The sequence below is a fragment of the Sphingomonas sp. AP28 genome (genome assembly GCF_056680455.1).
Window position 1 is genome coordinate 1 of record NZ_JBWXQI010000004.1, and the last position, 57,671, is coordinate 57,671.

The 57,671-nt window shown below is 57.7% G+C and carries 41 protein-coding genes and 16 pseudogenes; 24 read left to right on the forward strand and 33 right to left on the reverse strand.

What is annotated here, in order from left to right; genetic code table 11:
• Positions 1 to 551 (forward strand): PEPxxWA-CTERM sorting domain-containing protein (locus AC1MH0_RS22200; protein ID WP_480966258.1); only part of this gene is annotated, 551 nt, incomplete at its 5' end.
• 91 nt (positions 552 to 642) lie between these two features.
• Here AC1MH0_RS22200 and AC1MH0_RS22205 read toward each other — a convergent pair.
• The gene (locus AC1MH0_RS22205; RefSeq protein ID WP_480966259.1) at positions 643 to 960 is read right to left on the reverse strand and encodes a hypothetical protein; all 318 of its coding nucleotides are present in this window, start codon (positions 958 to 960) and stop codon (positions 643 to 645) included.
• Between the two features lie 59 nt (positions 961 to 1,019).
• Positions 1,020 to 1,175 carry a hypothetical protein gene (locus tag AC1MH0_RS22210; protein WP_480966469.1) on the reverse strand — a complete coding sequence of 52 codons (156 nt, stop codon included), beginning with the start codon at positions 1,173 to 1,175 and terminating at the stop codon, positions 1,020 to 1,022.
• Between AC1MH0_RS22210 and AC1MH0_RS22215 the strand changes: the two genes are divergently transcribed.
• The 4 genes and pseudogenes from AC1MH0_RS22215 to AC1MH0_RS22230 all read left to right on the forward strand — a co-directional run bounded on the left by AC1MH0_RS22215 (position 1,174) and on the right by AC1MH0_RS22230 (position 4,324).
• Positions 1,174 to 1,416, forward strand: a complete 243-nt coding sequence (locus AC1MH0_RS22215) for a helix-turn-helix domain-containing protein (RefSeq protein ID WP_480966460.1) — start codon at positions 1,174 to 1,176, stop codon at positions 1,414 to 1,416. The genes AC1MH0_RS22210 and AC1MH0_RS22215 overlap by 2 nt on opposite strands.
• Positions 1,417 to 1,975: 559 nt before the next feature.
• Positions 1,976 to 2,689, forward strand: a complete 714-nt coding sequence (locus tag AC1MH0_RS22220; RefSeq protein ID WP_480966260.1) for a PEPxxWA-CTERM sorting domain-containing protein — start codon at positions 1,976 to 1,978, stop codon at positions 2,687 to 2,689.
• A 619-nt stretch (positions 2,690 to 3,308) separates the two neighbouring features.
• Positions 3,309 to 3,443 (forward strand): annotated as a pseudogene (locus tag AC1MH0_RS22225) (PEPxxWA-CTERM sorting domain-containing protein); the annotation flags it as partial.
• Between the two features lie 221 nt (positions 3,444 to 3,664).
• Positions 3,665 to 4,324, forward strand: a complete 660-nt coding sequence (locus AC1MH0_RS22230) for a PEPxxWA-CTERM sorting domain-containing protein (RefSeq protein WP_480966261.1) — start codon at positions 3,665 to 3,667, stop codon at positions 4,322 to 4,324.
• Between the two features lie 305 nt (positions 4,325 to 4,629).
• Here the strand turns inward: AC1MH0_RS22230 and AC1MH0_RS22235 are convergent, their stop codons facing one another.
• The 3 genes from AC1MH0_RS22235 to AC1MH0_RS22245 all read right to left on the reverse strand — a co-directional run bounded on the left by AC1MH0_RS22235 (position 4,630) and on the right by AC1MH0_RS22245 (position 7,106).
• Positions 4,630 to 4,965 carry a hypothetical protein gene (locus AC1MH0_RS22235; protein WP_480966262.1) on the reverse strand — a complete coding sequence of 112 codons (336 nt, stop codon included), beginning with the start codon at positions 4,963 to 4,965 and terminating at the stop codon, positions 4,630 to 4,632.
• A protein-coding gene (locus AC1MH0_RS22240) for an IS5 family transposase (RefSeq protein ID WP_480966263.1) occupies positions 4,937 to 5,694 on the reverse strand; the annotation gives its coding sequence in 2 pieces (ribosomal slippage) (positions 4,937 to 5,361 and positions 5,361 to 5,694; 759 coding nt in all). Before AC1MH0_RS22240 ends, AC1MH0_RS22235 begins: the two co-directional genes overlap by 29 nt.
• A 218-nt stretch (positions 5,695 to 5,912) precedes the next feature.
• Positions 5,913 to 7,106, reverse strand: coding sequence for an IS701 family transposase (locus AC1MH0_RS22245; RefSeq protein WP_480965956.1), 1,194 nt, complete (start codon positions 7,104 to 7,106; stop codon positions 5,913 to 5,915).
• Positions 7,107 to 7,249: 143 nt separating this feature from the next.
• Between AC1MH0_RS22245 and AC1MH0_RS22250 the strand changes: the two are divergent.
• The 4 genes and pseudogenes from AC1MH0_RS22250 (at position 7,250) to AC1MH0_RS22265 (ending at position 11,841) form a co-directional block, all read left to right on the forward strand.
• A pseudogene (locus AC1MH0_RS22250) lies at positions 7,250 to 8,001 on the forward strand (IS5 family transposase).
• Positions 8,002 to 8,064: 63 nt separating this feature from the next.
• Positions 8,065 to 8,876, forward strand: a pseudogene (locus AC1MH0_RS22255) (IS5 family transposase).
• Positions 8,877 to 9,087: 211 nt separating this feature from the next.
• Positions 9,088 to 9,894, forward strand: a complete 807-nt coding sequence (locus tag AC1MH0_RS22260; RefSeq protein ID WP_480966264.1) for a PEPxxWA-CTERM sorting domain-containing protein — start codon at positions 9,088 to 9,090, stop codon at positions 9,892 to 9,894.
• A 775-nt stretch (positions 9,895 to 10,669) separates the two neighbouring features.
• A protein-coding gene (locus AC1MH0_RS22265; protein WP_133021543.1) for an IS3 family transposase occupies positions 10,670 to 11,841 on the forward strand; the annotation gives its coding sequence in 2 pieces (ribosomal slippage) (positions 10,670 to 10,934 and positions 10,934 to 11,841; 1,173 coding nt in all).
• Between the two features lie 115 nt (positions 11,842 to 11,956).
• On the opposite strand, the pseudogene AC1MH0_RS22270 reads toward AC1MH0_RS22265, so the two are convergent.
• The 4 genes and pseudogenes from AC1MH0_RS22270 to galU form a co-directional block, all read right to left on the reverse strand.
• A pseudogene (locus AC1MH0_RS22270) lies at positions 11,957 to 12,891 on the reverse strand (IS630 family transposase); the annotation flags it as partial.
• A gap of 81 nt (positions 12,892 to 12,972) precedes the next feature.
• Positions 12,973 to 13,841 (reverse strand): annotated as a pseudogene (locus AC1MH0_RS22275) (IS481 family transposase); the annotation flags it as partial.
• A gap of 78 nt (positions 13,842 to 13,919) precedes the next feature.
• Positions 13,920 to 14,888 (reverse strand): glycosyltransferase family 2 protein, encoded by a 969-nt coding sequence (locus AC1MH0_RS22280; protein ID WP_480966265.1) that lies wholly within the window; start codon positions 14,886 to 14,888, stop codon positions 13,920 to 13,922.
• Positions 14,889 to 15,188: 300 nt separating this feature from the next.
• Positions 15,189 to 16,049, reverse strand: coding sequence for a UTP--glucose-1-phosphate uridylyltransferase GalU (gene galU / locus AC1MH0_RS22285; RefSeq protein WP_480966266.1), 861 nt, complete (start codon positions 16,047 to 16,049; stop codon positions 15,189 to 15,191).
• A 168-nt stretch (positions 16,050 to 16,217) separates the two neighbouring features.
• Here galU and AC1MH0_RS22290 point away from each other — a divergent pair, with 168 nt between their 5' ends.
• The 4 genes from AC1MH0_RS22290 to AC1MH0_RS22305 are packed head-to-tail and all read left to right on the forward strand — an operon-like array spanning position 16,218 to position 20,740.
• Positions 16,218 to 17,039 carry a hypothetical protein gene (locus tag AC1MH0_RS22290; RefSeq protein ID WP_480966267.1) on the forward strand — a complete coding sequence of 274 codons (822 nt, stop codon included), beginning with the start codon at positions 16,218 to 16,220 and terminating at the stop codon, positions 17,037 to 17,039.
• Between the two features lie 57 nt (positions 17,040 to 17,096).
• Positions 17,097 to 18,551, forward strand: coding sequence for a lipopolysaccharide biosynthesis protein (locus AC1MH0_RS22295; protein ID WP_480966268.1), 1,455 nt, complete (start codon positions 17,097 to 17,099; stop codon positions 18,549 to 18,551).
• Positions 18,548 to 19,567 (forward strand): glycosyltransferase family 2 protein, encoded by a 1,020-nt coding sequence (locus tag AC1MH0_RS22300; RefSeq protein ID WP_480966269.1) that lies wholly within the window; start codon positions 18,548 to 18,550, stop codon positions 19,565 to 19,567. The genes AC1MH0_RS22295 and AC1MH0_RS22300 overlap by 4 nt, the downstream gene beginning before the upstream one ends.
• Positions 19,568 to 19,585: 18 nt before the next feature.
• Positions 19,586 to 20,740, forward strand: a complete 1,155-nt coding sequence (locus AC1MH0_RS22305) for a glycosyltransferase family 2 protein (protein WP_480966270.1) — start codon at positions 19,586 to 19,588, stop codon at positions 20,738 to 20,740.
• Between the two features lie 12 nt (positions 20,741 to 20,752).
• On the opposite strand, the gene AC1MH0_RS22310 is transcribed toward AC1MH0_RS22305, so the two are convergent.
• The 11 genes from AC1MH0_RS22310 to AC1MH0_RS22360 form a co-directional block, all read right to left on the reverse strand.
• A protein-coding gene (locus tag AC1MH0_RS22310) for an IS630 family transposase (RefSeq protein WP_480966271.1) occupies positions 20,753 to 21,699 on the reverse strand; the annotation gives its coding sequence in 2 pieces (ribosomal slippage) (positions 20,753 to 21,363 and positions 21,363 to 21,699; 948 coding nt in all).
• Between the two features lie 156 nt (positions 21,700 to 21,855).
• Positions 21,856 to 23,091, reverse strand: a complete 1,236-nt coding sequence (locus AC1MH0_RS22315) for a hypothetical protein (protein ID WP_480966272.1) — start codon at positions 23,089 to 23,091, stop codon at positions 21,856 to 21,858.
• 41 nt (positions 23,092 to 23,132) lie between these two features.
• On the reverse strand, positions 23,133 to 24,311 hold the full coding sequence (locus AC1MH0_RS22320) for an acyltransferase family protein (protein ID WP_480966273.1): 1,179 nt from the start codon (positions 24,309 to 24,311) through the stop codon (positions 23,133 to 23,135).
• Positions 24,312 to 24,609: 298 nt separating this feature from the next.
• The gene (locus AC1MH0_RS22325; protein ID WP_480966274.1) at positions 24,610 to 26,787 is read right to left on the reverse strand and encodes a GumC family protein; all 2,178 of its coding nucleotides are present in this window, start codon (positions 26,785 to 26,787) and stop codon (positions 24,610 to 24,612) included.
• A gap of 1 nt (position 26,788) precedes the next feature.
• Positions 26,789 to 28,072: an outer membrane beta-barrel protein gene (locus AC1MH0_RS22330; protein ID WP_480966461.1), complete on the reverse strand. Its 1,284-nt coding sequence runs from the start codon at positions 28,070 to 28,072 to the stop codon at positions 26,789 to 26,791.
• Positions 28,072 to 28,629 carry a polysaccharide biosynthesis/export family protein gene (locus AC1MH0_RS22335; protein WP_480966275.1) on the reverse strand — a complete coding sequence of 186 codons (558 nt, stop codon included), beginning with the start codon at positions 28,627 to 28,629 and terminating at the stop codon, positions 28,072 to 28,074. Before AC1MH0_RS22335 ends, AC1MH0_RS22330 begins: the two co-directional genes overlap by 1 nt.
• Before the next feature lie 68 nt (positions 28,630 to 28,697).
• A complete protein-coding gene (locus tag AC1MH0_RS22340; RefSeq protein WP_480966276.1) occupies positions 28,698 to 29,666 on the reverse strand; it encodes a glycosyltransferase family 2 protein in 969 nt (322 codons plus the stop codon).
• Entirely contained in the window at positions 29,663 to 30,793 is a 1,131-nt protein-coding gene (locus AC1MH0_RS22345; RefSeq protein ID WP_480966277.1) for a glycosyltransferase family 4 protein, read from the reverse strand. Before AC1MH0_RS22345 ends, AC1MH0_RS22340 begins: the two co-directional genes overlap by 4 nt.
• On the reverse strand, positions 30,790 to 32,016 hold the full coding sequence (locus tag AC1MH0_RS22350) for a glycosyltransferase (RefSeq protein ID WP_480966278.1): 1,227 nt from the start codon (positions 32,014 to 32,016) through the stop codon (positions 30,790 to 30,792). Before AC1MH0_RS22350 ends, AC1MH0_RS22345 begins: the two co-directional genes overlap by 4 nt.
• On the reverse strand, positions 32,007 to 32,705 hold the full coding sequence (locus tag AC1MH0_RS22355) for a sugar transferase (RefSeq protein WP_480966279.1): 699 nt from the start codon (positions 32,703 to 32,705) through the stop codon (positions 32,007 to 32,009). Before AC1MH0_RS22355 ends, AC1MH0_RS22350 begins: the two co-directional genes overlap by 10 nt.
• Positions 32,706 to 32,891: 186 nt before the next feature.
• Entirely contained in the window at positions 32,892 to 33,764 is an 873-nt protein-coding gene (locus tag AC1MH0_RS22360) for a beta-1,6-N-acetylglucosaminyltransferase (protein WP_480966280.1), read from the reverse strand.
• Between the two features lie 170 nt (positions 33,765 to 33,934).
• On the opposite strand from AC1MH0_RS22360, the gene AC1MH0_RS22365 reads away from it, so the two are divergent.
• Positions 33,935 to 35,167: a glycosyl hydrolase gene (locus tag AC1MH0_RS22365; RefSeq protein ID WP_480966281.1), complete on the forward strand. Its 1,233-nt coding sequence runs from the start codon at positions 33,935 to 33,937 to the stop codon at positions 35,165 to 35,167.
• 164 nt (positions 35,168 to 35,331) lie between these two features.
• On the opposite strand, the pseudogene AC1MH0_RS22370 reads toward AC1MH0_RS22365, so the two are convergent.
• The 7 genes and pseudogenes from AC1MH0_RS22370 to AC1MH0_RS22400 form a co-directional block, all read right to left on the reverse strand.
• Positions 35,332 to 35,985: pseudogene (locus AC1MH0_RS22370) on the reverse strand (IS3 family transposase); the annotation flags it as partial.
• A pseudogene (locus AC1MH0_RS22375) lies at positions 35,969 to 36,274 on the reverse strand (transposase domain-containing protein); the annotation flags it as partial. The pseudogenes AC1MH0_RS22375 and AC1MH0_RS22370, both read right to left, overlap by 17 nt.
• 17 nt (positions 36,275 to 36,291) lie before the next feature.
• Positions 36,292 to 37,237 (reverse strand): IS630 family transposase gene (locus AC1MH0_RS22380; RefSeq protein ID WP_480966282.1). Its coding sequence is split into 2 segments (ribosomal slippage): positions 36,292 to 36,901 and positions 36,900 to 37,237, totalling 948 coding nucleotides; the frame shifts between segments, so codons are not numbered across the junction.
• A gap of 96 nt (positions 37,238 to 37,333) precedes the next feature.
• Positions 37,334 to 38,671, reverse strand: a pseudogene (gene tnpC / locus AC1MH0_RS22385) (IS66 family transposase); the annotation flags it as partial.
• A 76-nt stretch (positions 38,672 to 38,747) separates the two neighbouring features.
• A complete protein-coding gene (gene tnpB / locus AC1MH0_RS22390) occupies positions 38,748 to 39,095 on the reverse strand; it encodes an IS66 family insertion sequence element accessory protein TnpB (RefSeq protein WP_056489367.1) in 348 nt (115 codons plus the stop codon).
• A complete protein-coding gene (tnpA, locus tag AC1MH0_RS22395) occupies positions 39,092 to 39,439 on the reverse strand; it encodes an IS66-like element accessory protein TnpA (RefSeq protein ID WP_480966283.1) in 348 nt (115 codons plus the stop codon). Before tnpA ends, tnpB begins: the two co-directional genes overlap by 4 nt.
• 101 nt (positions 39,440 to 39,540) lie before the next feature.
• Positions 39,541 to 40,088: pseudogene (locus AC1MH0_RS22400) on the reverse strand (transposase); the annotation flags it as partial.
• Positions 40,089 to 40,173: 85 nt separating this feature from the next.
• Here AC1MH0_RS22400 and AC1MH0_RS22405 point away from each other — a divergent pair.
• The gene (locus tag AC1MH0_RS22405; protein WP_480966284.1) at positions 40,174 to 40,353 is read left to right on the forward strand and encodes a hypothetical protein; all 180 of its coding nucleotides are present in this window, start codon (positions 40,174 to 40,176) and stop codon (positions 40,351 to 40,353) included.
• Positions 40,354 to 40,461: 108 nt separating this feature from the next.
• Here the strand turns inward: AC1MH0_RS22405 and AC1MH0_RS22410 are convergent, their stop codons facing one another.
• Together AC1MH0_RS22410 and AC1MH0_RS22415 are read right to left on the reverse strand one after the other, a co-directional pair.
• Positions 40,462 to 41,757 (reverse strand): glycosyl hydrolase, encoded by a 1,296-nt coding sequence (locus AC1MH0_RS22410; protein WP_480966285.1) that lies wholly within the window; start codon positions 41,755 to 41,757, stop codon positions 40,462 to 40,464.
• A 649-nt stretch (positions 41,758 to 42,406) separates the two neighbouring features.
• Positions 42,407 to 43,413, reverse strand: a pseudogene (locus AC1MH0_RS22415) (IS481 family transposase).
• Positions 43,414 to 45,691: 2,278 nt separating this feature from the next.
• Here AC1MH0_RS22415 and AC1MH0_RS22420 point away from each other — a divergent pair.
• Both AC1MH0_RS22420 and AC1MH0_RS22425 read left to right on the forward strand, forming a co-directional pair.
• Positions 45,692 to 46,445: pseudogene (locus AC1MH0_RS22420) on the forward strand (IS5 family transposase).
• 564 nt (positions 46,446 to 47,009) lie between these two features.
• Positions 47,010 to 47,669: an N-acetylmuramoyl-L-alanine amidase family protein gene (locus AC1MH0_RS22425; protein WP_480966286.1), complete on the forward strand. Its 660-nt coding sequence runs from the start codon at positions 47,010 to 47,012 to the stop codon at positions 47,667 to 47,669.
• A gap of 196 nt (positions 47,670 to 47,865) precedes the next feature.
• On the opposite strand, the pseudogene AC1MH0_RS22430 reads toward AC1MH0_RS22425, so the two are convergent.
• Positions 47,866 to 48,008, reverse strand: a pseudogene (locus AC1MH0_RS22430) (IS5 family transposase); the annotation flags it as partial.
• A 410-nt stretch (positions 48,009 to 48,418) separates the two neighbouring features.
• Between AC1MH0_RS22430 and AC1MH0_RS22435 the strand changes: the two are divergent.
• The 5 genes and pseudogenes from AC1MH0_RS22435 (at position 48,419) to AC1MH0_RS22455 (ending at position 51,777) form a co-directional block, all read left to right on the forward strand.
• Positions 48,419 to 48,577, forward strand: coding sequence for a hypothetical protein (locus AC1MH0_RS22435; RefSeq protein WP_480966287.1), 159 nt, complete (start codon positions 48,419 to 48,421; stop codon positions 48,575 to 48,577).
• A gap of 309 nt (positions 48,578 to 48,886) precedes the next feature.
• Positions 48,887 to 49,417, forward strand: coding sequence for a Mu transposase domain-containing protein (locus AC1MH0_RS22440; protein WP_480966462.1), 531 nt, complete (start codon positions 48,887 to 48,889; stop codon positions 49,415 to 49,417).
• Positions 49,418 to 49,428: 11 nt separating this feature from the next.
• Positions 49,429 to 49,884 (forward strand): annotated as a pseudogene (locus AC1MH0_RS22445) (ATP-binding protein); the annotation flags it as partial.
• Between the two features lie 164 nt (positions 49,885 to 50,048).
• The gene (locus AC1MH0_RS22450; protein ID WP_480966288.1) at positions 50,049 to 50,816 is read left to right on the forward strand and encodes a PEPxxWA-CTERM sorting domain-containing protein; all 768 of its coding nucleotides are present in this window, start codon (positions 50,049 to 50,051) and stop codon (positions 50,814 to 50,816) included.
• 289 nt (positions 50,817 to 51,105) lie between these two features.
• The gene (locus AC1MH0_RS22455; protein WP_480966289.1) at positions 51,106 to 51,777 is read left to right on the forward strand and encodes a PEPxxWA-CTERM sorting domain-containing protein; all 672 of its coding nucleotides are present in this window, start codon (positions 51,106 to 51,108) and stop codon (positions 51,775 to 51,777) included.
• A 162-nt stretch (positions 51,778 to 51,939) separates the two neighbouring features.
• Here AC1MH0_RS22455 and AC1MH0_RS22460 read toward each other — a convergent pair.
• The 3 genes and pseudogenes from AC1MH0_RS22460 to AC1MH0_RS22470 form a co-directional block, all read right to left on the reverse strand.
• Positions 51,940 to 52,604, reverse strand: a pseudogene (locus tag AC1MH0_RS22460) (B3/B4 domain-containing protein).
• A 6-nt stretch (positions 52,605 to 52,610) separates the two neighbouring features.
• Positions 52,611 to 53,315 (reverse strand): annotated as a pseudogene (locus AC1MH0_RS22465) (SDR family oxidoreductase); the annotation flags it as partial.
• Positions 53,316 to 54,744: 1,429 nt separating this feature from the next.
• On the reverse strand, positions 54,745 to 55,149 hold the full coding sequence (locus AC1MH0_RS22470; protein ID WP_480966290.1) for a BLUF domain-containing protein: 405 nt from the start codon (positions 55,147 to 55,149) through the stop codon (positions 54,745 to 54,747).
• Between the two features lie 396 nt (positions 55,150 to 55,545).
• Here AC1MH0_RS22470 and AC1MH0_RS22475 point away from each other — a divergent pair, with 396 nt between their 5' ends.
• Both AC1MH0_RS22475 and AC1MH0_RS22480 read left to right on the forward strand, forming a co-directional pair.
• A complete protein-coding gene (locus tag AC1MH0_RS22475) occupies positions 55,546 to 55,923 on the forward strand; it encodes a response regulator (RefSeq protein WP_480966291.1) in 378 nt (125 codons plus the stop codon).
• Positions 55,924 to 56,451: 528 nt separating this feature from the next.
• Positions 56,452 to 57,551, forward strand: a pseudogene (locus tag AC1MH0_RS22480) (IS3 family transposase).
• Positions 57,552 to 57,671 lie beyond the last annotated feature (120 nt).

Genomic DNA, 57,671 nt, shown 5'->3' on the forward strand with positions numbered 1-57,671 from the left:
GGCCCACCGGTCAAAGCTTTACCGCTATTGATACAAATCTAACATCCTTTGGATTTCAGTTTAACTCGCTCAACCCGGGTAATGCTAATCTGCCTTTTACATTTAATTTATTTGCTGGTGAAGCACTGAATGGTACTTCGATTGTTACTCGCACTTTTACATTGCCTACTAGTATCAATACCCGAACCCCGACGTGGTTTGACCTCGATATAAATGGTGCGTCGGTTTCAGTGGGCCAGCTTTACACCGCAGTGCTATCAAGCACTAGTTCACGTAATGCCGTGGTGATGGGGCCCGACATCAATATCAACACTGGAGTCGAACGATCTGGTGACGCCTATACCGGCGGTAAAGCAATATTTACAAGGGAGGTTTACCCGAACTGTGCAGTCACGGGAAACTGTGATCTGAACTTCCGCGTTTCGGGAAATTCCCTAGCCGGTGCGGTTCCAGAGCCAGCAACCTGGGCCATGATGATCCTCGGTATGGGTATGGTTGGCAGCGCAATGCGTCGCAAGTCCAAGGTCACGACCAAGGTTGCCTACGCATAAAGTTTGTCTAAAATCAGAGACTTAGATCAAAGGAAGGCCGTTGCCTCGGAGCAGGGGGGGGCGGCTTTTCTATTTTGTCGCTTGCACATTGTTATGCGCAGTCTTTCAGTCCGTAGCGCAGCCAAGATTCCTTTGACTGAACCGCCGCTTTTAACTTGATTAGGGTACAGGCAAGATCACGTTGATCCGGCAGTGTGCATTTCGCGACAATGAAAGGCCCCTCATTGCCGGTGGGTAGGCACGATACCTTCTTCCCCATGGTCAAACCGGCAAGCAAGCCCTTTGCTCTTGTCGAGACACGCGCCCCTACCTCCAGCCCGGCAATGCGTATCCGGGTCTTGTCGTTGCAAACGATCGTGGTGCCATCAGGCACGTTGGTAACGAGACAGATTATTACGGCAGCCATCATGATCGGCGATCCTCTGCAACGGCCTTGGAAACAATCGGCCCTATCTGCCTTGCTCACTATTACCAAGCCATGGATCGCCCGCCGTGGTCGATGAAACCTATGTCGAGCGGCGGATGCTCGCCATCCCCAAAGCCGTCGTCGCAGAAGCGCCAGAAGGGGCCGTAGAGGACGATGAAGTCTTTTTTGTCTCCCGACCTGGCCAACGCGCTACTCATGGCTCTAGCGAGCGCCCAAGAGCGGTTTGGGGACTGTTCGACACCGCAGGGGATCGGCGGGAATAAGGGATCAGGGGTAAGTCAGGAGGCGTTCGCAGCTAAGATCTATCGCCATCAGCAGTTCGTATCGCGGTATGAAACCCGGGAGCGACGGCTGGACGTCGTCGAGTTTGTAGATATCGCGATGGCATTGGGGTGCGACCCTGCCACGATGATCGGTACTGTGCCGCACACTGACTAGGCCAGGGGCCTATGTCCTACCGTATGGGTCCGTGACTTACCCTAATCCGTGCAGATTTTTTGTTTCTGATAATCGGCTATCCTCACAGGGGATGGGGTCGATGTTGTGACGGATGGCCTGTAACGGGGCAGGCATAAACCCGGATTTGAGCCGCCGACAGCGATAAGCAACGGATGAGTGGCTTGCCCTATCTCCCGCCCATATCTGCGTTGTCTGGCACCCGGCTGCCCCTCTAAATCGGATGCTACCGGCATCAAGTGCAATCGGTTCGACTATGCAGCACAGATTGCACCACGCTGTGGTTTAGGCATTTTTAAACCGCCGCGAGCCGTCGCGCCGACGACCGCCAATCTTTTCAAACCAGTCGGTAGGAGGTTACCGATCGGCTCATGCGATAATATTAAAAAAAGTTCATGTGTAAGCATACATTTACCGTTCATTAACGTTCTTAACAGCGCTCGATACCAAAGCTGACGATTTATTGTTGCGAAGCGTGATTTTTTGGTTCGTAGCATCGAGGGGGGCCCCTCTCGATCCGAATGATAAAAGGGTTACCCTCATGAAGCGTTCAATCTCGATTGGTCTCGCCTCAATCATGCTGCTTGCATCAGCGGCACCGGCGTCCGCAACCGTAGTCATGCCGGATCAATCCGGTGTGGCGTTTACCACTTTTGACTCCGCTACCCGCGGCGCAGAGTTGGGTCGTATCGAAACAGGTACAACGGGCGCGACGACTTACACCGGCTTCCTCCGCAGCGCGGTTTATCAAAATACTTTGGGAACTTTAGACTTTTATTATCAAGTCGCGATCAGCACGATCCTAGCTAATGACGAAGTATTCAACCTAACCGCGTCAAACTTTTTTGGTTATACCGTTGATGCGTTAGTTGATACTACCGACTTTGATGGCGCGGGCTTTTTTACAGCTGCAAACAACCCTAATTTGCAGGGTCCTGCGGGTTCCACAACAACCGCTTCGAGGAATGGAAGTGGTTCAGTTGTTCGCGCGGACTTTGGATCCAATGGTCTTGAAGCTGGTGGTCAAACAAGCGCGACATACATTTTCCGCACTAACGCTACCAACTATAACCTTGCGGGAACGTTTACTACGCAGGACGGGTCGGTTGCGCAGCGTGCGAATTTTGCCCCTACAGCCGTTGGCGCGGTTCCCGAGCCAGCATCGTGGGCAATGATGATCTTCGGCATGGGTATGGTTGGCAGCGCAATGCGCCGTCGCAAGTCCAAGGGCATTAGCAAGGTCGCGCTCGCCTAAGCTCTCAAGCGTTGGGTACTGGAAGCCGTCACTCGAAAGGGTGGCGGTTCTCTCATGTCCGAAGCATAACGCCGTTAACCTTCAACCGGTAACTCCCTGTACCAGAATGGGAAAAGGTTCCACCGCGGCGAGATTTTGTAAAAAACGAAACCTTTCTGAAACATTAACGGCTGGTTAGTGAGCCGTCAGACGCCCCGCCTCCAGCGTGGCTCGCTGGAGAGATGTCATGAAGCTGATCAACAAACTCATCACCACGACCGCGCTTGCTGTCGCGGCGATCACCGCTACGTCGGCGAATGCAGCCACGTTGCTCGTTAGCTATGCGCCCGTAACGGACACGAATGGTTCGTTCAGCTTCAATGTTGATAGTAATCCAACACCGATCTCAAGTTCCGGAACTGCTTTTGTTGCAGGGATTACCAATAGCACGGGTCAATACGCGGAGCGCACGACCCAAAGTTTCTATTTGCTGGCGAACGGCGGTTTGTTCGGCAATTACTTTGGGCCCCAAGTTTTCACGGGCACTCTCGCTGCCCCCATGTTCCAGACTGGGACCTATGCTGCAACATTCGGCGGTAACGCGGCGCTGGCTGGTATTGTGACGATCTCTGATGCAGCCGGTGCAGTGCCAGAGCCTGCAACGTGGGCCATGATGATTTTGGGCATGGGTGCGATCGGCGCCGCCATGCGTCGCCGGATTAAGGTTTCGGAGGTCAACTTCACGAACCATGTGCGGGCAATCGCGAACTCGTAATCGATCGGAACAACGAAAAGCCGTCGCTCGAAAGGGCGGCAGTTTTTTCATGTCCAGAGCATAACGCCGTTAACCGTCAAACCTCTAACCCGTTGTATCAAGACGAGAAAAACTGCTATTTTTCAGTATTTGGTAAGAAAAAGAACCTTTCTGGGAGATTAACGGTTGGGTAGTGAAGCGCCAGACGCCCCGCAGCTCAGCGTGGCTGGATGGGGATGATCATGAAAAAAACTGTTCTTTTCGCCGCGACCGTGTTGGCAACCTGTTTCGCTGTTTCACCCGCGCTCGCGGCTGACTTCATTGTAGGTCCGCAGACCAATTCTTTTTCCGGCTTAACGCGAGGCTATTACTTCACAGCACCGACAGCATTCACGATCGACTCGCTGTTCATTCCGATCGACGCCAGCACAGATAACCAGTGGGTTGAGGTCGTCCGATTATCTAACACTCCTCCCACTTTTACGACCACGACGAATGCGTTCACCAATTTAGGCTATTTTGCCAACCAGAACGGTGCGTCCTCCATCGCGACGTCAATCAGCATCAATACCGGCGACATCATTGGAATCCTAGGCTCGCGCTCGCTCAGCACCACTAACAGCTATGCCGATGGTCCCTTTACCTCCACGATCGGCGGCTTGCCTGTGACGATTGCTCGTTTGGGCTTCCAAGACTCGCTGGTGAACGGTCCCGCCCATGACCTATTCACAAGCCCCGGCTCGCAGCCTTACAGCAGGATTAATTTCTCTTACTCGACGGCGGCAACACCGGGTGCCGTTCCCGAGCCAGCTACTTGGGCGATGATGATTCTCGGCATGGGCGCGGTCGGCTTTGCGATGCGTCGTCGTTCGAAGGTCTCGACGACCGTTAAGTTCGCCTGAAGCACCCCACGCTTTAGGTGCTGGAAGCCGTCACTCGAAAGGGTGGCGGCTTTTGTATTTCAGGCTACCTGACATATCCAACTCTATGCCCGGTTCAGGCCCGTACGGCAGCTAGGGGCGGGATAGGTAGGTTGCACTATCCCCCGCCCTTATCGAAGCCTGTAGGCCACCGGCTGCCCCTCTAAATCCGTCGTAATCTGAATATACAGCCAATCAAGCAGTCCATTGACTAGCCACTAGATCGCTCAAAATGGTGTAGTTTGACAGCTATGCCAGCTTCTTCGAGGGCGCGTCGCACTTCGTCCCTAGCAAGCGTTAGTAAGACCTTGCGCATCCGCAATGCCGACAGCTTCTCTAACCGCCTTCTTACGAACCTTATCCGTTAAAGACTCAGCAAAGAGCGCCTTCAAATAATCGAGTACCTTACCTGACTGCCCTGTTAGACCATCCTTTCTGTTGATGCCCCATTCGTCAAAGACAGCGTTAGGGAATACGTTAGCCAATAGTCGCTTCATATCAGGATTTTTCGAAGCAATTAGATAGATATTGCATTCACGCGCAATATCATCATCACTGTTGCGGGCGTTGCCCCTTAGGGTCAGGACTCGTTGATCAAAACCAGTAGATGACGGTGGCAGCAAGAGCGATCGCGGACAAGAAGACCGTCGGACACCTATCGTAGCGGGTCGCAACGCGGCGCCAGTCCTTCAGCCGTCCGAACATGATCTCGATACGGCTACGGCGCCTGTAGCGGCGTTTGTCGTATTTGATCGGCTCGAGCCGAGACCTGCGACCTGGGATGCACGGCTGGATGCCCTTGGCCTGCAAGGCATCCCTGAACCAGTCAGCGTCGTAGCCGCGGTCGCCGAGTAGCCATTGTGCCTTGGGCAGATCGTCCAGCAACGCGGCCGCACCGGTGTAGTCGCTAACCTGTCCAGCGGTCATGAAGAAGCTGAGCGGACGGCCGTTTGCGTCGGTTACGGCGTGGAGCTTCGTGTTCATACCGCCTTTGGTGCGACCGATCAGGCGCCCGAGATCCCCTTTTTAACCCGCAGGCTCGATGCCGTGCGGTGCGCCTTCAGATACGTCGCGTCGATCATGACAGTCTTTGGGTCGGCATCAGCGGCAGCCAAGCCCTCCATTATGCGGAGAAACACACCCATCTCACCCCACCGTTTCCAGCGATTGTAGAGCGTCTTGTGCGGTCCGTAGTCGCTGGGCGCATCACGCCAGCGCAGCCCATTGCGGTTCACGAAAACGATGCCGCTCAATACTCGCCGGTCGTCAACTCGCGGCTTGCCATGGCTCTTGGGGAAATATGGCCGCAGGCGCGCCATCTGCTCGTCTGTCAGCCAGTATAGGTCGCTCATCCTCAGTCTCCTCACGGAGCCTGAATCAGATCGCGCCTGTTACATCAATGGGTCCTGACCCTAGCATTACAGTTGCATTCTCGACTTGAGGTGAGCGCGGCGGGCGGCCGCTTGGTGCGCTCGTCGCCATAACGACCATGCGATGATGTGGGCGGGCGCGATACGGCGCTGGGCGAGCCGAACGGCAATGCGTCGAACTTCTTGTATGGACCAGCGGATCAGCGCCGGGGTGTCGTGCGCATTCTTTTTGGGGGCGTCACCTCGTTTGCGTGGTGGCGGATCACCGCCATCATGGCGAACGCGAGCATGACCAGCGACACGTGGCGATGCCATCCATGCCAGGAGCGGGTTTCGTTATGGTCGAGGCCGAGTTCGTTCTTGGTCGTCTCAAAGCTGTCCTCGATCGCCCAGCGGTGGCCTTCAACCTGCACGAGCGCGTCGATCCCGGTCCCGGCCGGGCACCAGGTTGTGAAGAACGCCAGTTCGCCGTCCGCGATATGTCGTCGGATCAGCAAGCCGCGTGTCCACACCCCAGTGCGTCCTTCACCGTAATCGGTAGCCTCGATGTCTGCGAGTTCGAGATAGGCCCAGTCGTGCAGTCTCGCTCCCTTCGTCCCATTGCCTGCCGACAGGCGATGCCAGGCGGCGGGATCGAGATCCTGTGCGATTTCACCTGCAGTGCCGAAAACGGCGGGCTTCCCCACCCAAGAGCCAAAGTGATGGTTGGAGCCAACGCCCAGGACATAGCCTTTCCCTGCTCGGCGTAGCGCCTGCTCGACGTCGCCGACGCCGTACACACTGTCAGCGGCGACCCAGGCGAACGGGACGTCGGCTGCAATCGCACGTGCGATCATTTGCACCGCCAGGGCTGGCTTGGTCGCGAACCGCGTCTCCGTCGGGACATGGGCCGAAACCATGCGCGCGCTGTTGCTGGTCCAGTTCTTCGGCAGATACAGCGCCCGGTCGATAAAGGCATGACCGCGGTGCGAGACATAGGCGGCAAAGACGCCGATCTGGCAGTTGGTGATTTTGCCCGCAGACCCGGTGTATTGGCGCGAGACACCACACGACGCCTTGCCCTGCTTGAGGAAACCCGTCTCATCGATCACGAGCACCGCATCCTCGGCAGCCAGCGTCTCGACGACATAGTCGCGTACGATATCGCGCAGCGCGTCAGCGTCCCACCGACCGCGGCCAAGGATCGCCTGCTGCCGCCACGGTCCCGGATCGCCTGCCGCTTCCGCACGCATCCAGCCCGTCTTGCGCCGCTCGTCGCCTAGCAGCCCTTCCAGGAAGAACCCCGCGGATGCCGCGACACGGTCCTGCGTGAACAAACCCCGCATCCGCGCCTTCACGTCACGCAGCGAAGTCGCCCAAAGCTCCAGCGTCGTCTCAATCGATGCACCCGTCATCCACGGTCTCCTGCCATGAAGACCCATTGATTCAGACTTCGCTTAAATTCGCAACTGTAATGCTAGGGCTCAAACCCAATCAGCGGGTTGAGGTGGAGCAACTTTCCTGATCCACTGGCGGCGTGGATCAACGGAAATGGCGCATGGCATTGTTCTGGTTGTCGGACGAGGCGTGGTCGGCGATCGAGCCGCATTTGCCTAAGAACCAACCCGGCGCGAGGAGGGTAGACGACCGTCGGGTGATTTCGGGTATCCTGTATGTGTTGAAAGTGGGTTGCCGCTGGTGCGACTGTCCGATCGACTATGGTCCCTCCACGACAGTCTACAACCGCTTCAATCGCTGGTCGCATCGAGGCTTCTAGCTCAAGCTCCTCGATGCGCTGGTCGATGCCGGCGCGGTGACCAGAAGCACCGCGATCGACAGCACGTATGTAAAGGCGCAACGCGCTGCATTTGGAGGTAAAAAGGGGCTAAAGCGCAGGCGCTCGGCCGCTCACGCGGAGGCTGGACGACCAAGATCCACGCCCTTACCGACGTCGTCGATTGCCCATTTGCGCTGATGCTGACGCCCGGCAACGTCGCGGACATAACCGCCGCGCCGGAGTTGCTAGCCCGCATGGGCCGCGCGCGCTACGTGCTTGCCGATAAAGGCTATGACGCCGACCCGCTTCGTCGCGCGCTACGTAAGGCGGGGGCTGTACCTGTCATCCCAGGCCGCTCTAGCCGTAAGCGGAAGGTTCGCTACGATCGTGAGCGCTACAAAGACCGCCATCTGGTCGAGAACGCCTTCTGCCGCCTGAAGGATTTTCGCCGAGTTGCCACCCGTTACGATAAGCTCGCCGCCAACTTCCTGTCAGGCGTAGCGCTCGCCACCGCCGTCGCCTTCTGGCTGTGAATGAGTCTGAGCCCTAGGCCACGTGGACAAAGGTTGACGCGCGTCGGATCGGTTGATTCAAGGCTGTCTTTTGGAGGCGGCGTTGGTCGAGCGGATTGGGTTTCGGATGATGAGTGGGCTCTGATCAGGCCCCTGCTGCCGTCGGAGCGAGGACGTAGCTGCCGACCCGCGGGAGACAACCGGCCCTATTTCGAAGGCATGGCGCGGACAGGCGCGCAATGGCGGCATTTGCCGGATGAATATGGCAAGTGGTGTGTTCCGGCGGTATCGTCGCTGGGTCGTGATGGGCGTGTTCGAAGCCATGCTGGAGACCCTGGCCGCTGTCGTCGAGCGGGATGTCAGCGCCGACATGATCGACAGCACCGTAGTCCGGGCGCACCACTGCGCCGTCGGGCTAAAAAAAGGGATCAAGAATTCGAAGGGCTCGGCCGTTCGCGAGGCGGCTTCACAACCAAGGCCCTCCTGAGCTTGTCGAAGGGCTGCACGCCCGCTGTGATGGTCAGGGGCGACCGCTATGTTTCGTCCTGACGCCGGGCCAGGCCCACGACGTGAAGGGCTTCGGGCCCTTGTTCGGGATGCTGGCTGACCGGATCGAGGCCCTGCTTGCCGATAAGGGCTATGACGCCGATGCCATCCGCCAGGAACTCGCCAGGGCGGATGTCGAGGCGGTCATTCCAACCAAAAGTAACCGCCGCATACCGATCCCGCATGATCGCGAGAAATACCGTTGGCGCAATCTCGTCGAGCGCTTGTTCAGCAAGCTCAAGAACTGGCGCCGTGCCGCAACGCGTTATGACAAGACCTTAGAGTCCTATCTCGGCTTCGTCGCGCTCGCATCAGTTACGCTGTGGCTGCCCTTTGTCCATGTGGCCTAACGATAAAATCCTGACGCCTTAATAGCGCGTAAGTCGCTGAATACATATGATATTATGCATTGCTTTTTACCCGCGCGTTGGCGAGGGCAACCTCGATATTTGAACTAAATGATGTCCTGTAATGGGATGCCTCCTTCAAACTCACGATCGCTACAGTTGACGAGGAGTATGACTTTGTTAATATATCGTTAATCAAAAGGGGAGAGATTCGGTGCGTTATCCATTAGTGTTACTTGCTATTGTATCTTCTGGCCTGGTCGTCTCACCGGCGTCCGCCGCAACCGTTATAGTGAACGGCGTATCTGGGTTTCCAACTGCGGCAACCTTTGGGACCTACCCAGGCGAGAATACCGGTGGCGGCACTGCCGCTGTTACGACGACTGCCGCACGATCCGGCAATGGTTCGCTCGAAATGAGAGGTGATCGAACCCGCACTCAGGTCGGGATACAATACGCTCCCCTGAGGACTAACCTTGGCGCCCTCTCCAGTATCACAGGCCTTACATTTGACTGGCGCATCGCTGCCGACTCTCTGAATCCGCTAAACGTCGATTTGACGCCAGCGCTGCGTCTGCTGATTCAGGATGGGGCGACTCGCAAGGAGTTGATTTGGGAAGGTGCGTACAACGGTACATACGGAAACACCAACCGTGATACGTGGTACTCGTCGTCGGCGAACGATCTGTTCTATATTACTGGCGGCAGCGTAAATGCCGGTCAGACGATTGCTCAGTGGGCCAGTCAGCTCGCGGGTGCGACCGTGTCAGGCTTCTCGGTTGGTGTTGGTAGCTCCGCGTCAGCCGGATACCATGCGTTCGCTGATAACGTGACGCTGAGCACAACTACCGGAAGCACCAGCTATAATTTTGAAGCCTCACCAAATGGGGCGGTTCCGGAGCCGGCATCATGGGCAATGATGATCCTCGGGCTTGGTATGACCGGGGCCGCTATTCGGCGCCGCGCCAAGGTTTCCAAGGTCAATTTTATAAACCATGTGAAGGCTATCGTAGCCTCATAAAAATTAATCGAGACAGATACTTAGGCCGTCGCGCTCAACAGTGCGTGACGGCCTTTTGTGTCGTTGAATGATTGGTCGCTTCGCCACTGCTACTCTGGCAGTAAGACCACCATCCCGCATCCGCTTAAATCGACGCAATGCCGTACTTTATCAGCTTAAGGATGGCAGGGACGAGCGCGGGCTCCGGTAGGAAATATTCTTACCGCTGGAGCACGGGATGCCTCGCATTTTCGCTAGCACTACATGGCTTGGTACCGCACTGGTATCGCAAAACCGCGCTATCCGGGCCGTCTGTTTACCCGATTTGCTGCACGTTTCCCTCGTCCAGCGCGATCGAGCGCTGGTTTGAAAGCAATCGCACCGCACACTGCTCCGGTGCGGGGAGTGAGCGCCGGAGCGTTTGTTGGCCGATGTCTTCGTGCTTTGACTCGGAAAACCACGATCCGATAACGACCAAATCCTGTTCCCGGCACTAACCCGTATCGGCACCGCCAGAGCATGGATAGTGATGCCCCCCGGCCGTACGAGCCATTGATATTCCCTACGCCACATTTGTGTCTCGATCTGGCAACGGCCGTTGATATCAAACGGTTTTACGGCTCCACGGCTCAAGGGCGGGTTCGATCCGCGATCTACGTTGTCATCTTCGCGCTTTGACTCGGAAAACTTCCCGTCGGCCGATCCGATAGCGCCCAAATCCAGTTCGCCATATTGAGCTGCCCCCTTCTGAGCGGTCCATCGACTATGAGAGTCTGGATCAAGGAAGGGACGACGAATGCCTGCGAAAAAGCACAAGCCGGAAGAGATCATCGGGAAGCTGCGTGAAGTTGAAATCGTCCTGGGCCAGGGCGGGACGACCGCCGAGGCGTGTCGGCGGATCGCGGTCAGCGAGCAAACCTATTACCGCTGGCGCAAGGAATATGGTGGGCTGAAGACGGATCAGGCTCGTCGGATGAAGGATCTGGAGAAGGAGAACCTGCGGCTGCGGCGTGCGATCTCCGACCTGACACTGGACAAGCTGATCCTGCAGGAGGCGGCACGGGGAAACTTCTAAGCCCCGCGCGGCGCCGACGCTGCATTGACCAAGTGAAAGAGGTGCTGGACGTATCCGAGCGACGGGTGTGTCGCGTGCTCGGGCAGCATCGGTCGACGCAGCGCAAGGTGCCGTGTGGGGCAGATGACGAACAGGCGCTGACTGAGGACATCGTTGCGCTGGCCGGGCAGTATGGACGCTACGGTTACCGCCGGGTGACCGCACTGCTGCATGCCGCGGGGTGGTCGGTGAATCATAAGCGTGTCGAACGCATCTGGCGGCGTGAGGGGCTGAAGGTACCACAGAAGCAACCCAAGCGTGGCCGGCTGTGGTTAAACGACGGCTCGTGCATCCGGCTGCGGCCGGAGTATCCGGGGCATGTCTGGGCGTACGACTTTGTCGAAGCGCGAACGCACGACGGGCGCAAGTTCCGGATCCTCACGATCATCGACGAGGCCAGCAGGGAGTGCCTGGCGCTGACCGTCGCACGTCAGTTGAAACACGAAGACGTGCTGGCGGCGCTTGCCGAGCTGTTCATCGCGCGAGGTCCGCCAGCGCATATCAGGTCGGACAATGGCAGCGAGTTCATCGCTACCGCGGTCCAGAAATGGCTCGGCCAAGTCGGCGTGAAGACGCTGTACATCGCGCCGGGCTCGCCATGGGAAAACGGCTATAACGAGAGCTTCAACGGTTCGCTTCGCGACGAGCTACTCAACGGCGAGATCTTCTACAGCCTCGCCGAGGCAAGGGTGCTGATCGAGGCGTGGCGGCGTCACTATAACACCGTCCGACCACACAGCAGCCTGGGCTATCGACCTCCGGCGCCAGCAGCAGCGACCCCGCCATTGCCGGCCTCCGGCTCCGCTTCGCTCCACCTACGCCCGGCAATGGCGGCGGAGGCGACGATGCACTAACTATCTACCCGGACCACCCGGTGGGGGCTGCTCACGGTATGGAGCCAAGCGCCGTCGCCGATCCGAACTGGACGCGTAACGTCTTCCTTCCACGTCGCTGCTCTTGACCGCCGACAAATGATTTTGCGTCACGATAGTTACCTGAGCACCCATCCGAGTAGAGGTCGACGATACGGCCGATGGCATCCCAGAGGCCGTGAATGGTCCGCTCGGCCGCTTTTCGCAGATGCGCCTTCAGTTTGGAGAAGGCCATCTCGATAGGGTTGAAGTCTGGGCTGTAGGGCGGAAGGAACAGGAGCCTGGCACCTGCGGCTTCGATGGCGACACGCACGGCCGGCGCTTTATGGCTCGACAGGTTGTCCATGATGACGACGTTACCGGGCGAGAGTTCGGGCACCAGCACGCGGGTCACGTAGGTGGTGAAGGCATCACCGTTCATCGGTCCGTCGAGCACCCAGGGTGCGATCATGCCGGTGCGGCTCAGACTTGCGACGAAGGTGGTGGTTTTCCAGTGCCCGTGCGGCACGCCGGCCCGCAGTCGTTCGCCGCGTGGCGCTCTGCCGTAGCGACGTGCCATGTTCGTTGATGCCCACGTCTCATCGATGAAGATGAGCTGCTCGGGATCGAGATCGAGTTGACCGTCGAACCATTCCTCGCGCCGCTTCAAGATGTCGGGACGATCCTGCTCGGTCGCGTGCGCAGTCTTTTTTTGCGCGTGATCCCGCGTCGCGCGAAGAACCGCCATATCGTGCCGAGCGCGACCTCGGTGCCGTGATCAGCCAGGAGCGCCTGCAACTCGGCAAGCGTTATGTCGGGGGTCGCCTTGTAAGCGTCTAGGATCAACCCGGCATGCGCCTCGATCCTCATCGAACGTCGATCGCCACCCTGTTGCTGTGGCGCTGGCGTCCCGTGCTGGGTTGCAAGCTGCTGCCACCGGATGGCGCTCGCGGTGCTGACACCGAACCGTACCGCAGCCTGCCGACGCGACAGACCACCCGCGATAGCCGCCACAACTCTATCCCGAAGATCTACCGACAGTGCTCGCGCCATCCATGCCAGCCTCCTGCACCGGCATGAATCCTGAATCAGAAAACCGCAGCGACGGGAATCCCCTTATGATTCAACACGGTGAGAAACCGCTCTAAGCGCCTTGAGCTGACGGGCGAAATTATAGGCTGCCATGAAGTCTGCGAGGTGCACCCGCAACTGCTGGTGGCTCTCGTAATGGAAGCGTTTGACCGTTGCCTCCTTGATGGTGTGGTTCATCCGCTCGACCTGACCGTTGGTCCACGGGTGGTTCGGCTTGGTCAACCGGTGCTCGATGTCGTTTGCTTCGCAGATCATGTCGAAGCGCATCTGACGCGACCAGGCGGTGTTACGGTTGCGCGGCTGCTCGGCAAACTGGATGCCGTTGTCGGTCAGAATCGTGTGAATGCGGTAGGGCACCGCTTTCAGCAGAAGTTCGAGGAACTCCCAAGCCGTCCGCCTGTCAGCCTTGTCGACGAGCTGGGTGACCGCAAACTTGCTGGTGCGGTCGATGCCGACGAACAGGTAAAGTTTGCCTTCGGCAGTCTGAACCTCGGCAATATCCACATGGAAGAAGCCGATCGGGTAGCGCTTGAAGCGCTGTCGCTTCGGCTTGTCCCCCTCGATGTCCGGCAGACGGGATATGCCGTGCCGCTGCAGGCAGCGGTGCAGCGCTGAGCGTGTGAGATGCGGGATCGACGGCTGCAACGCATAGAGGCAATCGTCGAGCGGCAGGAGTGTGTGGCGCCGGAATGCGACGATCGCTGCCTCCTCGGCTTCGGTCAGGGTCGTGGAGTGAGGGGCCTTCGGCCCGGTCTTTAAATCCTCAACCTAGCTCGCTTACGCCACTTCGCCACCGTCTTCGGGTTGATCCCGAGCTCCCGGCTCAGCGTCGAGAGCGAAGCTTGCGATCGCTGTATTGCTGCTCTGACGGCGTGCGTGGTCGCGGCGCTCCCGTGACGTACCTGTCCCATACTGCTTCCTTCCATTCCAACGAAAGGATCGCACCATCAAACCGTGGGATCAAACACCTAGTTTCAAGATTATTTCCACTAAGTATTATTACAATCGGACTTATAAGTCAAAGTCCTGACAAAAGAAGGGCAGTCACCAAAACGTCTTAATACATAATCTCGAACGCCAAGTTTGAAAGCTAATGCCCAAGGGCTTCTAGATTTTAAAGTTTGTAGACCAGCTCTTATCCAACTATTTGTACCAAATTCGATGCGTGCCCAATCAAAGAAATCTCGCGTCGCCTTTATTCTCTTTTTTAGCCCGCCGTGCATTTCGGCATAAAGCAGTCCGTTCCTAACAAGAAAATAAGTGCTCATTGGCGATTTATAGCCTCCCATTGAGCCGGAGCCACAATGTTCCACCGTAGCTTTTTTGCTCATCAATACTTCAAAGCCTAACTTTCGGGCTCTAACACACCAGTCTACTTCTTCGAAATTCAAAAAGAAACGTTCGTCAAACAGTCCAATGCTGTCAAAATGATTTTTGTGGCAAAATAAGGCGGCGCCTTTGACAACTGAAGTTTGGTATAAATTTGGTTTCTGATCGAACTCAGCTTCGGTTATACCAGCATGAAAAACCGAGTTTGATATGTCTTTGTTTCCAAAGAAACTATCGCCCCCCTCATTATCAAACTGGACCGCCCCAATAACTGGCGTAGAAGAAGGTGTACGCACCGCCGCCTTCCACAATTCTGACAAAGTGGTTTGATTGACGGTGGCATCGTTATTTAGGAGGAATAACCACTCAAAACTTTGATCCAGAGCGGTTTTTATACCCCTATTATTTCCGCCGGCCCACCCACTGTTGATGCCAGTTTCAATAAGAGATACATTACCAGATAATCTGGATAAAATTTTTACCGATTCATCGGTGGAACCATTATCTACAATAAAAAGATGCCAGTCTATTCCGATAGACGTCTTTAGTGCATCATAGCAAGACGTGGTTAGACCAGGTCGATTCCAGTTTACGGTAATAACAGCAATTCTGGGGTGGGAATCATCCACAAGACTTCTCCTATCACAGCTAGTCGGTGGAAAATAAAAAGTATATCATGTCGGTTTATTTGATCAATTAGCTATGATTTTGATCGCTGCGTTGCCACATTGATTTACAGAATATCATTTAATTATATAGTACCATATGATATCCTGCTACACCACTATTATAGCTTGTACGCTAGGGTTAACGTTATATGCAGAATAAAACTAAGGAGCAAATTGATCATTTAATGAAAAGATAATGGTAACAATAGTATCATTGTCCGAATTATATGGTTTCTGCCATTTTAGCGGCTAGAAAGCCGTTCACCCCAGCACCGTCCGGGCGAATTCGCGGACCGCCGGACCGATATCGTCGCGCGCCAGCGCCAGCGCCAGATTGGCCTGGATGTAACCGGTCTTGTCACCGCAATCGTAGCGCTTGCCGTCGAAGGTGAAGCCGTGGAACGGCTGCGTCCCGATCAGCTTGGCCATCGCATCGGTCAACTGGATCTCGCCGCCCGCACCCGGTTCCTGCGCGTCGAGGATGTCCATCACCTCGGGCTGGAGGATGTAGCGGCCGGGGATCATCAGGTTGGACGGCGCCTTGCCCTTCGGCTTCTCGACCAGCGCGGTCACCTCGGTCAGCCGCCCCTCGGTGCGGCCGGGCGAGATGATGCCGTATTTGTCGGTCTCGCTGTCGGGCACCTCCAGCGCGCCGATCACGTTGCCGCCGACCTGCTCGTACGCCGCGACCATCTGCTTGAGGAAGCCGCCGACCATCAGTTCGTCGGGCAGCAGCACCGCGAACGGTTCGTCACCGACGATGTCGCGCGCGCACCACACCGCATGGCCCAGCCCCAGCGGTTCCTGCTGGCGGACATAGACCGGGCTGCCGGGTTTCTGGCGGATGCCCTCGATCAGCGCCATCGACTTGCCGCGCGCCTTCATCGTCGCCTCCAGCTCGTAGGAGACGTCGAAATGATCCTCCAGCGCGCCCTTGCCCCGGCCGGTGACGAAGATGATCTGTTTGATCCCCGCCTCCAGCGCCTCCTCGACCGCATACTGGATCAGGGGCTTGTCGACGACGGTCAGCATCTCCTTGGGCATCGCCTTGGTCGCCGGCAGGAACCGGGTGCCGAGCCCCGCCACCGGAAACACCGCCTTGCGTACGCGCTTGATCGTCATGCCAGAGAACTCCAGATTATAACGCCCCCTATCGTGGCAATTTCCCTACGGCAAACGGTGGCTGAACGAGCTTCGGTTGCTAGACCGATCTTTTCTCGCTAGCGCTTCGGACGAATTGCTGCGACGCGGCAAAAGTTGGCCTATTTGACAGGTAAGCGGGGCGAGCGAATGATACTGGTTCGTACCACTCGTATCGATGATCAAGTGCGCACTCTAGCCGATCGCTTGAACATCGCTAGCGGCCAAATCGTCGCGATGCTGGTCGACGAACGGCAAGCACCGGTCCCAACAGAGTTGCCCAAGGTCAGCCTAACGGACGCGGCCTGCGCCAAGCTTGGACTGCATACGCCAAACGATTTTGCTTGGCGCTGCGGGGATTACGGTTTTTATTTGGCCAGGCAGCAGTTTCCCAGCGAAGTTCATTACTGGATGATCGAATACGACGTGGCGATCAGCGGCGACGCAGCGCAGTTCTTCGCTACCTGCGATGCGCATCCACACGTCGATATGCTGGCTGCAGACGTTCGGCCGGCCACTCGCGATTGGTGGTGGCGCGCCAGCGTCGCGGCATCGGACGCCCGACCATATCGCTGCTTTTTTCCGGTCGTGCGCCTTTCTGCTAGGGCAGTCGACACACTCGCAGCAAAGCGCCGCGATCACTCACGCCGCTTGCTCAGGCGCCTGCTCTGGCCAAACGACGAGAGTTTCGCGGCGACTGCGGCAATGGCTGCCGGCCTCTCAATCGCGGACGTGAATGACTTAGGCGAACGGTTCTACGAAGGCGATACCTACTCCTACATCAACGTCATCGACGGGTCGCGCTTCATGCCGGAGGGTGCCGCGCCACGATTACACCACCCAGTGCTGTTCGGCGACGATCTTGCCCGTAAGCTCCAGCGCCTGAAGGACGATCATTCGGCACCGACCCCCCTACCCGAGCGGGTCTATCGCAAGATCATCGCCACGGCGAACGGAGCAATGAGATGGTAAGCCATCGGTGGCTGCCCGGCCAGTTGCCTGTTGCACTAGTCGGGGGGCGATAACGCGGTGTCGTTACGTAAATCAGCGTCTTGGCTGGGTGCGGCGCAGTTGATCGGCCTGATCCTGCAATTTTCAACGTCAATCATCTTTGCACGCTATTTAAGTCCCCATCAAATGGGCATCTATGCAATTGCGGTCGCCTTGGTCGGCCTGCTTTCGGTCATCCAGCAACTCAGTCTGCCCGCGCTTATCATCCGCGAAGAGAATATAACAGAGGATTTCGTGCGTACCGCGTTCACCATGAACGTGGCGATCACGGTAATGTTCGTCTTGGTGATTGTGGTAGCCGCCCTGTCAGGAATGGCAGGATCAGGCGATTCGGGGGTGCGTGACGTTCTACTCGTGCTCGCGATTTCGCCGTTGTTTGGTATCCTGTCGTACTTGCCCATGGCGCAGATGGAGCGGGAAGGGCGCTTCAAGGCACTCGCCCTCATCAGCGCAGTTGCCATCATCGTCAATGCGGTCGTCGGCATTGTGTTGGTGGTGCGAGGCGGTGGTTATATGAGCATCGCCTATGCGCAGCTGGCGTACAGCGCGGTCTATACCGGACTGGCACTGTATGTCGGGCGAGACCATGCCCGGTATCAGTTCGGTCGACAGGCATGGCGACGCGTTCTGCGCTTTAGCATGCAGACGCTGGCGATCTCCGGCATGCATACGGCGGGTGGGCGGATTACCGAATTGCTGATCGGGCGCATTATAAACCTGAGCGCGCTCGGCCTTTTTAACCGGGCGAGTGGGCTCAACAATCTAGTCTGGCAGAACATCGCGAGCATCGTTTCGCGTGTCGTACTAGTCGACTTTGCGGAAACCCATCGCCAGCAGATTTCGCTGCGCGACCGTTATTTGCGAACGGTGGCGGTAATGACAGCCATCCTGTGGCCTGCCTTCGCGGGTCTTGCCGTCATAGCCCGGCCGTTCATCGTCTGGGTTTATGGCGAGCGTTGGGAGGCGGCAGTGATGCCCCTCGTCTATCTAGCGATTAGCTCGATCCTGCTCACTTCAGTCAGCATGACTTGGGAGGTCTTTACCTCGACCGGCCGGATGCGTGAGCAGACCCGAGTGGAGACAATCCGCGTCATAGTGGGCACCGGCCTGTTTGCAGTTGGTTGCCTTTACGGACTGGAGGGGGCGGCCGCGAGCCGGATCGTGGATGCAGTCTTGGCGCTCTTTATCTACCGGCCTTACCTCAACAGCATGACAGAGACGACGACGCGGGACTTCCTGCCGATCTACCTGCGCAGCGGATTGGCGACGCTGCTCGCGATCCTGCCTGCTTCCGCCGTGGTCGTATTCTACGGTGCGGCCCTGCCCCCCCTGCCGCTGATGAGTGTCGCGATGCTGCTAGGCGGGGGGGCGTGGCTAGGGTGTCTGGCAATGCTGGACCACCCCGCTTGGCAGGAAGTAAGAAAGGTAATGGGGCCATTGGTGGAACGATTGGGTAGAAAGCTCGTGCGATGAAGATATCTGTTGCACTCGCAACCTATAACGGCAGCCGCTATCTGCGCGAACAGCTTGCTAGTCTGTCCGGTCAGACACTTTTGCCCGACGAGCTGGTGGTCAGCGACGACGGATCGACCGATGATACGCTGGAGATCGTGCGCGCTTTCGCGATCACCGCTCCTTTTCCGGTGCGCATCCTGTCCAAGTCAACGCGGCTGGGTTTTTCTGATAACTTTCTTCATGCTGCCGAAGCGTGTCAGCATGAAGCAATCGCCCTTTGTGATCAGGACGATGTCTGGCTGCCGACCAAGCTGGAGATAGAAGCCGCGCGATTGCACGCGGATCACAGCCTGATCGTGCTTCATACCCTGACAGTGACAGACGAGCTTCTTAAGCCGACTGGGTTGCACTGGACCCAGGATATCGAGAAAGATGAGGTCTACGAGCCGTTGCAGCTTGATCCCTACTGCGTTGGCTGGGGCAACACGATGATGTTCCGCCGAGAACTGGTCCACCTTATCGATCGGCAGCTTCGGCCTCGGCAGCCTGAATTTCCTGATCGTCCGCTTTCCCATGATACCTGGATCTATACCCTCGCTGCCGCGCTCGGCCGTGTGTCGCACATCACCAGGCCACTGATCCTGTATCGCCAGCACGGCAGCAACGCAGCCGGCTTCATTGGTTGGCGCCCGCGAACCAAGCTGGAGGAAGTGGCCAAAATCGAGATCGTCAGGCATCGCGAACAGGCGCTGATCACGGCGCAGCTTGCTAAGTTGTTTAAGCAATTGCGCGATGGCAACGGCCCGTTTGCACCGGCTGCTGGCACTGCAGCTGTTGTATTTGCAGACCGTCACCATCGATCGATGGCACGTGCTCTGATGTTCGACGGAGCGTCGCTCTCGTCGCGACTTCAGGCGTACCGCGATTTTCATGAGGCTGCGGACGGTCAGCGTCCATGGTTAGGATCGCGTATCAAGACTTTGTTGCTGGGCGTCTCGGGCCTTGTCCGCCTGATCCGTCCAGTATCAACATAAAGAGGTTAGAGGCGAGCTATGCCGATTATCGTGGATGTGCTGATCCCAGCCTTCAATGCCGAAGCAACGATCCGAACTGCCGTGGAGAGCATTCAGCAACAGACTCTACGTGATATCCTGATCCACGTCGTTGACGACGGGTCGACCGACGGCACTCCCGTCATCTTGGCAGAGATGGCGCAAGCGGACTCGCGTATACATATTTATCGCCGAGAGAATGGCGGAATCGTCGATGCCTTAAATTACGGCCTGACTTTCTGCCAAGCCGAATTCCTTGCTCGCCATGATGCCGACGATCTGGCCTATCCTGAGCGGCTTCAGGTGCAAATCGACTATCTTCGCGCTCATGCTGATGTGGTGGCGGTTGGTGGTCAGGCGCGGCATATTGGTGCTGATGATCAGCCGACCGGCACTGTCACGGCGTTGGAATCACCCGATCTGTGCGACCCGGACCATATTCCCTCGCGTGAGCCCTATATCATCCATCCGCTGCTGACGTTGCGGCGTGTGGCGCTCGAACGGGTGGGCGGGTATCGCTTCGCGGTACACAGCGAGGACACCGATCTCTACTGGCGGCTGCGTGAGGTGGGACGGCTGGTCAACCTGCCCCAGGTGCTCGCCGATTACCGCCTCCATGACGCAAGCATCTCCGGTACGTCAGCAACCAACGGCCGGATCATGGCTGTGAATGCCCAGCTTGCCGGTTTATCGGCCCGGCGCCGGCGCGCCGGACGCCCCGACCTGAATTTCCTAAAGGATCGCGTTGCCGGGTACAAGCAAGCTGGAGGACTGGCCGGGGTAGTGGAACTGGCCTCCGCCGGTCTCGATGCGGATGAGCGGGCGTATCTGATCCGTGCGACTGCGGCCAAACTGCTGGAGTTGACCACCTACCGTCCTTATGATCTGAGCTGGGGAGACGCCGTATTTGTGCGTCATGCGCTTGGTGACGGCATGCCGGGTGTGCCTGCTGAACGACGCAAAATTTTAGAGCGGCACGTCAGCGGTGCAGCCGCACGGCTGGCGACCAAGGGCGAGTGGCGAACGGCGTTCGCACTTATCCCGCCCAAGCTGTTCCCCGGTTTCGCGGCGCGTGTAGCTATGCGACTGGCAGTACCGAATTCGTTTCACCGCTTTATCCAGCGTCGCGGAACACGCATGGCGCTGGGCGACTAGAGCGGTTTCTGATCAGTCTGCATCGTAACCAGCGGCTGCGAAATAGTTCGAGCATTCCTGGGGCGAGTAGAGGTCGACGATACGGCCGATGGCATCCCAGAGGCCGTGAATGGTCCGCTCGGCCGCTTTTCGCAGGTGCGCCTTCAGCTTGGAGAAGGCCATCTCGATAGGGTTGAAGTCCGGGCTGTAGGGCGGAAGGAACAGGAGCCTGGCACCTGCGGCTTCGATGGCGACACGCACGGCCGGCGCTTTATGGCTCGACAGGTTGTCCATGATGACGACGTTACCGGGCGAGAGTTCGGGCACCAGCACGCGGGTCACGTAGGTGGTGAAGGCATCACCGTTCATCGCTCCGTCGAGCACCCAGGGTGCGATCATGCCGGTGCGGCTCAGACCCGCGACGAAGGTGGTGGTTTTCCAGTACCCGTGCGGCACGCCGGCCCGCAGTCGTTCGCCGCGTGGCGCTCTGCCGTAGCGACGTGCCATGTTCGTTGATGCCCAGGTCTCGTCGATGAAGATGAGCTGCCCGGGATCGAGATCGAGCTGACCGTCGAACCATTCCTCGCGCCGCTTCAGGATGTCGGGGCGATCCTGCTCGGTCGCGTGCGCAGTCTTTTTTTGCGCGTGATCCCGCGTCGCGCGAAGAACCGCCATATCGTGCCGAGCGCGACCTCGGTGCCGTGATCAGCCAGGAGCGCCTGCAACTCGGCAAGCGTTATGTCGGGGGTCGCCTTGTAAGCGTCTAGGATCAACCCGGCATGCGCCTCGATCCTCATCGAACGTCGATCGCCACCCTGTTGCTGTGGCGCTGGCGTCCCGTGCTGGGTTGCAAGCTGCTGCCACCGGATGGCGCTCGCGGCGCTGACACCGAACCGTACCGCAGCCTGCCGACGCGACAGACCACCCGCGATAGCCGCCACAACCCTACCCCGAAGATCTACCGACAGTGCTCGCGCCATCCATGCCAGCCTCCTGCACCGGCATGAATCCTGAATCAGAAAACCGCAGCGACGGGAATCCCATTATGATTCAGCCCGGTGAGAAACCGCTCTAATCGACCGCTTCGGTTCAGGTGACCAGCGTAATGTCGGGAATAATAGGTCGAAACGCTCTCCTCAGGAGAGATCATCCTCGAATTCGGCAGACGGCTCCACGGGGGCCGACCACAGGCATAGCAGCGTGGCTATGATGATGAAGGGCATGAACAAAAGATAGCCCCCCCCCATCTGGTAGTTGACCAACAAGTAGAGCGAGACCAGCGCCATGTCGCGCCGCCACCACGACCCGATCACATAGGCAGCAAACATCGCAAGACCGACCGTTCCATATTCGAACACAATTTTCAGTGCGGTGCTAATGCTGCCCGCGACGCTGGTTCCCATGCGTTCCAGCGCGCCGGGCCCAAATCCGATCAGCGTGCGCGTGTCCCCGGAAAAGGCCCGCAGTACGTCGAACTGAACCATGTAGCGGGCATAGCCGCTGCTGCCCGAATAATTAAGTTCGTTGGCTCGCCCCATCAGCCCGCCGAACAGGGCCGGCACGGCAACCGCCGCTAGACCGGCAAGGATTGCGCCGACCAACATCAGCCCAATCAGCCGGCCAGACGCACGTGGCGCAAACACCACCGACAGTGCCGCCGCGATTGCGAAGGCGAGCAGCCCAGTGCCTGCATAGGTCGTGAGATAGGCAATGCCGTACAGGGGTAGGAAGCGCCAATCGCGGCGTACGAACACATCCACCACCACCGCAAGCATAACGAACTGTGAGAAGATGCTGGGCTCCAGCAAAAAGAAGCCGTTCGAGCGCATCACCGACGATCCGTAGGCGACCACTGGATGATAGTTGAACCACGGCTCCGCCAAGATCGGCCTGAGCGCGGGCACCCAGTCAATAAACGCGAATACGCGAAACCCTGCAAACTGAGCGAGATACTGAAAAATACCCGCCGCAGCTATTCCCCGTAGATATATGACGAAGATGTTTAGCGTCTGCGAGCCATCGAACCGTGCGGTCGGCGCTGCGAGCATCCCAACATAGACCAACAGCACCGAGGCCAGCGAGGGCAGACTAATGCCGTTGATGCGTGAATCCGGCGTGTTGACCGCGATCAACGTGCTAACTAGAGCCGCTGCTGCAAAAGCACCGAACGTCAGCGTGCCGCCCAGACGTAACCGGGCTCGCCCTGTCCACAACAGCCATCCCGTCATCGTGAGAAAGGCAAGGAGGCACCAGTAGAGGATGCCACCGCCGACGATAACGCAGAATCGCTGGAGCAGTAGGCAGAAGATCAGGTTGAGATGGACGAACAAACGGCTGGCGCGAAGGTCGCCAGCCGTGATCTTATTCGCCACCGCAGCGTCGTCTGTCCAGCTGTCGCTCGGGATGGCGTTCGTCAGGATTCGCCGGACTCCGTTCCATGGGCAGACATGACGCTGGTGACAGGGGCCGCTCCGCGATCTTCCACAGGCCCGTGGCGTCGTAGCCAGCGTGTCAGCCGACGCTCGATCCAGATTTGGCTGATATGCGCCACGGCAAGCGCAGGCAGCAGCGCCGTGATTGCAAACACCAGTTGGGCTGCAGGGCCAAGCGTGGCGACAAGGCCGGACCCGATCAATGCGGCCTTGACCGGCGCCATGACGACGGGATGCCAGAGATAGAAACTGTAGCTAATTGTGCCAAGCCACTGCAGCGGCGCGCTTCGCAACAGTGCGCAAAAGGCGCCTTGTTCGCGGGCGATACCAAGCAGGGCCAGCCACCCTGCGGCGCCGGCCGCCGCCATCAGCGGCAGCGCTGCTGTCCAAGCAATGATGTCGAAGCGGACAGGCGTCAGCAAGGCGATCTCCCCTTGTGGGGCAAGCAACTCTGCACACCGCCAAAGCAGCAGGAAGGCAACCAGCCAGATACCTGGGACCGCCCCTAGACGGACGAGGACGCGACGATCGAGCATTCCTGCCGCGATTAGAACGCCTGCTGGCATCAGCAGTGCTCGCGGCAATACGGCAATCAGCAGCGTACCTACAACAACAGCCAGCCGCCGCCAGCGCAGGCCCCGGCGGCCGGCATACCAACACAGCGCGGCTAGTGCGTAGAAGCTCACCTCGTAGCCTAGTGACCAAGCGGCAGGATTGACCTGCGGCAGGTCGTAGACTGGTGGCGGGGCCAGGAAGTTGAGTAGCCAGTCGGTGAAGGGGGGCATCCAGTGCCGGGTCGCCAAGCTCAGGACGGTGATGACGATGAGCGTCGTCCATAACAGTGGATAGATGCGCGTCGCCCGATCCCATGCGAAAGCACGCAACGATGGCGCACGCGAGAGCGCACCCATGATCACAAATCCACTGATGCCGAAAAACAGCTCCACGCCGAACTTGAATGACCCGAATGCGTATACTGCCAGCCAGCTGTCAGCAGGGTAAAAGGTCGCCAGCCCCGAATTGGCAACGTGGAATGCAAACACCAGCACCGAGAACAGCCCACGCGCGCCATGGACCGAAAGATTAAGCTTCGGTCTGCCGCTTTCGAGCGTTCGCTCAGGAGCGATGCGGGAAAACGAATTGGACTTGCTTTCGATCAATGGTTTGTGTCACTATCGTTACAGGAGATACAGCCACGATGCAAAAGCATGGCATGAAACCCACGTTCGATCATATCAGGTTCGTAACCATGTTTGGTGATCTGATATGCATATGTGTGAATTATCTTTCGCACATGACCATTACAAACGTTAGCACTCCCGAGGGCCGCTACGGTGTGGGAACAAGCTCGTTTCCACAACATTATCACCGTGCTGTGTCCCTTGGAGCATGGCTGGGATTGCTGGCGGGTGGCGGCTTGTGCTGGGCCCTTATCCTGTCGTCGATCTGATCCGGACATCAGCCTACGGGTGCTGTGTAAGTCTGATATTCATGATCCACGTCGTCGATCGCGTAAGCGGCTACTGCCTTCATGTTGACTTGGGTCATGATTATCCCAGACATGCGCACTCGGACTGATGCCAACCGGCGCAGTGCCGAACGGACAATCGGCACTGGTGTATGTTTCCATCGCACCACCATGAATGCCTGATCAACGAAATTCATCAGCAGGCGTGACTCTACTGCGGCAAGCGACGGTGCGGTATCGATAATGACGATATCAAACACCTGACCAATCCGCTGCATCAACTGATGAAGGTTTGCTTCCGAGTTTATATGGCGATGCTCAAACCGTTGGATCAGCGACGGCAAGATATATGCGCCGCTCCGCTCATCCCGGAGCAATGCGTCACGGACCTGCCCCTCCTCTGCTAATACCTCCGTCAATCCGACCTGCGGTGACAGTCCAAATATCGAGGCGATGCTGGGACGGCGGATATCGCCGTCGATGAGCAACGTGCGCCGGCCGCTGATCGCAGCGATGCGGGCCAGGCAGGCGGCCGTGGTCGACTTGCCTTCTCCCGCCCGCGCGGACGTGATGCCCACCACCCGCATTTGTTCGCCATGCCCTTCATTTTCGATTGCGAACAATAGGCTTCGCATCGCTTCGGCGAGAGGAGAAAGGGGGCGTTCCACCACATAGTCGATCGGCGCCATGCCTTGATCCGAAGCCGCCGCGATCGATGCAAGCGCAGGCACGTTGACGACATGGCGCAAGCCAAGCGCCTCTTCTGCTTCGCGTGAAGACACCAGTGTTTGATCGAACAGTTGCAGCACCATCACGGTGCCGCCCGCGAGCAGCAGGGCGATCGCCACCGCCAGTGCTGCGTCCAGCTTGCGGTTGGGCGAACTCGGCTGTTCCGGGGGTAGTGCAGGTGATAGCGGACGAGCGTCGGCATCGGCGACGATCGCTTGACTGGCAACGATCGTCTGCCGCTGAAGAAGGGCGTTGTAATTTGTTCGAAGTGCATCGGCACGGCGTTCAAGTTCGTTTAGTTCCACGGAAGCGGAGGTATTCGCCGCCAGTTCGCCGCGCGAGGCGCTGGCGATCCCGCTAGCGGCGCTGGCGCGCTGCCCGGCCACCTGAACGCGAGCTTCCAGATTTGACATGACCCGGCGAATTTCTGCTTGAATCTCGCCGTCCACCTTGGCCAGTTCATCACGGGCGCGCGCTACTTCGGGATGCTGGGGCTGGTAACGGGCTTCGAGTTGAGCAAGCTTGGCGCTAGCCTGTGCCCGCTGCCCGCGCAATTGGTTGACGACGGGGGAACTGAGGGCTTCGCCTACGTCATCGCCATTCGATCCGCGGGCAAGCTGCGATCGCGCGGTGGTGAGGCGTGCGCGTTCCTCCGCCAGCTGGGTCTGGGCGGTTGCTTCCTGTTGCTTGTAAACCGACTGTTCTTGCTCGGTCAGCGTTTCGCCGTTGGCGCTGAGCAGATTGCGGGCGCGACGATAGGCAGCGACCTTTGCCTCGGCCTCCACCACGCGACCGCGTAGATTGTCCAACTCGCGGCGCAAACCGGCATCGGTGCTGCGCGCTGCGTTCAGGCGGCTGTCCACCTTCAACGCGAGATACTGGGTCACGAATTCATTTGCCGTCATCGCGGCAATCATGGGATCCGCCGCGGTGAAAGATACGGCCAGCACGTTGGTGCCACCCGGCCGGTCGACCTTGACGCGTCCCTCCGTTGCATTGAGTATCGCACGTTGCGGCGGAGGTGTCTTGTACTGGGTAACGATACGCCCATAATCGTTGCGCTGTCGCCGCATTGCGTCGATGACGCGACGTGCCACCCCTGCCGAGCGCAACACTTCAATCTCAGACGCGACGGCCTCGTCATCAGCCGAGTTTACAGGAACGACGTCGTTATCCTTGGCCTGGACGTTCAGGATCCGCGAGTTGACCAGTAATGTCGCTGCCGCGGTATATTGGGGTACCCGTTGCACGATATACGTGCCCGCCGCCGCCAAGACGATCAGGAAAACCGCCAGAAACGGCAGCCAGCGCCGGCGCAGCACCATAAGCAAGCGCCGGAAATAATCAGTGGGGGCCACAGGACGGCGCGGCAGCGGCTGGCTCTGTCGCGTCAGTTCGCGGCCGGCGGTTTTATCGATGGGAACGGGTATCTGGTTCACGTCAGATCCTTACGCCGAGACCCACGAGGATTCTGTCCCGGGTTAAAGACTTATATCGCGCCTGCCCAGTAGACGACAGGTCTAGCCGGTCGGCGCTGACTCGAAGAGAATAGTTCCGATTAAGTCGGTAGTCGGCGCTGGCTGTCAAGTTGGACCGGCCGTCGCGGCGGTCAACGCCGTTGAAGCGGTCACGTTCGTATTGGAAGCTTGCACTCACAATCAGCGATCGCAACAACTCGTGGTCGACTTGAATACCGCCAATCAATGCCACATAGGTGCTGGACTCGGGCGTACCAGCGTCATTGACGCTACGAACCGCGTTCACCGTCACCGTCGTCAGCTGTGATGGAAAGAAAAAAACACGGGAATTCACCGCCAGTGCCGAAAACTGGCGAAAGTCGCCGTCACGGTAGGCGGAAGTGATATACCCCAAGCCGATCTCACCTCGCGCCAAGATCGGCAACTCGAACCGGGCGCCGGCAAGAAACTCGGCCGTCTTCGCTCCACGTTGCACTCCCAGCGAACTAAGCTGTGCGTAGGATGACGAGGTATAACTACCTTGCAGGAAATATGCGACGGCGGCGCTCTGTATTACGTCGGCACGACCCCGGACCGAGCGGATGGTGCCGTCCCGATAATCCTGATCTAACTCGCCGCCGGAGCGCAGTTGACCGTCGCGGTAATTGTACCGCTGCAGCCCGGCTTCACCTGCTATCAGGATGCTGCCCAGACGCTTGCTGAGTGCGACGCCTCCGGTCACTTCGCTGAATGCAATGGGACGTCGCGTCAGGGCGAACGCGTTTTGCGATTCCCGCGATTCTCTGTTGGTGCGGAACCGGCCTAGCAGGCGCACCCGCATCTGCCCGCCAAGATCCTGCGTTCCATAACCAGAAACGCTGACTGCGTTCAGGTTTTCCGTTGGGTTCCGAGCATAGCGAGTAAGGGTACCATCCACGCTCAGGTTGACCGAACGGTTCGATGCACTGGCGGCAAGCTGGACGGAAGGCGCCACCCCGACAAAAACGTCGCCCTGCTCGTCATCCTCGAGCGCGAAGATGTTGTCGGTGGCGTTTCCCGTTACCTCGACCGCAGGGGACAAGGTGAAATTGCCGACGGGCAGGCCAGGCACCTCGTAGCCCGTCGTCATCCGCTCGCGGACGGGCGTGTAGCGGAAAAAACGAATGCTCTCGTCCGGAGGCAGCAACTGCGCAACAGCCGGCACCGCCGCCATGATCATACCACCAGCAAGTAGTGCAGCACCGACCGGACGACGAGCTTCAATCATCAAAAGAACCGCTCCAGGATACGCACGGTATCGCCAGGCAGGACTTGCAAGGATGAATCAAGACGGTAGCGGACTTCCTCGGGCTGGTTGAGGTGCTGGATTATCACGACCTTGTGGTTCGCGCGGTAGCTAAAGCCACCTGCGGTCGCAACGGCAGAGTTGACGGTTAATCCCACGCGATAGGGATATTGACCTGCACGATTTACTTCGCCCAGAATATAGAAAGGGCGGTACTCGGTGATGTCCACGCTGACCTTGGCGTCCTTCACGTAACCAACGCGCAGCCGGTCAGTCAGGAGCGCCTGAAGTTCCGGCAGGCTTAACCCCGCCGCCTTGACCTGGCCCAGCAGCGGGTACGACAAGCTACCGTTGCTGCCGACCACGAACGTGCCGGTTAATCCTTCCTCCCCATAAACGTTCACGCGTACCTTGTCGTCGGGGGCAAGTCGGTAGACCGGTGGTGTTGTCGTCACTTCGGGACCATCGACCACGGCACCGCCGGCACAATTGGCGGTTGCCAGAATCAGGGCAAGCCCCATGGATCGCAACAGGGTCATCGATTGTTCTTTTATCACTCATCCCCCTATACAGTATTTGAGCAATGGCGGTAGGGCTGCCGATACCACTAAAAGCGCCGTTTTGAGACAGCTATGGTGAAGCCCAGTCCCCAGGCCAGGTGCATCACTGCCATAGCCGGAGCTGCGGCCATCATGCAGTGGTTGCGCCCTCGCACCGTCATCCCCGTCGCGGCGGCAAGCACCATGGCTACGTAGCCGATCGGCGCAATCAGGAAAAACGGCGACAGCAGCGACAAGAGCAGTGTTGCGAGGACAGTGAACGATACCAGGGGCGGCAGCAACTGGCGCAGGCGTAACCGCTCGCGGTGCTTTAAAAACGTGCGTGCGCGTCCTTCCCCATAGCGGCGGTATTGGGTAAAAAGGGCACCAAGGGTGCGACGAGGGAAATAACCGACCTTGATTTCCCCCGCGAGCCAGATGCGCCCCCCCGCCTGGCGCACACGATAATCCAGTTCTGCGTCTTCGTTGGCCCGGAAGGATGGGTCGTATCCACCGACCCGGCAAAACATCGCGCGGTTGATGCCAGCGTGATGGCCGTGATCGACGAAACCGGAGAAACCACCGACGCGGTGCGCCGATCCACCCGTGCCGAGGCGGCTGTTCATCGCAGCCGCGATGCCATGCTGCATGCAAGTCTCGCCGCGGGTGTCGAGGCGGACAGCGACCATGGTTATGTCTGGCGTCGTGAAACGAGCCATAACCTGCGGTACGAAATCGTCTGAGTAGACGGCGTGGGCGTCAATACGGACGATGGTGTCCGCATCCGAACGGGCCTCCATTACCGCCAAGTTGATCCCCGCCGCCTGCAAGCGCGCGGCGTTGTCGACTAGGCGTATGCGGGGGTCGTGCGCCGCTCGGTCGGCAACGATTGTCCGGGTGGCGTCGGTACTACGACCGTCGGCCACCAGTATCTCTGGAACAAGCGTAGCGGGCAAGCGGGCCAGCTGGTCCAACAGGTCGCCGATGCGCCGTGCCTCGTTCAGTGTGGGGATGATGATCACGGCGCTCCGGGTCATGCGTCATGGTCCGGAGCGAATGCGCCCACAAAGGCAGTATGTGCATGTTCAAGTGTCAGTGGCGCAACCTGGTTCCCGGCGGCCGCGGCGAGGGATGCGCGGCGCGCAGGATCGGCCGCACGGGCAAGCGCAACCGCCAGATCGTCCCTCTCGAAATCGGTGATCTGTTCAGGCGGAAGAAAGTCGCAAAATGCATCGATTCGCGATGCCAGCACCGGCAGATTGTAAGCGATCGCCTCCAGCATGGAGAGTGGCATGCCCTCCCAACGCGAGGGCATGACGAGGATATCAGCAGCCGACAGATAGAGGTCGGGCCGGTCGGTCCAGGGCACGGATAGCACGGTGCCGGCCGGCAGCCGCGCGGTCGCCGCGTCCACGATCGCGCGGCCGGGGCCGTCGCCGACCAGTACAAATGACCAGTTGGCCAGCTGTTCCGGCCCGGTACGCTCGATCGCGGTGAATAGTCGGTCGATTCCCTTTTGCGCAGGGTCCAGCCGCCCCAGTACTAGCGCCAGCCGGCGGTCGCTGTGCAACCCGAGGTCGCGTCGCGCCTGCGCGCGGTCGGTACGCGGGGGTGGGGCGACGGTATTGTGGGCCACGGCGATTGGAACCGTGACGCCATGCGTGCGCAACTGTCTTGCCACCGCGTTGGAAGGGACGACATAGCTGTCAGGCCGCCGATAAAGCGCCCGCCGTATTCTATCACCAATTAGGCCGGAACGCCCCATTGCTCGCATCGAATGGGCCATCGGGATGTAACTGATGACACGGACGTTGCGCGGCAACGCCCGAAGTGCACTGGCGAGATTTTCGATCCGCCCCTGCACCAGTAATATGGTCGAGGGGCGTTCTGACGCGATCAGCCGCGCCACTACGCGCTGGTAGCCAAAGCGCACGAAACGTAGATACGGCTCGGCCCTGCGCTTCAAATTGTCACAGGCTATAACCGCGACGTCAGGCGCAAGCGAGGCAAGCGCCGCGGCTAACCGCACATTGGACCGCGGCACTGTGAACGCAATTCGATCAAAGCGCCGGGACGCGATCAGGCCCGGCAGCAGCGCAAGCAGCATCCGCTCGTGTCCGCCGAAATCGGGGCTGTCGTGCAAGATCAGCAGCGTGTCGGTCACGCGTTGATAGAATTTCTGTGTGTGACTCGCCACTGCGTGATCGCGGTACGGTAGACCGCAACGGTGCGCCTGCCTATTGCATCCCAGCTTGGCACGGCATCAGCGACGCTGCGGGTAGGCCTGCGACCGATCGATCTAGCCAGCGCGGCGGCCAGCGCCTCCACATGCCCCGGCGGGACTAGCTGGCCCACTTCGCCATCCGAACCGACCAGTTCGGAAAAAGCGCCGAGGTCGCTTGCTACGATCCACGCGCCGGTCGAGGCGATTAGCAGGAAGACGCCGCTCGCCTCGATCTCCCGGTAGGGAAAGACGAAGGTGTCTGCCTCGCTGAGCAGAGCTTCCACCGCAACGTCGTCCAGATAGCCCGGCCGCCATTCCAGCACGTCGGACAATCCCAATGCAGCTGCGCGGGCAATCAGCGGATCAAGCGGAATCAATGGCTCGCCCGCGACTACGACGCGCAGCTGCTGCCGCACGTCCATGGGCAAGTGAGCCAGTGCCTCCACCAGCACGTCGACGCCCTTGTACGCCTGAATCTTACCAAACTGGACCACTGTCCAGCGCGCCGACGACCGCCTGTCTCTGGGCGGGGTCATTCCCGCCGCTAGCAACCCATGTGGTATCACCGTCATTCGTGTGTCGGCAATCCCCATTGCCATCAGGATACGCCGCCCGGCCTCTGTGTGCACGATCAGATGATCCGCGACCTCCAGTACCGCATGGAAGCCACTACGTTGGGCGGAAGATACGCGCTTGCCGTTAAACGGCGCAGTGTCGTGGACAGTCAAGATCACAGGACATTTACGCTGTAACCGGCGGATCGCAATCGCGTCGAGCAGCGGCAGGACGGACCACTGGAAGTGTACCGCGGCCACGGACCGTTTGTCGGCCATCGCCACCAAATGCCGCAGACCCGCTAGATGCTCCAGGCCTTTGACCAACTTCGCCGCGCTACCGTCGCGACGGCGCCTGCCATCGGTCAACGGATAAAAAAAGCGCAACACCTCGTCCGCCTTGTCGAACGCATCGCTTTCGTTCGATCGAAGCTGCCGTGTCGCCCAGATCGGTCTAACGTTCGCGGAACGAAGGCCGCGTGACAGGCTGGCATCATATGGGGCAGTGAACAGTGAGGGGTCCACCAGCAGGACTTCTTTGTCCTCAGTGTTCGGAGTTTCGAATTCCTGAACAGGTGATCCCGTGTAGCAAGATGGATTCAAGAGCAACCCCTTGCCGACACTACTGCTGGAATCGTGCGTGACAGTACAAACAGGTCAATCCGCAGCGACTTGGACCGGCTATAGACCGTATCCAGCACTACACGACGACGGTAACTCAAGTCGTTACGCCCGCTCACCTGCCAGAGCCCGGTGATGCCGGGCCGCACGCTGCAATAATGGTGAAAGTATCGACCATAGCGGATTGCTTCGCTGGCGATGATCGGACGCGGACCTACCAAACTCATATGGCCAACAACTACATTCAGCAACTGCGGGACTTCATCCAAGCTCGACTTGCGAAGCAGTCGACCAAGCGGCGTAATTCGAGGATCTTGACGCAGCTTGTGGTCACGCTCCCACTCCGCAGCAGCCTCAAGGTCTGTAGCAAGCAGTTTGGCAAGGCGAACGTCCGAATCCACGACCATTGTGCGGAACTTCAGGCACGGAAAGCTTTTGCCGCCACGGCCGATCCGCCGGTGAGCGAAGATCGGCGATCCGCCGTCGCTAGCCCAGATAAATAGGGCAAGTGCCACTAACACCGGGGCCGCTAGCATCAGAAAGAGAAGCGCGGTTGAAAGATCAAGCAAGCGTATGATGCCGTGCTCGATTGAAACGCCAAACCAATGCACCCTCGGCGAGGTTCGATCGCCGCCACTGATATCAATCGAGATAGGCGAGGTAGCAAGCGAAACCATCGGGCAGCCCTTTCTCTACACGCATAGAAAACCTAGCGTGCGAACAGATTGTAGCTCTCCAACAGCCCGCTTATGCGGTTCGGCATTATCGGTTAACAGCGCATATACCATTATCTCGCAAGTGCGAAAGAAAAATTAACCGCTCTTATCCAACGCGATCTCGAAAAATGGCTCATAATGGGACAGCTAGAGGGGTCCCAAGTCTGGCCCAGGCTCGAACTTCCCATTTTGTGCGAGCGCATGCAGCACGTCCGCATCGACCTGTGCGTCAAATTTTCGCGCAAACCATGCACCACTTTGCAGCAGGCGTGACAGGTCATCGATCGTCAGCAGCTTGGGGCCGGGCCAGTAGATCGCGCGACCATAGAACGGGGCAATCCGATCGCGCCAAGGTCCGTTCAATGCTAGTGTCTGCATGATCAGTTCGTCACTGAGTAATAGACGTCGCATATAGTTCGATATGCGACGCGTCAGCGGGGCCGTTGCGGCCCACTCGCAAAAAGCGCGTGGCACGATGATCCATTGTGATCCTTTGTGATCGATCGCGAAACCTGATGGCGGTCGACGGCGTCCGGGCAGGCAAAAGGCACGTAGCGGCGTCTCGAGCATAGGAGACCAGCGGTGATGCCAGTCGTCGGGTGGCAACGTCATGATCGGCTTGAGTTCAACGTGAAGGCGGTCGCCGCTGGCAACGATATCTGCTTTCACGTCGTCAATTGATTTTAGCGGGTAACATTGTCCGCTCAGGTTGACGAAATGACTCCAAGATATCGGATGCCTTAGCGCTCGCTGGACAGCATCGAGCAAAACGCGTGATAGTGACCACCCGCCCCAGTTCGTGGCATGCGATCGCATCAGCACGATATTGGGCCTGTCCGCGCAGATACGGCGAACTTCCTGCATCAGCCCGCGTCGATCCTTTTTGATTCCTAACCGTGATTTCAGATCAACATGCACCAGGAACAGATCGTCTGGCGTGTAGATTGCCCGCATCAGCCACTCAAACTGATAGGGTTTGTGATGAACCATCACGAAATAGGCCAAACGGTTAGTTGCCATTGCATATCCTTGGTAAATGAGGAGTGTCTTCTGTGGCATGTTTACCAGTTCGGCATGCGATCCGCACGCGAGGAAGGCGGCAAAAAGCCTCTCTTCCGATCTACTGGCTTTAACAGCGACTTAACCTAGGTGGTCTAGTGCCCCCTGATATGATAAAGGGGCCTGCCGTCATGTTTTGGAAAGTCGGTGCCGTGTTTTTGCTGCTGCTTTTGGGTGCCTGCGGTGGTGAAGGCAACGGAAAGATTTCCGACGTCACCGTTGTGCCTACAGCGGTGGCCACGCTTCCGGCAGCAACTCCGACGCCCGCCCCGGTATCTACACCAAGCGCAACGGTTGCTGCCGGTGCTGCGATCAGCATTTCTGCAACCAGCACTGCCTTGATCCCGTTAGGTTTGTATGTCGGTAACCCAAACGGCAACGACACGGCTGCAATGAGAAAATTCCAGGTCGACTGGGATGCATCGGTGCGACAGTTGCGGCGCAATCCGCAGTTTTTTGGGACCTTCACCGACTTTGGTCAAGACTGGAAAAGCTGGTCGAGCAATGCCGGATGGACCGCATGGTCGTTTAGCCAGTCTGGGCGTGGTGCGGGATTGAAACCGGTAATTGGTATTAAACTTTCAACCAATGCCTACTGGAATCGTCAGGCTGATGCTTTCCGCGAAATCATCGATGGTAAGCATGATCAGGTCTACCGAGACGTGGTCATCGCATGGCGCGATGCAGGGTATACCGAGCTTCGATTCCGCATCTCCTACGAATTCAATGGCAACTTCATGCCGGATAATTTTGGAAACGATGCTGTCACACTTGATCTGTGGCGCAAGGCATTTGCTCATGTCGCCGATGTCATGCACGCCGTGCCGAACGTGAAAGTGCTGACGGTCTGGAACCCGGTCAACATCAATTGGTCAGGCAATTCGGTGGCTGCAGCTTACCCTGGCGATCGGTATGTCGATGTCATCGCGTCTGACGTGTATAGCACACTATACCCGCTAAGCCTGCACACTTGGTCAGGTGGCCCCGATGCGGCCACGCTGCAGGAATGGATAAAGAGCCCCCTCAACAGGATGCACTACTGGGATCACCCCGGCGGCACGGAATGGACTGTCGATGGTAGCGGTTGGGGCATAGTGCAGGTCCTGGAATTTGCAGCCAGCCATCATAAACCGTTCGCCATCAGCGAAACCGGAGTTGGAGGCGACGACGTCAAGACCGGACCTGCTGACGATCCACAATTTCCCGCCTATCTCAAGACGCGTCTGACGGAGTTCACGGCGAAGGGCGGCACCATAGATCACGTCATCATCTGGGATTACGACGCTAATGACGGAAATTGGCGTTTCACCGGCGTGTCATCCAAGGCGGCGACCGCAGCAGCTTGGACAGCTTTCGCAAACTGAATGTTCACGCGACAAATTTATCCCGGGCGGTATAGACAATTCGCTGACGCTGGCATGCGCGGTTAACCAAGGCTTCCCTTTGCAGGGGTGGTTGAACCGGGGTGAGAGGTGGCTCGGTTTGTCTGAACAGCTCGGCGCGATTGCTAAGTGGGCGTCCGCCGCTTTCATGCCGCTGCGAGAAGCGGCCTGTTGAAGTAAACGTGATCAGGCGTCCTGCGGTCAAGCGACTAGTGCGGGCGTCGTCCATTGTAGAAGGCCATATAGCGGCTGATCGAGGCGCGGGCCTCACTGACCGAGCCATAGGCCCGCAGGTAGACCTCCTCGTATTTCACGGAGCGCCACAGGCGCTCGACGAACACGTTGTCCCGCCAGGCGCCGCGACCGTCCATGCTGATCGCGATTTTCTCGCGGAGCAGGACGGCAGTGAACGCCATGCTGGTGAATTGGCTGCCCTGATCGGTGTTGAAGATCTCCGGTGCCCCGAAGCGCGCCAGCGCTTCCTCCAAAGCTTCGATGCAGAAATCGGTCTCCAGCGTGATCGACAGCCGCCAGCTGAGTACTCGCCGGCTGAACCAATTGACGATCGCGATCAGATAGACGAAACCGCGCGCCATCGGGATGTAGGTGATGTCGGTCGCCCACACCTGGTTGGGTCGCGTCACCGCCAGCTTGCGCAGCAGATAGGGATAGATCTTGTGCCCCGGCGCTGGTTTCGATGTGTTCGGCCGCCGGTAGATCGCCTCGATCGCCATCTTTTTCGTATGCATTCGGTGAGCGCCCTCTAGTTTGGCGCGACTGATGCTACGCAGCTTGCGCGATGGCTTCGGGGCGCTGTTGTCGAGCTTTCCATTCCCACGGCAATAGCTCGTGAAGTCGGTTCTGCGGGTGGTCGGAGATCTGCACGATGACCTCGCGCAGCCAAGCATGTGGGTCGACATCGTTGAGGCGGCAGGTCTGGATCAGCGTGTACATGGCGGCCGCACGGTCACCGCCGCGGTCGGAGCCGCAGAAGGTCCAGTTCCGGCGCCCGACCGCGACGGTTCTCACCCGGCGTTCCGCGGCATTGTTGGTCATGCAGATCCTGCCGTCAGACACGAAGCGGGCAAAGCTAGAGCGGTTTCTGATCAGTCTGCATCGTAACCAGCGGCTGCGAAATAGTTCGAACATTCCTGGGGCGAGTAGAGGTCGACGATACGGCCGATGGCATCCCAGAGGCCGTGAATGGTCCGTTCGGCCGCTTTTCGCAGATGCGCCTTCCGCTTGGAGAAGGCCATCTCGATAGGGTTGAAGTCCGGGCTGTAGGGCGGAAGGAACAGGAGTCTGGCACCTGCGGCTTCGATGGCGACACGCACGGCCGGCGCCTTATGGCTCGACAGGTTGTCCATGATGACGACGTTACCGGGCGAGAGTTCGGGCACCAGCACGCGGGTCACGTAGGTGGTGAAGGCATCACCGTTCATCGGTCCGTCGAGCACCCAGGGTGCGATCATGCCGGTGCGGCTCAGCCCTGCGACAAAGGTGGTGGTTTTCCAGTGCCCGTGCGGCACGCCGGCCCGCAGTCGTTCGCCGCGTGGGGCTCTGCCATAGCGACGCGCCATGTTCGTCGATGCCCAAGTCTCATCGATGAAGATGAGCTGCTCGGGATCGAGATCAAGCTGACCGTCGAACCATTCCTCGCGCCGCTTCAGGATGTCGGGGCGGTCCTGCTCCGTGGCGTGCGCTGTCTTTTTTGCGCGTGATCCCGCGCCGCGCGAAGAACCGCCATATCGTGCCGAGCGCGACCTCGGTGCCGTGATCAGCGAGGAGCACCTGCAACTCGGCCAGGGTGATGTCGGGCGTCGCCTTGTAAGCCTTCAGGATCAACCCGGCATGCGCCTCGATCCTCATCGAACGTCGATCGCCACCCTGCTGCTGTGGCGCCGGCGTTCCGTGCTGGTTTGCAAGCTGCTGCCACCGGACAGCGCTCGCGGCGCTGACACCGAACCGTACCGCCGCCTGTCGACGCGACAGACCACCCGCAATCGCCGCTACAACTCTATCCCGAAGATCTACTGATAATGCTCGCGCCATCCATGCCAGCCTCCTGCACCGGCAGGAATTCTGAATCAGAAAACCGCAGCGACGGGAATCCCCCTATGATTCAGCCCGGTGAGAAACCGCTCTAGCCCAGCGTGACAGCATGTAGTTGATGGCCTTGGCCAGATCACCCTTGCGCGACAGACGGCCATATTGCCGACGCAGGAACTGCTCGAGGTCGGCGACGAGCGGGGCGACGTGGACCTGTCGCGTGGCGAGCCGTTCGCTTGTGTTCCGACCCTAGATCACGCGCTCGGCCGCGAAGATCGCATCCATGCGGGTGACGATGTCGACCGCAAGCGGCGTCCAGCTCAGGCGAGCTTCCTTGAAGAACGGGCGACGGGCGTGTGCCCAGCACGCTGCCTCCAGGATGGGTCTTGGTTTGCGTCCCGCGGCGTAGAGCGCGTCATAGCCGCTATAGGCGTCAGCCTGCAGGATGCCGGCATACCGAGCGAGCTGTCGCTGCGGATGAACGCCTGTGCGGTCGCGGGTGTAGTAATAGCAGACGGCGGGCGGGTCGGTCCCGCCAAAGGGGCGGTCGTCACGGACGGATGCCCAGATCCTGCCCGTTATGGTCTTGCCGGCCGCCATGACCGGCACGGTCGTATCGTCATGGTGGATGCGCTCGCCGGCGAGGATGTGCGCCTCGATGAGATCGACCAGGCCGCGCAGCAGGACGGTGCCGTGGCCGACATAGTCGGCAAGCGTCGACACGCTGATACTCATGCCTTCGGCGGCATAGGTCTCGCTCTGACGGTTGAGCGGCTGATGCAGGCCGAACTTATTGAACAGGACCATCGCCAGCAGGTTGGGGCCAGCCGATGCACGCGGAATGGGGTGGAAGGGCGCTGGCGGCTGCGTGATGGTTTCACAGGCCTTGCAGATGAACTTCTCGCGGACCGTCTGCACGACGATCCACTGGCGGGGAACGACCTCACGGCTTTCCGTGATGGTCTCGCCAATCTTCCTCGGCTCCGCACCGTGGCAGCATGGGCAGCTCTCTGGGGCGGGTACGACGACACGGTGGCGGGGGAGATCGGCAGATAGCGGAGCGCGGGTCGGCTTCTTGCGAGTGAACGGCACCACGGGAACGCCGGCTGCACTAGCTTTGGCGACCGCTATCTCAGCGGCGAGCTCATCCTCGGTTGCGGTAGTGACAACGTCCTCGAGTTGCATCTCGAGCTGGTCGAGCAACTGCCTGTGCCGCTCGGACGACTGCCCCCATTTGTCCTGGCGGGCTTTGGCGATGCGCAGCTTGAGATCTTCGATAATGGCGTGTGCATCGGCGACCTGAGCCTGGGCGATGGCGGCAAGTGCCTCGGCCTCGAGTAGAGCTACGCGGGCAATGAGGACGGTGTGGCGCTCGGCAATCAGCAGCGCTTTGAGCGCTTCGATATCATCGGGAAGGGCCTCGGCGCCGGTATCCATCGAAGCTCATTTTACAGCAGAAAACCGCCGATTTGTCGAGGCGTCTGGTGCCAAAACACCAGGAAAACTGGGCGTTTTAGCCCGCCAGTTCGGGCCTGAACGTGTATTGTGGATTCCGCCAGTCGATGCCTTCCAGCAGGAAGCCGAGTTGCCCTGCTGAGATCGAGATGACGCCGTCAGATGTCGCTGGCCAGGTGAACCGACCGCGCTCCAGCCGCTTTGCGTAGAGCGACATTCCGAGGCCATCGTGCCACAGAATCTTCAGCAGATCGCCGCGGCGACCTCTGAAAACATACAGGTCGCCGGCATGCGGGTTGCGTCCGAACCCCTGCTGGATCTGCATCGCCAGCGACGACATCCCCTTGCGCATGTCCGTCTTGCCGGTGGCTATCCAGACCCGGGCCCCGCCTGGAACAGGGATCATCCTTTGAGCTCGCGCAACGCCGCCACCAGCAAGCTCGCAGACACGCCGCCAGCCGCACGGATGGTCACACCGCGGAGCTCGATGACCAGCATGTCGGACGCACCGTGGTCGATCTCGGGCGGATCCGCATGAACGGCCACGGCCGCAAAACCGGTCGGCTGCGCACGCTTGCTGCACAGTTTGCGTCGCCAACGGTAGATCGACGAGGGCGAGATATCGGCAGCGCGCGCGATAGCGGCAACCGACGCGCCAGGCACAATAGCTGCCTCCACCAGAGCAAGCTTCCGCTCGTCGCTCCAGTGGCGACGCCGCTCAACGCCGGACAGTACAGTGATCTGGGTCATCGCCACGTCTCTAGCCACGGTGCAAACCACAGTGCTTGCACTGTGGCTAACATCTCAGCTCAGACCGTCACCCGCCAGATGCCCCTCACCGGAGGCAGACTCTTTTTCATCAGCGTGGAGACGTGTAGGCGGCCGACTTTGATGCCTTCGGCGGTAAGCAGGTCGCGCAACATCCGGCTGCCCGCGAACGGGAAATCAATGTGCAGCGCGTCGATCCGCCGCATGATCGCCAGGTCGGCAGCCGAGGTCGGCCTGGGTAGATAGACGCTGCCGCGGCTGATCCCCAACTCCCGCGCTTGCCGTGTCACCGGCAACGCATGCGAACGGTCGATCATCGTTTTGCGCTCGGCAACAGTCCCGCCTTGCCGAGCGCCCCGGACAAAAAATCGTTCACCAGCGTCAACTCGCCAATCTTGGCGTGCAACGTCTTCACGTCGATCGCAGGCTCGGAGGGCTCGCTATGGCTCTCCGACCCAAAAACCCCTGCCGCCGCCCCTTCCAGTAGCTGGTCCCGCCACGTCGTGATCTGGTTGGGATGAACGTCGAACTGCTGCGCTAACTCAGCCAGCGTCTTCTCCCCTTTCACGGCAGCCAATGCCACCTTCGCCTTGAAGGCCGGGCTGTGGTTTCGGCGTGTTCGCTTCGTCATCTCATCTCCTGTTCGGCAGCCATGCTGGCCGCCTTCAGGCAAAAACTCCACTTAGCGGCCTGTGCAGATTTGCCGAGCCACCTCTGTGCGTTCGGCACGCTGGTACTTCAAGGAAACCATCACTTTCAGCGATGCGCTCGCCGCGGTCCGACGACAATTATGGACCGACCAGACTTTCGCTATGTCCCGACACGACCCCGACCCGCAAAAATCACCCGACGCCATCGTCGACCGCCTGATCGACCTTGCCTGCTACGCCGCCTGAAATGCGGAAAGTCGAGCTTAGGGTATACCCCGCTTCACTGACTTCACCGCAGATTGGCGAAGCGAAAGAGACAATTTCATTCGATCAGAGTTCCTCGGTTATGTACGCCTACGGATTAACGAACGCAGTCCAGGCTGCGGCCGTCGCAGCTTTGCCAGGGACGTTCGTGAAACGCCATGCCCCGTCAGTCGCATCGTAATCCCAGATGATGACATGATCGACCGCCCCGCCCCGCGCTGCGAACGCGTTCAGTCGCGTCCGCAGATAGGCAGGAAATTCTGGATCGTCGGCAGGACCGGTTTGGATATTGTCGCCGCCAACCCCTGTTTCGCTTAAAGCGAAGGGCTTGTTGTGACCGGCCGCAAAATCGAGTGCCTGTGTCATGCCCCAACCACTCCCATCAACGGTCCATTGCGTCCCGCCGGGATGGTCCCAAAAATGGGCTCTGTTGGCGGGGTTTCTAGCCCATTCCATCAGCGTTTTGGCATCAGGGCCGCCCGACCAATCATAAAAGCCAAGCGGATATAGGGAACTGTATATATCGGACGCAATTACGTCGACATAGCGGTCGCCTGGATAAGCAGCCGCCACAGAGTTGGCAGAATAGTTGATGTTGGCAGGATTCCATACGATCAATACCTTCACGTTCGGCACCGCGTGCATGACGTCAGCGACATGCGCGAACGCCTTGCGCCACAGGTCCAGCGTCACAGCGTCATTACCAAAATGATCGGGCATGAACGTGCCGTTAAACTCGTAGGAAATGCGGAATCGGACTTCGCTGTACCCTGCGTCTCGCCATGCAGCGACCACGTCGCGATAGACCTGGTCATGCTTGCCGTCGATGACCTCTCTGAAAGCGTCGTTTTGCCGGTTCCAATAGGCATTGGTTGATAGCTTTATACCGATAACTGGTTTCAATCCTACGCCGCGCCCGGACTGCTTGAACGACCGTGCCGTCCATGCGGCATTGCTCGCCCATTCGCTCCAATCCTTGCCAAAGTCGGTGAATGTACCGAAGAACTGCGGCGCCTGCCGTAACTGACGTACACTCGCGTCCCAGCGCGACTGAAACAGCGCCATCGCCGTAGCATCGCTGGCGTTCGGATTGCCGACATAGAGGCCATAGGACACCGAGGCGGCAGACGGGGTACTGGCAATCGCGCGGTAGGCGCACGCCTTGGCAACACCATAAACTGGATCGCCAAAAACTTCGTTGCTGCACGCCGTGCGGCTGATTGCATCCTTGAACGCGAACCTTCCATTGGCGCCGTAACGCACCATCGTTACACCAGGTGTGATGCATGTCTGGCTTTCGCTCGCGCAGAGAATCCACTCACTCGCCGCCGGTGCTGGCGAATAAGAGCAGGACTTCACGACGCCGTAGGCCGGATCGCCAAACATCGTGTTGCCACACACAAACGAGCCGGATATTTCCTTAATTACAACTGTATCGCCTGCGCCGTAGCGGACCAGCGTCGACCCAGGCACCGTACAGGACTGCCCTTCACCACCGCAATTCACCCACTGCGTCGTTGTGAAAGACGATGCAGGAAGGATCGAAGTTCGCGGTACGTCCACAACTGTGACTGCTTCGCTCGACGCTGCATGCGTTGAGAGAGTACTAGCAAGCGCCACGCCGCCCGCAAGTAGTGCCGCGGCTGAAATTACAGTCCTTATCACGAACGCCCTTCCAACACCCTGATATGAAAACCGAACGCGCATCGGCATCGCTTCGAATTTCGAAATGGATCAAGCATTACATCGCATGGATTCGTTAAGATAGTCGTACCAAATGATTTGCTAGTTATTTAAATAATTTCGAAATTCCACTGAGACAGATTTCTTGAACGATACCTTAACCACTAGGTCTCATCGTGATTTGCCGTAGCTAAATCATAGCGCAAGTGAGGTGAGCGAAGCCATAGAGGCACGCAACCCAACGGTCCCAGAACGCGGAAAGTCGAGGTTAGACGTGGCAATTTTGGGCATCACGCCCATCTACTCCGCTCGGTACCTTTGGAGGGGAGGCAGGGCTTTGTTGCATAATGGCCTAGGTGTTTAGTCCCGGCATCTGGTGGATCGGATTGACGATGAACCTATCTGGCTCTGACGTCCAGATTTTGGCGATGTATTCGTAGGATGTGAGTCCGCTGAGCGTCTTGAGCCGGCGGGCAAAGTTACAGGCAGCCATGAAGTCGGCGAGGTGCGTCCGTAGCTGGTCATGGCTCTCGTAGTGGAAGCGCTTGACGGTCGCCTCCTTGATGGTGCGGTTCATCCGCTCGACCTGACCGTCGGTCCAAGGGTGGTTCGGCTTGGTGAGCCGGTGCTCGATGTCGTTCGCTTCGCAGATCATGTCGAAGCGCATCTGACGCGACCAGGCGGTGTTACGGTTGCGCGGCTGCTCGGCAAACTGGATTCCCCCTTCGACTTCGCTCAGGACAGGATTGTCGGTCAGGTTTGTGTGGATCCGGTACGGCACCGCTTTCAGCAAGTGTTCAACGAACTCCCACGCCGTTCGCCTGTCAGCCTTTTCGACGAGCTGGGTGACCGCGAACTTACTCGTGCGGTCGATGCCGACGAAGAGGTAGAGCCCTTCAACGAGCTCAGGAGAGCCTTGCCTTCGGCAGTCTGAACCTCAGCGATATCTATGTGAAAGAAGCCGACCGGGTAGCGCTTGAAGCGCTGTCGCTTTGGCTTGTCGCCCTTGATATCCGGCAGACGGGATATGCCGTGCCGCTGCAGGCAGCGGTGCAGCGCTGAGCGTGTGAGATGCGGGATCGAGGGCTGCAACGCGTAGAGGCAATCGTCGAGCGGCAGGAGTGTGTGGCGCCGGAATGCGACGACCGCTGCCTCCTCGGCTTCGGTCAAGTTTGTGGAGCGAGGGGCCTTCGGACCGGTCTTCAAATCCTCGACCGTCGCTCGCTTACGCCACTTCGCCACCGTCTTCGGGTTGATCCCAAGCTCCCGGCTCAGCGTCGAGAGCGAAGCTTGCGATCGCTGTATTGCTGCTCTGACGGCGTGCGTGGTCGTGGCGCTCCCGTGACAAACTTGTCCCATAAGGCTTCCTTCCAGTCCAACGAAAGCATCGCACCATCAAACCGTGGGATCAAACACCTAGCCAAGGTCTGGGAGGCCTCCATCGCGTCATCCAAAGTGTGGATGCTTGTATCGTCCATCAGGCGAATGACGCGCCGTATTGCTAAACTCGAGTCATGAGTCCGGCTCTAAGGCAAAGCGGATCTTCGATTGTCTGTGCGCAAACGTGCAGCACCATTCGATGTAAGGTCATCTACCGATAGTTATAACAATATATAGCCAATCTGCATTGGTTAGCCGCGGCTGCAAATTGCCTTGTCGACAGGCCAAAAAGGCCTTATTTCACATTAACCATTTTTATCGTGGGCAGTTCGTCATCCCCTGTGTCGTAACGTAGACAAAACGTGTCGACTGATATCGATTTTGATACGAAGTACCATCATTTGCGTATTCTTGGAGGATTAAATAATAAGCTTTCTTGCCTACTGATAAGCCTAAATACGGATCGTCTTTGACAATGTAAGCAAGGCCGGGATATTTTACTTAAGAAACTTAAGAGCTATTGCGTATATGCAATCGTCCCGATTATGATTATCTTTACTTATTTTATATGGTACATAGAAAATATATTTGCGCAAATTTTACGTTTCGTATTGGAAAACCAAATGAAACAGGAAGCGGCAATAAGCTTCCAATCGAAAATCTAGCTAGATCGCTAGCGTATTGTTTTCTTCGATAACCAGGGCTACGTAATGTGGGGCCCAAAGTAAACTAAGGTAGTGTTTAAATATAAATACTGCACCGCATTAGTTATGATTATAAAATATTATTTTACTGATAAAGGATAAAAATTGATAAACTATGCGCAAGTGCTAAGGTGCAAAGCATTAAATGAGCGGGCTTACGCAGAAAAATGTCAGGATCCCGCACGTCGTCGCCGTCATCTTGCAACTGCTTTGATTGCTGAAGAACTAGCTAATTATATCAGAGATACAAGCTGCCTCCCTGAAACCTTTTGGTTACGCTTGCAGAAACGGGGAGAGACTAGAATTAATCATCTAAGACTAGTTAGAAAAGACGGTTTTACAGTTTAGACTTAAGTTAATTTATTAACAAATTTCAAGGCTAAGAAATCTGTTTAATCAGATAATTTTTAAATGCTCTAACTGAGTGCCTTAATCGTGCAAAATTTTGGTGATTCGCTATGCAAACTTTTTAGATCGGTTAGAGATCTTATAGATGAAAATCAAACTGTACAACATAAAAGTATACCGCAATCTACTAATAAAACCGTTTCAAGAGCGCGATATATTGATGATCATTCCGTATATGATCGGAATTCACCTGCTTGCCATGGTACTGGCACGCACTTTGATACTGATTTTTCAATTACCGATGCTGTGAATCTCGATGATTGTATATTATCTCCGGAAACCCTAATTGCTTGCCAGGCTTCTATTCAACAACTGACTTACCATATTGAAAGATTTCAGAAATTCAATAGCGGGTCATTTGGCCAGATGGCATTCCTACTGTCCCAGCCACTACTCGAACGATGGATGACCAATAACTTAGCAACTTTCGTTGAGAGCGCACGCTTAAATAAATTATCAAGATCTGGTAGCCACGAATAAGATAGTTGATAGCTTTTGGCATCATAGCCTTCGTTAAAAGACAAATATTTTAAGATAAATCTGCGTGGTCCCAAGCTGGACAGATCGGCAAACGTTCCCTGGCTCGTTTGCAGCACAAAACGTGAATATTTTTTTAAGTACGTCGCAATCGTTCAGATCTGATGGCCGAAGAGCACCCCTTTTGCACTGGGCAACGCTTCTGCTGCGTGCAGCCCCCGTACGATGGCTAGCAAACCGTCAACAGGCTGTGGCGCTCTGCGATGGCCTAATCGGTTGGAGTTCCACGGTCTCAACAGCCAGATCAGCCGGTAATGCAAGGCAGTTGTAGGACTCATTACTGAAATCCTCGCGAAATATAAAGGCTTGCTCCAGTGAGGTGGCCGGGGAAGGCCGGCTGGGATCGAGTGCATTATGCCAGCATAACGATATAAATAAAACGGGAGGAAAACATAGACGCTCGCCTTGTCAAGTCACCCCTGCTCGCCCCGGTTTGGGGCGTTACGGCGAGCCGCGGACCGTCAGTTATGAAAGCACCATCTTGGTGACCAGTCTGACGACTCATTGTTGGGATCAGGGTAACGCATCTCTAGGGCTCAAACTCAATCAGGCTATTAATCTGAAGGGGGCTTCCTGATTCACAGAGCGTGTGACGATGGAGGCGGTAGATCGTGTTGGTCTGGTTATCGGACGAGGTATGGAAGGCGATCGAGCCGCATTTGCCGAGGAATCAGCCTGGTGACCGGCGGGTCGATGATCGGCGAGTGATTTCGGGCATTATCCACGTGTTCAAGGTCGGCTGCCGGTGGTGCAACTGTCCGGCGGATCACGGCCCGTCGACAACGATTTATAATCGCTTCAACCGCTAGTTGCAGCGGGGGTTTTGGGTGCGATTGCTTGCCGCACTGGTCGACGCGGGCGTAGTGACAAGAAGCACGGCGATCGACAGTACGTACATCAAGATTCAACGCGCTGCATTCGGCGCAAAAGGGGGCGCTCGGCGCAAACGATCGGGCGGTACCGGGGCGGCTGGACCACCAAGATCCAAGCGCTCACCGACGTCGTCGGCCGTCCCTACGCGCTGATGCTGACGCCGGGCAATATCAGCGACGTCAAGGCCGCGCCCCCCCTCCTCGAACACGCCGGTCGTGGGCGATACCTGCTCGGAAACAAAGGCTACGATGCTGATGGCCTGCGCCGTCACTCCGTGAGGCAGGCGCGATCCCGGTTATTCCTGGACGCAGCAACCGGAAGCGAGCCATTCGCTATAACAAACAGCGATACTGCGGCCGCCACCTCGTTGAGAATGCCTTCTGTCGCCTGAAAAACTCACGCCGCGTCGCTATCCGTTACGACAAGCTAGCCGCCAACTTCCTCTCAGCCGTGTCCCTTGCACGGCTGTCGTCCTCTGGCTGTGATTGAGTCTGAGCCCTAGCCAAATGCAGGGGTAGGCGAGCCGATGTCTGCGTGGGTTAAACCCCAAACCACTAGCCGTCGCTATCGATCCCGTACGCAAGAACTAAAGGCCCGCCTCAAGCGCGATATGAACGCGAGACGGGCCAGCCGGACGCTATCCCTTGCCCAGCTCGTAAAATACGTCCGTTAACCCGATTCGTTTCAGGCGGGTAGAAATAAAAACATGAAGACGGCGTCCGAGCTGGCGTAGCATTTGGCTACGCCGAGGAGGTTCGGCACGCATGAACCGGCAGGCTCGGTAAACATATCAATGATCCGTTTTTGGAGTATCCGCTCCGACTGTACGGCTACTGAGGATCGTTGCCAGTGCATCGTTAAGACATGTTAATGCAAGCCATACGCTTCATCGAGGCATTACGTTGTTGGTAGAGGTTCCGGTTCAACACTGAAGTTTGGCGATTGAGATACGACTCATCGTCTGCGGAATCTTTATGGAATTGGACCTCCTTGCCGGGTATCCCTCAGCGAATGATCGTTTTAACTGCTCTAGCGATATCAGTAGGCCAGTGCGTGACCCCACGCCCAAAAACTGGTTTCGTCGTGATATTAGACGCGGGCCATGGGGGCGGCGACGTCGGCGCGCCTGCAATCATACCGCAGAAGTACGAAAAGCAGGTGACCCTTGAAATTGCAACCGCCTTATCGAAGCAGTTAGGCCTACGAAAAGGAATTACGGTTATCATGACAAGGGCTACGGATCGTCACCTCACCCTTGTCCAACGGCGGCAGATTATTAAGTCGTGCTCACCAGACCTCGTTATCTCTATCCATGCCGATAGCGGTCCAAGCTCCGCACGTGGTCCCTCAGTGTATGTTTTGAACGATGCGGGCGAAGCCATTGTCGTTAGCCGTTTGATGCGCGTGAACCGGTCCGTAGACCACGACGACGACACTGCATTTATCCTAGCCAATTTAAGGCAGCGGGGATCGATTAACTTTGCGGTTGAACTAGCCGTAAAAATTCGAACAGCCCTTGGCCGGGGGGACAGCAACCCAAGAGCCATAAAGACGGCAAACTTTGCGTTGCTCAAGGCACCAGGCGTCCCGTCTATTTTGATAGAGACGGGCTATGTCACCAACCGTCTGGATGCGAATATACTCTTCGATACAAACCAGCAGGCTCTAATAGCGGACGCGATCGGTTCCTGCATTGTTCCAAACCGACGGTAGTTGAGCGACTGTGAACGGATCTTAAAAACACCTAAATAAATAATTTACCCGATTTATATATCATTGATTTTATCAAGATAAACTGGCGAAATGCGTTCCCTAATCAGATCGTTCATCCTGAAAATAACAATTTAAGTGCGATATTATTGTCAATAATTGATTGCAACACCGTAACACAAGCTCCGATAAAGTCAAACTAGGCCACGTGGACAAAAAGCAGCCACAGCGTAACTGATGCGAGCGCGACGAAGCCGAGATAGGAATCTGCGGTCTGTCATAAAGCGTTGCGACACGGCGCCAGTTCTTGAGCTTGCTGAACAAGCGCTCGACGAGATTGCGCCAACGGCATTTCTCGCGATCATGCGGGATCGGTAGTAGAGAGCAATTCGGGCCGTCGAGGCTGTGTTCAGCGGGTCCAGTTCAAGCTTCCACCGAAGGGGACCCGATAACGAGCACCGTTTTGGCCAGAAACTCGGTCGCTAAATTTTAGTCGCTAAAATTTGAGTCATCGTTAGCCGGTGCGGCGGTTTCCACGCGAGGCGGATCAGCTCCTACTCCCGCACTTGCCGGCACTGTTTAGCAAGCTCGGGAAAAGCTCGAGTCTCCACTTCCGAGGCGAACGGCTGGCCAACAAAATGTTATTGAAATGGGTTCCCTTTTGAGAATGGCCAAAATGACCAAACTGCCCACTAGCTGACATTCGATATCAGCTCGTAAGGGAGCGATTGGCTGGGGGAGGACGTCTGATGGTGAGCGAACGTGACGAAATGGACCTCGCCGACGTTCCAGACGATCAATACTGGGAACTCTATGCCGTTCTGAATAAGATGGTCTCTGATTTCAGGTCGCGCTTTCCCGATTTCGGCGGTGGACTGCCGCCCGAAGGCCGCCCGTTAGAGGACCAGTAGGCCCTGGCATGACTGCTAACCCCGCCATTCCTGCTATTCCGTTTTCGCCCGATTGTGTTGAAAAAGTCGGCCTGGCAGTAGTGTCGGCGGTCTGTTTCAATCTTCGCGAGGTGAGCGGAGACGGGCCGATGATGGACGATCTACGCGCCGCCATGACCGAGATGATGACCGCGTTGAACGCCCGCGTCATGCGCCGGTTCGGTCGGTCGCGGCGTGAGCTGTTCGAGGAAATCGACCGCCCCTTGCTGAAGGCATTGCCGGCTGAGCCCTACGTCCGTCCTGGCGGAGTGGCGCCGCTGCAAAGTCGGCATCGACTATCACGTCGAAGCGGCGAAGCATTTCTACTCGGTGCCTTATCGTCATGCCCGGGCGCAGGTCGAGGTGCGGCTGACCACGCGCACTGTCGAGATCTTCCTCAGAGGCGAGCGGGTCGCGTTCCACATGCGCGGGTCCGGCAACGGCCATCACACCACCATCAACGACCATATGCCGTCGAGCCATCGTCGCTACGGCGACTGGACGGTCGAGCGCCTGCTTGATGAAGCCGGACGGCTTGGTCCGTCCGTCCGAATGCTGTGCGAGATGATCCTGAGCGACCGGCCCCATCCCGAGCAGGGCTACTGCTCCTGTCTCGGCATAGTGCGGCTGGCGCGCGCCTACGGTGCCGTCCGTGTCGACGCTGCGTCGCTACGCGCGCTCGAGATCGGCGCGCGCAAATACGGCGCCGTCAAATCTATCCTCGAGAAGAAGCTCGATGGAGATCCGCTCCATCGCCCCCGCTCGGCCGGTGAGGTGAGCGTCGACCACCCCAATATCCGCGGCCCCAAATACTACCACTGAGGAGATAGCTCATGCTGATACATCCTACCCTCGACCAGCTGCAGGCGCTCGGCCTGCAAGGCATGGCCAAAGCCTTCACCGAACTCGACAAGCATGGCGACGCCGCCACGCTCAGCCATGCCGAGTGGCTAGCCCTGCTGCTCGACCGGGAAACCACCTGGCGGCACGACAAGAGGCTCAGCGCGCGCCTTCGATACGCCAAATTGCGGCACCAGGCCGCACCTGAGGATGTCGACTATCGAAGCCCCCGCGGTCTCGAGCGTCGGCTGTTCGAAACGCTGCTGAGCGGCGAGTGGATCGACGCGCACGACAATCTGGCGATCTGTGGCCCGACCGGCATCGGCAAAAGTTGGCTCGCCTGCGCCATCGGCCACAAGGCCTGCCGCGACAACCGCTCGGTTCTCTACGTACGCTTCACACGTCTGCTCGACGAGCTTACCCTGGCACGCGGCGACGGCCGCATCGCCAACAGGCTCAGTTGATTGGCAACTGCGGTGACATCCGCACTCTCATGCCCCGACGAGGGACATTTTCGAACGATGCACCTACGTTAACGCCAGCTTAACTGTCACATTTAGTGGCTAGAGAGAGCTCATGGGTGTGCCGTCGGCAAGCCCTCGGGAGAAGAATCATGACACACGATACGGTAATTGGGCGCGTGAAGGTCGCCCTCACGAGCGCTGCGGCCATCGGCCTGCTCGCTATCGCCAACCCTGCTGCAGCTGCAACGCTGGTCCAGTATAACTTCAATGGCGATCCGGGCAATCAGACTACGGAGGTCGCTTCCTTCGTTGCTGCGAACCTCTCCGGTATCAACTTCAGCCGCGGTAGCGGGCTGAATGCGCCGAGCGGTAGCGACTCGTTCTCGTCCTCTGGCTGGGGCAACTACGCCACGAACGCCAATGACTATTTGGCCTTTGGTTTGACCGTCATGTCTGGTTTCACGGCGAACGTAAATCAGCTGGTCTTCTCGTCGCGTTCATCCAACACCGGTCCCGGCAATCTCGCCGTGCTCGCCGCCGTCGACGGTGGCGCGTTCACTCAGATCGCGACGTTCAACCAGAGCGGCGACAGTGTTGCCAACCGGGTGCTCAACTTCGCTCCCCTGACCGGTTTGTCCAATGTCGTTTTCCGCATCGTAGCGAACACCTCGACGGCTGCGAATGGCACCACGCTCGCTACGGGCGGCACTTTCCGGGTCCAGAACTATGCCGGTACGCCAAACAGCCCATTCAATATCAACGGTGACGTCACAGCGATCGCTGCGGCCGTTCCGGAGCCGGCGTCGTGGGCGATGATGATCCTCGGCATGGGCGCAGTCGGTTTCGCGATGCGCCGTCGCCAGAAGGTCTCTGAGGTGAACTTCACCAACAAGGTGCGCGCAATCGCCGCCTCGTAAGGCTCCTCGCTCGTCGTGAGGTGAAAGAAGGCCGTCGCCCCGGAGCAGGGGGCGGCGGCCTTCTCGTGCATACGCCGCGCTTTGGCTGGTGGTCATCGTGCAGATGTTGGTGTGGCGCTCTAAGTCCGCCCGGCCCTCGATCCCGCAACTGCTGCATGTCACTATGTTCTCCATTAGGACAACGTGACGTGCGGGCAACAGAAATCATTAAGATGTCATTAACCTGTCCCTATGATGCGTTAGCCGCTCAGGCGGGTTCGATGTTTCGAATACAAAGGGGTATTTTACGATGACATTCTTTGCGCGTGCCAAGCTGGTGTTAGTAGCCAGCCTGTTGTCCTCCATGGGATCCGCCGCCACTGCCGCGACCACTCTTGATTTCGATACGTTACGCAATAAGGACACAACCAGCTACACCTACGTGAAGGGCGCTTACAAGGAAGATGGTTTTATCCTCAATGCATCTAACTGCCAGGGCGCGGCTAAGGATGGGTGCTTCGCAGCTGTGCAGCCGTTCAAGAGCATGGACAAAGCCGGCGCGTCGCTGTTCACGCAGTTCGTATCGCCGACGGTAACGCTGACGCGCGACAATGTATCTGCATTCCTATTCAGGTCGATCGACTTTTCGGAATATTTCGACAACGGTGCATATCAGCCTTTTTCGACGAATGTGAATTTCGCCTTTGCTTTCTTGGATGGCACGGTAGGTACGGCGGCTCGCACTTTCAGCACAGACGGCAAGTATCTGCCGACGACTTTCACCTTCGACCTTGGGCCGCTTAAATCGGTGAGCTGGACCCCTGTGACGGGCAGCGGCGTGCAGTTCGACAACATCGTGCTAGAAGACGTCGCAGCAGTTCCTGAACCCGCCACCTGGGCAATGATGATCCTCGGCATGGGCGCAGTCGGCTTCGCGATGCGTCGTCGCCAGAAGGTGAACACGCACGTCCAATTCGCATAACGCAACACCGCGTCTATTGGCGCCTCGTCCAGGCGTAATTGTAACTAACTGACTGGAGCCGTCGATCTTAAGATCGGCGGCTCTGTTGCGTTTGGCCGAATGTCGCCTTTCCTCTCATTCCCGAAATTCGACGGTCTTTCGAGAACTCGTGAAGGCCTTTCTTCAGATTGTCGGCTGTTGGGCCAACCAGGCCGACTTGATCGTCGTGACGGACGAAGATGGTAAGATGCTTGTGAGGCCGTTCGACAGTGCGAGCCCGGCCTCTTGCAAGGCATCGTTCGGCATTCCGGCAAGGGCTTCCAAGACGAACCACATGGATCGCTCGTTGCCGTTCCGCCGAGTGCGCGTCCCCTGCCGCCAGTTCCAGCGTCGGCAGGTCACACCCATGTCGTCGCGCCAGACGACTTCGCCGGGCAACGGGCGCTCGATCGCCGGCTCGCCGTTAGACATGGTGTCGAAGGCTTCCGAGCCGTTGGAGATCGTGAGCCGTGGAACGCCCACATAAGCCCCAGTTTTTCACCCCCGGCCGGCACAGCGTAGCGCAGACAAATCGCGTTATACAGGTCCACCACCGGGTTGATCGCCGGCAACGTACCATCTTTCAGCACGCGCTTACGGAGCGCCTGCGCCGAACAAGGCGTTCGTCTCGGCTTAGCGCCAAAACGGGCATAGGTGTCCGCCCAAGCGGCTAAATGTGCTTCCGCCCATGGTGGACCACCATCGCGTACAAATTGACAGGCGTCGACCAGCGCAGAAGAAGGATTGGCGATAGCCTGCGCATCTGGCGTGCTGACAAACAGATGAAGCGCACGAAAGTCGGGCGCCAAGCGAATGACGGCGGGATCGATGAGCGGGATAAGCGACTGATCGTCGATCATCACGCCGAAATATGGTGCGTCTTGCTCAACCACTATCTCGCGATTGTCGTCTACATGGCCCAGCCACGTTGCGACGAACTCGGCGAGCGGGGCGCGTTCCGGGCCGGCGATTTCCTTTATGGCGTTGATCGGGGCCACCATGACGGTGTCAGCCAGTGCTTGGGCAACGTCGCTTGAGGCTATGGGCTGCATCGCGGCGGTGGTTAGATGAACAACATCGGACCGTGTAGAAAAGTCGGCGATGCCCCCTACAAACTCGAAAAACTGCGTCGCGCGGATAATTGTGTAGGGCACACCGGACTGCGCAATCAGAGCCTCTTGCGCTAACTTCGCGCGGAAATATCCGGAGCTTTGCAGGCGGTCAGTGCCCACTACCGACAGCGCAATGTGGTGACTCACACCGGCGTCCTGCTCGGCTGCTAGCAGGTTTTTCCCAGATTCATCAAAGAACTCCAACGCCGCGGCATCTTCGAACGACGGAGAGTTGGCGACGTCGATAACGACCGTAGTAGCCTGTAGAATTGACGTCAGCCCTTCACCGGCGACCGTGTTAACGCCGGTAGTAGGTGATGCAGCGATGGCCTCGTGGCCCTTTTGCTGCAACAGCCTCACGACCTGAGCCCCAATTAATTCCGTACCACCGATGACCACAATTTTCATGAGGGCTCTCCTCTGCGGACAAGGCACCGCGGTTCTCTCGGGAACCTGACGAGGTGGAAGGCGCGAACGTGACATTTATGAAGGGAGAAAGGTCGGCCTTTCGGCGCTAATGTAGCTTTGGTAAAAAATTGACAGGATCAATCACGGTCCTCGGTGGGTTCGTCGCGCCAGTATTAAACGCTAGATGGAACGCTGGGTGGAATTATACCGAATGACAAAGCAGAAAAGCAGCATGCTTGCGTCGCCCGCGAGTTAGGCGTGGATCCAAAGGCGATGAAACATCATCCATACGACCTCGTGATCGAGAAAAGTGGTTATCTATTGGTTCGATGGCATGACCAAGCGCCGGATGGAGTTATTCGCGAAGGCGAGTTAGGCTCCTACACTACACATATTCGCCTTACGAAGGGCTCTGTACCTCCGATGTTCGTAAAAGGTTTTGTTCGCCGGTCTCAATCAGTTTAGAGGGTGAAGAACGGTAACGGCTCTCTGACCGCACCAAATTTCCACATCGTTTCTCTCGGCGTAGGTCTTTCCATCCGATACCGCCTCAGTATCATTTAGACATTCCATATCGATACGCTCAATGATTTTGCCGATTCTATCGAGAACGTACATACGATACTCTAGCATCACTGTTCTACCGAACTCTTGCTGGGGAACCGACCTTAAACGTGGTTAGGGCGCTGTAAAGCGGTATTGAAGCCGCTGCGGTTTTAAAAAACCTCTGTTTGGTCAGATTTAGCCCATGTTGCTCCCCGGTTTATTTGTATAAAAGCGGGCAGTAGCGTGATGCCATGACAGTAATAAGTCTCTGTGGGATGCGGCCGGAAATGAACTTGGACGGAACTGCGGTGAACGAACAGCGACAGGCGCAGACGGCAGCGGAGTTACAGGACCGTAATGGAATAAAAACCCGTTCAGGACTCAGGGTGCTACAGTGAGATTTGGATTCCGTCCGCGGCTCACCGTACGGGACAGTGGCCTCTGAACGCCGTCTAAAACGCCTTACAGAAGATCGCACGTGATCACCAACCTACATGGTCGGAAAAGTCCGTGATCACGGGCGGCATCCACAGAAGTCCTGACCCAACTGAGATAACCCGCCGAGCATCAGCCAAGATGATTGACATAGGCTCCCTGCAAAAGCTCCGCATCAAAACGCTGGCATTCTTTGCAAGCGCGCCATCAAATGTGAAATGATGCTCCGACTGGTGTAAAGCTGATGGTAAGAATCGTTAGATACACAATGCTGATACTTAATCGGTACGTCGTGTCATGCCCCCCTTGGCTCCCTAACAATAGCTCGGATTCGTATAGGTATCGAACTGACCTGGAAAGACAGACAGTGACGTATCCCCGATCGATCCTTATGGAAAGAGCTGGTTACCAGAACGTACAATTCCGGACATTCTCTAAATAAATCCGACTACCACTTCGCCAAAGATGCAAAACCAATAAATGATGATAGGACGTGAATATCTCTTACGTTTTGCAGTTTCGCTTTCACGTCTGTTAAAAGTTGCAATGAACTCAACGTATTCCTGAATCCGATGCACGCCAAATCCCAGCTTTCAAAGGCACGTTCAGGAGTAGGTCCGTCAATTATATAAATGATCCTTTCGTGCCGGCTGTCGCGGGCGATGCTGGCCATAAGCTGGCGTACAATAGAGGCCTCACCCTCAATCAACTGAATGTACCTCACGCCATCAAAGACAAGCAGACCGGTAACGTCAATTTGGCGATTGTGAGCGGCAGACCAACTGCAAAGCTCTTCTAAGTCTGCAGTATTTCGATACCCCACGGCGCGGCTCGTGTAGCCAATATGATGCATATCCGATCCTGACATACAATTTCCGGAATCAACTACGATTCCAAGGTCGAAATGCCCCTTGGCAGCATGCGCGACCAAATCAACTAACTCAGGGTAAGTCGATGCGACTGTTCAGCCGCTTTACGAATTCGAAGCGTAAGCAAGTCAGACTTAATTAAAGTACATGATCTGCGTATCGACGCCAGCTGCCCCCTCGTACTCCGGCTGAGAAACTCGCGTTCGAACTACGACGAGCGATCCCAAATGTCTTCAGCTTATAGCCCCTACAACGGTTCAATTATCTTTTTTACAATCACCTAACTACGTGAATATGACAACCTAGATTAATATGAGGCCATACGACTATTCTACATCTCACGCTTGGCGAATCGGTTAGGTGCAGCGGTCATGAGTGCAATGGTTGTACTGATTGAGCCCTATCCGCTGCACGCAAAGCTGTTTTCGGACTTTATTCGAATGGTCGGTCTTGATTGTGTTACTGCCGTGTCCGGTAGGGAGGGCTACGCGATCACGGCTGCCGCGCATCCGGAGCTTGTCATACTTGACCTTATCCTACCCGACTGTGACGGCCGGGATCTGATTTTGGACATGCGGCGCGACAGGAGAACTGCCGATATCCCCATCATGGTACTAACTGCGGCAGACGATATAAAAAACGAGTGTGAATGCCGCGCATTTGGCGCAACATCGTTTTTGAGCAAGCCGATCCGTCTTACTGATCTGCAGGGCCATATCGAGAGTGCCTTGAGTGTGAGGGTTTCGATGCCACGCTAGTTTGGCCAGCATCTTCTCGCCCTTTACGGCTGCCAACGTTACGTTCGCCTTGACCGCCGAGCTGTGGTTCCGATGGGGTCGCTTGCTCACCTTGAATTCTGCTCGCCGCCAGCATGATCGCTGTCAGATCGGCAAACCACTTTTCCCCCGCCGTTCAGATGTCACGAACCACCGCTCACCTGCCGGTGGCCGATTTCTTTCACAGATGCGGAGACTTAGTTTAGCTTTCTGCCTCTGAATAGCGGACGTCCGTATACCTAAGCGCGAGAAGCGTTGACGAGAGGTTTAGTTGTGAGATGATGCCGCATGATCGATGATCAACGGCAAGCCGACGCGAGTTTAAGGAGCATCGTACGTTCCTTTGCCGAGCGGCAGGTGCAGCTTGGCGCAGATGTCGTGACGTCGCCCCTACCGCCAAGACCGGATCGATTTATCGAGTTCTACCTCCGCTGACGTCCCCCCTGTTTTTTAGTCCATTTTGAGCGAGAGTTTTCCGGCCTTGAGAAGCCTTCGGGCAAGGAGCTGGAAATGAAGAAATCTAGGTACACAGACGAGCAGATTGCCTTTGCGCTGAAGCAGGCGGAAACCGGTACGCCGGTGGCCGAAGTCATCCGGCGAATGGGGATCTCGGAGCAGACGTTTTACCGCTGGAAGAAGGTGTACGGCGGTCTCGGGGTTGGCGAGCTGAGGCGCTTGAAGCAGCTCGAGGATGAGAACCGGCAGCTGAAGCAGCTGGTTGCCGACCTCAGTCTGGACAAGCACATTCTGCAGGATGTCCTGTCAAAAAAGCTCTGACGCCTGGACGATGACGCGAGCTCGTCGCGTACGTCCAGGCGTCCCATGCCGTGAGTGAGCGGCGCAGTTGCTCGGCGCTGGGCGTCGAGCGGTCGTCGGTGCGCTACATCTCGCACAAGCCGGACCAGACACCGCTGGTGATGCGCATCCGTGATCTGGCGGCAACGCGGACGCGCTACGGCTATTTCCGGATCTACATCCTGCTGCGCCGGGAAGGATGGGTCGTGAACCACAAACGCGTCTATCGGCTATATCGGAATGATGGACTGAGCCTTCGGCTCAAGAAGCCAAGACGCAACGTCAGCGCTGCCAACCGCGAACGCCAACCCGCGGCACTGGCGCCGAACGAGATGTGGTCGATGGACTTTGTATCTGATGCCCTGTTCGACGGCCGGCGATTACGGGCGCTGACCGTCGTCGACGCTTTCACCCGCGAAGCGCTGGCGATCGACGTCGACCAGGGGATCAAGGGCGAGCAGGTTGTCGAGGCGATGGAACGGATCTCGTCGATCCGCGGCACGCCCAAGACCATTCGCGTGGACAATGGGCCGGAGTTCATCTCGAAGGCACTTGACCGCTGGGCGTATGAGAACGGCGTGACGCTGGACTTCAGCCGACCGGGTAAGCCAACCGACAATGCGTTCGTAGAGTCGTTCAACGGTCGCCTCCGCGACGAATGCCTGAACGCACATTGGTTCCTGTCCATTACCGACGCCCGAGGCAAGATCGAGGCCTGGCGAAGGGACTATAACGAGAGCCGCCCTCACACATCGCTTGGCTGGATGACGCCGGTCGAATATGCTGCTGCCGCGGCCGCCAAGGCGGCCGAATGAACGCCGGAAACTCACCTTCAGATTGGATGAGAAACCGGGGGACCCTCATTACGACCCTCACGCGTTCTATCCTGATGGATAAGATCCTGAATCCGCCGCATAATTTCCATCCTTACACTT

Coding starts and splice junctions, on each gene's coding strand:
- AC1MH0_RS22205 (WP_480966259.1), bottom strand. CDS start 960: ATGATGGCTGCCGTAATAATCTGTCTCGTTACCAACGTGCCTGATGGC.
- AC1MH0_RS22215 (WP_480966460.1), top strand. CDS start 1,174: ATGGCTCTAGCGAGCGCCCAAGAGCGGTTTGGGGACTGTTCGACACCG.
- AC1MH0_RS22210 (WP_480966469.1), bottom strand. CDS start 1,175: ATGAGTAGCGCGTTGGCCAGGTCGGGAGACAAAAAAGACTTCATCGTC.
- AC1MH0_RS22220 (WP_480966260.1), top strand. CDS start 1,976: ATGAAGCGTTCAATCTCGATTGGTCTCGCCTCAATCATGCTGCTTGCA.
- AC1MH0_RS22230 (WP_480966261.1), top strand. CDS start 3,665: ATGAAAAAAACTGTTCTTTTCGCCGCGACCGTGTTGGCAACCTGTTTC.
- AC1MH0_RS22245 (WP_480965956.1), bottom strand. CDS start 7,106: ATGACGGGTGCATCGATTGAGACGACGCTGGAGCTTTGGGCGACTTCG.
- galU (WP_480966266.1), bottom strand. CDS start 16,049: ATGACGATCAAGCGCGTACGCAAGGCGGTGTTTCCGGTGGCGGGGCTC.
- AC1MH0_RS22290 (WP_480966267.1), top strand. CDS start 16,218: ATGATACTGGTTCGTACCACTCGTATCGATGATCAAGTGCGCACTCTA.
- AC1MH0_RS22300 (WP_480966269.1), top strand. CDS start 18,548: ATGAAGATATCTGTTGCACTCGCAACCTATAACGGCAGCCGCTATCTG.
- AC1MH0_RS22305 (WP_480966270.1), top strand. CDS start 19,586: ATGCCGATTATCGTGGATGTGCTGATCCCAGCCTTCAATGCCGAAGCA.
- AC1MH0_RS22330 (WP_480966461.1), bottom strand. CDS start 28,072: ATGATTGAAGCTCGTCGTCCGGTCGGTGCTGCACTACTTGCTGGTGGT.
- AC1MH0_RS22335 (WP_480966275.1), bottom strand. CDS start 28,629: ATGACCCTGTTGCGATCCATGGGGCTTGCCCTGATTCTGGCAACCGCC.
- AC1MH0_RS22340 (WP_480966276.1), bottom strand. CDS start 29,666: ATGACCCGGAGCGCCGTGATCATCATCCCCACACTGAACGAGGCACGG.
- AC1MH0_RS22355 (WP_480966279.1), bottom strand. CDS start 32,705: ATGGTTTCGCTTGCTACCTCGCCTATCTCGATTGATATCAGTGGCGGC.
- AC1MH0_RS22360 (WP_480966280.1), bottom strand. CDS start 33,764: ATGGCAACTAACCGTTTGGCCTATTTCGTGATGGTTCATCACAAACCC.
- AC1MH0_RS22365 (WP_480966281.1), top strand. CDS start 33,935: ATGTTTTGGAAAGTCGGTGCCGTGTTTTTGCTGCTGCTTTTGGGTGCC.
- tnpB (WP_056489367.1), bottom strand. CDS start 39,095: ATGATCCCTGTTCCAGGCGGGGCCCGGGTCTGGATAGCCACCGGCAAG.
- tnpA (WP_480966283.1), bottom strand. CDS start 39,439: ATGACCCAGATCACTGTACTGTCCGGCGTTGAGCGGCGTCGCCACTGG.
- AC1MH0_RS22410 (WP_480966285.1), bottom strand. CDS start 41,757: ATGTTTGGCGATCCGGCCTACGGCGTCGTGAAGTCCTGCTCTTATTCG.
- AC1MH0_RS22450 (WP_480966288.1), top strand. CDS start 50,049: ATGACACACGATACGGTAATTGGGCGCGTGAAGGTCGCCCTCACGAGC.
- AC1MH0_RS22455 (WP_480966289.1), top strand. CDS start 51,106: ATGACATTCTTTGCGCGTGCCAAGCTGGTGTTAGTAGCCAGCCTGTTG.
- AC1MH0_RS22470 (WP_480966290.1), bottom strand. CDS start 55,149: ATGCATCATATTGGCTACACGAGCCGCGCCGTGGGGTATCGAAATACT.
- AC1MH0_RS22475 (WP_480966291.1), top strand. CDS start 55,546: ATGGTTGTACTGATTGAGCCCTATCCGCTGCACGCAAAGCTGTTTTCG.